Annotated in this window: 45 protein-coding genes and 1 riboswitch (1 of these 46 running past the window's edge); of the genes, 30 read left to right on the top strand and 15 right to left on the bottom strand. The window is 60.9% G+C overall.

Annotated features, from left to right (window positions below):
- The 3 genes from BMX68_RS10340 to aceE all read right to left on the bottom strand — a co-directional run.
- On the bottom strand, nucleotides 1–273 hold a 273-nt coding region (locus BMX68_RS10340; RefSeq protein ID WP_177178867.1), incomplete at its 3' end, for a transposase.
- Between the two features lie 166 nt (nucleotides 274–439).
- A complete protein-coding gene (aceF, locus tag BMX68_RS10345) occupies nucleotides 440–2,392 on the bottom strand; it encodes a dihydrolipoyllysine-residue acetyltransferase (protein WP_060783599.1) in 1,953 nt (650 codons plus the stop codon).
- 11 nt (nucleotides 2,393–2,403) lie between these two features.
- Entirely contained in the window at nucleotides 2,404–5,049 is a 2,646-nt protein-coding gene (gene aceE / locus BMX68_RS10350; protein WP_017133381.1) for a pyruvate dehydrogenase (acetyl-transferring), homodimeric type, read from the bottom strand.
- A gap of 384 nt (nucleotides 5,050–5,433) precedes the next feature.
- On the opposite strand from aceE, the gene glnE reads away from it, so the two are divergent.
- The 13 genes from glnE to BMX68_RS10415 all read left to right on the top strand — a co-directional run bounded on the left by glnE (nucleotide 5,434) and on the right by BMX68_RS10415 (nucleotide 22,003).
- Nucleotides 5,434–8,373, top strand: coding sequence for a bifunctional [glutamate--ammonia ligase]-adenylyl-L-tyrosine phosphorylase/[glutamate--ammonia-ligase] adenylyltransferase (glnE, locus tag BMX68_RS10355; protein ID WP_017133380.1), 2,940 nt, complete (start codon nucleotides 5,434–5,436; stop codon nucleotides 8,371–8,373).
- A gap of 210 nt (nucleotides 8,374–8,583) precedes the next feature.
- Nucleotides 8,584–9,618, top strand: a complete 1,035-nt coding sequence (gene waaF, locus BMX68_RS10360; protein ID WP_017133379.1) for a lipopolysaccharide heptosyltransferase II — start codon at nucleotides 8,584–8,586, stop codon at nucleotides 9,616–9,618.
- Between the two features lies 1 nt (nucleotide 9,619).
- Nucleotides 9,620–10,684, top strand: coding sequence for a lipopolysaccharide heptosyltransferase RfaC (gene rfaC, locus BMX68_RS10365; protein WP_026013333.1), 1,065 nt, complete (start codon nucleotides 9,620–9,622; stop codon nucleotides 10,682–10,684).
- Nucleotides 10,684–11,808, top strand: a complete 1,125-nt coding sequence (locus BMX68_RS10370) for a glycosyltransferase family 4 protein (RefSeq protein ID WP_017133377.1) — start codon at nucleotides 10,684–10,686, stop codon at nucleotides 11,806–11,808. The genes rfaC and BMX68_RS10370 overlap by 1 nt, the downstream gene beginning before the upstream one ends.
- Nucleotides 11,805–12,611: a lipopolysaccharide core heptose(I) kinase RfaP gene (rfaP, locus tag BMX68_RS10375; protein WP_017133376.1), complete on the top strand. Its 807-nt coding sequence runs from the start codon at nucleotides 11,805–11,807 to the stop codon at nucleotides 12,609–12,611. The genes BMX68_RS10370 and rfaP overlap by 4 nt, the downstream gene beginning before the upstream one ends.
- Entirely contained in the window at nucleotides 12,611–13,345 is a 735-nt protein-coding gene (locus BMX68_RS10380) for a lipopolysaccharide kinase InaA family protein (protein ID WP_017133375.1), read from the top strand. The genes rfaP and BMX68_RS10380 overlap by 1 nt, the downstream gene beginning before the upstream one ends.
- Nucleotides 13,342–14,094: a lipopolysaccharide kinase InaA family protein gene (locus tag BMX68_RS10385; protein WP_017133374.1), complete on the top strand. Its 753-nt coding sequence runs from the start codon at nucleotides 13,342–13,344 to the stop codon at nucleotides 14,092–14,094. Before BMX68_RS10380 ends, BMX68_RS10385 begins: the two co-directional genes overlap by 4 nt.
- On the top strand, nucleotides 14,094–15,545 hold the full coding sequence (locus BMX68_RS10390) for a lipopolysaccharide kinase InaA family protein (protein ID WP_017133373.1): 1,452 nt from the start codon (nucleotides 14,094–14,096) through the stop codon (nucleotides 15,543–15,545). The genes BMX68_RS10385 and BMX68_RS10390 overlap by 1 nt, the downstream gene beginning before the upstream one ends.
- A gap of 210 nt (nucleotides 15,546–15,755) precedes the next feature.
- A complete protein-coding gene (locus tag BMX68_RS10395) occupies nucleotides 15,756–17,513 on the top strand; it encodes a carbamoyltransferase family protein (protein WP_017133372.1) in 1,758 nt (585 codons plus the stop codon).
- Nucleotides 17,514–17,549: 36 nt separating this feature from the next.
- Complete coding sequence (locus BMX68_RS10400) at nucleotides 17,550–18,446, top strand: GNAT family N-acetyltransferase (protein WP_017133371.1); 897 nt, start codon at nucleotides 17,550–17,552, stop codon at nucleotides 18,444–18,446.
- Nucleotides 18,443–19,855 (top strand): PIG-L deacetylase family protein, encoded by a 1,413-nt coding sequence (locus BMX68_RS10405; RefSeq protein ID WP_017133370.1) that lies wholly within the window; start codon nucleotides 18,443–18,445, stop codon nucleotides 19,853–19,855. Before BMX68_RS10400 ends, BMX68_RS10405 begins: the two co-directional genes overlap by 4 nt.
- Before the next feature lie 113 nt (nucleotides 19,856–19,968).
- Nucleotides 19,969–21,114, top strand: coding sequence for a glycosyltransferase family 4 protein (locus BMX68_RS10410; protein ID WP_017133369.1), 1,146 nt, complete (start codon nucleotides 19,969–19,971; stop codon nucleotides 21,112–21,114).
- A 4-nt stretch (nucleotides 21,115–21,118) separates the two neighbouring features.
- Nucleotides 21,119–22,003 (top strand): glycosyltransferase, encoded by an 885-nt coding sequence (locus BMX68_RS10415; RefSeq protein WP_017133368.1) that lies wholly within the window; start codon nucleotides 21,119–21,121, stop codon nucleotides 22,001–22,003.
- Nucleotides 22,004–22,067: 64 nt separating this feature from the next.
- Here the strand turns inward: BMX68_RS10415 and BMX68_RS10420 are convergent, their stop codons facing one another.
- Nucleotides 22,068–23,927 (bottom strand): bifunctional O-antigen ligase/aminoglycoside phosphotransferase family protein, encoded by a 1,860-nt coding sequence (locus BMX68_RS10420; protein ID WP_026013332.1) that lies wholly within the window; start codon nucleotides 23,925–23,927, stop codon nucleotides 22,068–22,070.
- Between the two features lie 158 nt (nucleotides 23,928–24,085).
- On the opposite strand from BMX68_RS10420, the gene msbA reads away from it, so the two are divergent.
- Nucleotides 24,086–25,891: a lipid A export permease/ATP-binding protein MsbA gene (msbA, locus tag BMX68_RS10425; protein ID WP_017133366.1), complete on the top strand. Its 1,806-nt coding sequence runs from the start codon at nucleotides 24,086–24,088 to the stop codon at nucleotides 25,889–25,891.
- 112 nt (nucleotides 25,892–26,003) lie between these two features.
- The gene (gene hldE / locus BMX68_RS10430; RefSeq protein ID WP_060783595.1) at nucleotides 26,004–27,425 is read left to right on the top strand and encodes a bifunctional D-glycero-beta-D-manno-heptose-7-phosphate kinase/D-glycero-beta-D-manno-heptose 1-phosphate adenylyltransferase HldE; all 1,422 of its coding nucleotides are present in this window, start codon (nucleotides 26,004–26,006) and stop codon (nucleotides 27,423–27,425) included.
- A 25-nt stretch (nucleotides 27,426–27,450) separates the two neighbouring features.
- Here the strand turns inward: hldE and BMX68_RS10435 are convergent, their stop codons facing one another.
- The 4 genes from BMX68_RS10435 to BMX68_RS10450 form a co-directional block, all read right to left on the bottom strand.
- Nucleotides 27,451–28,416 (bottom strand): hypothetical protein, encoded by a 966-nt coding sequence (locus BMX68_RS10435; protein ID WP_017133365.1) that lies wholly within the window; start codon nucleotides 28,414–28,416, stop codon nucleotides 27,451–27,453.
- Between the two features lie 41 nt (nucleotides 28,417–28,457).
- Entirely contained in the window at nucleotides 28,458–29,270 is an 813-nt protein-coding gene (locus BMX68_RS10440; protein ID WP_017133364.1) for an aldo/keto reductase, read from the bottom strand.
- Complete coding sequence (locus tag BMX68_RS10445) at nucleotides 29,267–30,442, bottom strand: NAD(P)/FAD-dependent oxidoreductase (RefSeq protein ID WP_017133363.1); 1,176 nt, start codon at nucleotides 30,440–30,442, stop codon at nucleotides 29,267–29,269. Before BMX68_RS10445 ends, BMX68_RS10440 begins: the two co-directional genes overlap by 4 nt.
- 70 nt (nucleotides 30,443–30,512) lie before the next feature.
- The gene (locus BMX68_RS10450; protein WP_017133362.1) at nucleotides 30,513–30,845 is read right to left on the bottom strand and encodes a DMT family transporter; all 333 of its coding nucleotides are present in this window, start codon (nucleotides 30,843–30,845) and stop codon (nucleotides 30,513–30,515) included.
- A 110-nt stretch (nucleotides 30,846–30,955) separates the two neighbouring features.
- Here BMX68_RS10450 and BMX68_RS10455 point away from each other — a divergent pair, with 110 nt between their 5' ends.
- The gene (locus tag BMX68_RS10455) at nucleotides 30,956–31,840 is read left to right on the top strand and encodes a LysR family transcriptional regulator (protein WP_026013331.1); all 885 of its coding nucleotides are present in this window, start codon (nucleotides 30,956–30,958) and stop codon (nucleotides 31,838–31,840) included.
- Nucleotides 31,841–31,862: 22 nt separating this feature from the next.
- On the top strand, nucleotides 31,863–33,149 hold the full coding sequence (waaA, locus tag BMX68_RS10460; RefSeq protein ID WP_026013330.1) for a lipid IV(A) 3-deoxy-D-manno-octulosonic acid transferase: 1,287 nt from the start codon (nucleotides 31,863–31,865) through the stop codon (nucleotides 33,147–33,149).
- Nucleotides 33,150–33,226: 77 nt separating this feature from the next.
- Here the strand turns inward: waaA and BMX68_RS10465 are convergent, their stop codons facing one another.
- Nucleotides 33,227–34,666 carry a TolC family outer membrane protein gene (locus BMX68_RS10465; RefSeq protein WP_017133359.1) on the bottom strand — a complete coding sequence of 480 codons (1,440 nt, stop codon included), beginning with the start codon at nucleotides 34,664–34,666 and terminating at the stop codon, nucleotides 33,227–33,229.
- A gap of 190 nt (nucleotides 34,667–34,856) precedes the next feature.
- Nucleotides 34,857–34,961: riboswitch (TPP riboswitch) on the top strand.
- 146 nt (nucleotides 34,962–35,107) lie between these two features.
- Between BMX68_RS10465 and thiC the strand changes: the two genes are divergently transcribed.
- Nucleotides 35,108–36,997: a phosphomethylpyrimidine synthase ThiC gene (gene thiC, locus BMX68_RS10470; protein WP_017133358.1), complete on the top strand. Its 1,890-nt coding sequence runs from the start codon at nucleotides 35,108–35,110 to the stop codon at nucleotides 36,995–36,997.
- Between the two features lie 52 nt (nucleotides 36,998–37,049).
- On the opposite strand, the gene BMX68_RS10475 is transcribed toward thiC, so the two are convergent.
- Nucleotides 37,050–37,790 (bottom strand): DUF3298 domain-containing protein, encoded by a 741-nt coding sequence (locus BMX68_RS10475; protein ID WP_017133357.1) that lies wholly within the window; start codon nucleotides 37,788–37,790, stop codon nucleotides 37,050–37,052.
- A 209-nt stretch (nucleotides 37,791–37,999) separates the two neighbouring features.
- Here BMX68_RS10475 and BMX68_RS10480 point away from each other — a divergent pair, with 209 nt between their 5' ends.
- The 9 genes from BMX68_RS10480 (at nucleotide 38,000) to BMX68_RS10520 (ending at nucleotide 47,649) form a co-directional block, all read left to right on the top strand.
- Entirely contained in the window at nucleotides 38,000–38,620 is a 621-nt protein-coding gene (locus BMX68_RS10480) for an NUDIX domain-containing protein (RefSeq protein WP_017133356.1), read from the top strand.
- Nucleotides 38,611–39,066, top strand: coding sequence for a DUF1249 domain-containing protein (locus tag BMX68_RS10485; RefSeq protein WP_017133355.1), 456 nt, complete (start codon nucleotides 38,611–38,613; stop codon nucleotides 39,064–39,066). The genes BMX68_RS10480 and BMX68_RS10485 overlap by 10 nt, the downstream gene beginning before the upstream one ends.
- Before the next feature lie 392 nt (nucleotides 39,067–39,458).
- On the top strand, nucleotides 39,459–40,277 hold the full coding sequence (gene cpdA, locus BMX68_RS10490) for a 3',5'-cyclic-AMP phosphodiesterase (protein ID WP_017133354.1): 819 nt from the start codon (nucleotides 39,459–39,461) through the stop codon (nucleotides 40,275–40,277).
- Nucleotides 40,278–40,438: 161 nt separating this feature from the next.
- Nucleotides 40,439–41,047 carry a YqiA/YcfP family alpha/beta fold hydrolase gene (locus BMX68_RS10495; protein ID WP_017133353.1) on the top strand — a complete coding sequence of 203 codons (609 nt, stop codon included), beginning with the start codon at nucleotides 40,439–40,441 and terminating at the stop codon, nucleotides 41,045–41,047.
- Nucleotides 41,048–41,087: 40 nt separating this feature from the next.
- Nucleotides 41,088–42,992 carry a DNA topoisomerase IV subunit B gene (gene parE, locus BMX68_RS10500; RefSeq protein ID WP_017133352.1) on the top strand — a complete coding sequence of 635 codons (1,905 nt, stop codon included), beginning with the start codon at nucleotides 41,088–41,090 and terminating at the stop codon, nucleotides 42,990–42,992.
- On the top strand, nucleotides 42,992–43,981 hold the full coding sequence (locus BMX68_RS10505; RefSeq protein ID WP_017133351.1) for an esterase-like activity of phytase family protein: 990 nt from the start codon (nucleotides 42,992–42,994) through the stop codon (nucleotides 43,979–43,981). Before parE ends, BMX68_RS10505 begins: the two co-directional genes overlap by 1 nt.
- Nucleotides 43,978–44,496 carry a retropepsin-like aspartic protease family protein gene (locus tag BMX68_RS10510; RefSeq protein WP_017133350.1) on the top strand — a complete coding sequence of 173 codons (519 nt, stop codon included), beginning with the start codon at nucleotides 43,978–43,980 and terminating at the stop codon, nucleotides 44,494–44,496. The genes BMX68_RS10505 and BMX68_RS10510 overlap by 4 nt, the downstream gene beginning before the upstream one ends.
- Before the next feature lie 10 nt (nucleotides 44,497–44,506).
- A complete protein-coding gene (gene parC / locus BMX68_RS10515; protein ID WP_017133349.1) occupies nucleotides 44,507–46,765 on the top strand; it encodes a DNA topoisomerase IV subunit A in 2,259 nt (752 codons plus the stop codon).
- A gap of 176 nt (nucleotides 46,766–46,941) precedes the next feature.
- Nucleotides 46,942–47,649: a PqiC family protein gene (locus tag BMX68_RS10520; protein ID WP_026013329.1), complete on the top strand. Its 708-nt coding sequence runs from the start codon at nucleotides 46,942–46,944 to the stop codon at nucleotides 47,647–47,649.
- 282 nt (nucleotides 47,650–47,931) lie between these two features.
- On the opposite strand, the gene BMX68_RS10525 is transcribed toward BMX68_RS10520, so the two are convergent.
- Nucleotides 47,932–49,473: an AhpA/YtjB family protein gene (locus tag BMX68_RS10525; protein WP_017133347.1), complete on the bottom strand. Its 1,542-nt coding sequence runs from the start codon at nucleotides 49,471–49,473 to the stop codon at nucleotides 47,932–47,934.
- Between the two features lie 132 nt (nucleotides 49,474–49,605).
- Between BMX68_RS10525 and serB the strand changes: the two genes are divergently transcribed.
- Nucleotides 49,606–50,820, top strand: a complete 1,215-nt coding sequence (gene serB / locus BMX68_RS10530) for a phosphoserine phosphatase SerB (RefSeq protein ID WP_017133346.1) — start codon at nucleotides 49,606–49,608, stop codon at nucleotides 50,818–50,820.
- Nucleotides 50,821–50,866: 46 nt separating this feature from the next.
- Here the strand turns inward: serB and BMX68_RS10535 are convergent, their stop codons facing one another.
- From BMX68_RS10535 to BMX68_RS10550, 4 genes are all read right to left on the bottom strand, one after another.
- Nucleotides 50,867–52,669, bottom strand: a complete 1,803-nt coding sequence (locus BMX68_RS10535) for a cyclic-di-GMP receptor FimW-related protein (protein WP_017133345.1) — start codon at nucleotides 52,667–52,669, stop codon at nucleotides 50,867–50,869.
- Between the two features lie 204 nt (nucleotides 52,670–52,873).
- Complete coding sequence (gene asd, locus BMX68_RS10540) at nucleotides 52,874–53,737, bottom strand: archaetidylserine decarboxylase (RefSeq protein WP_017133344.1); 864 nt, start codon at nucleotides 53,735–53,737, stop codon at nucleotides 52,874–52,876.
- 18 nt (nucleotides 53,738–53,755) lie between these two features.
- Nucleotides 53,756–54,571: a thiosulfate sulfurtransferase gene (gene rhdA / locus BMX68_RS10545; RefSeq protein WP_017133343.1), complete on the bottom strand. Its 816-nt coding sequence runs from the start codon at nucleotides 54,569–54,571 to the stop codon at nucleotides 53,756–53,758.
- 44 nt (nucleotides 54,572–54,615) lie between these two features.
- Nucleotides 54,616–56,154: an HDOD domain-containing protein gene (locus tag BMX68_RS10550; RefSeq protein WP_017133342.1), complete on the bottom strand. Its 1,539-nt coding sequence runs from the start codon at nucleotides 56,152–56,154 to the stop codon at nucleotides 54,616–54,618.
- Nucleotides 56,155–56,364: 210 nt separating this feature from the next.
- On the opposite strand from BMX68_RS10550, the gene motA reads away from it, so the two are divergent.
- Nucleotides 56,365–57,216, top strand: a complete 852-nt coding sequence (gene motA, locus BMX68_RS10555) for a flagellar motor stator protein MotA (protein ID WP_017133341.1) — start codon at nucleotides 56,365–56,367, stop codon at nucleotides 57,214–57,216.
- A 3-nt stretch (nucleotides 57,217–57,219) separates the two neighbouring features.
- A protein-coding gene (motB, locus tag BMX68_RS10560; RefSeq protein ID WP_017133340.1) for a flagellar motor protein MotB crosses the window boundary here: on the top strand, nucleotides 57,220–57,671 show its 5' portion. It continues 589 nt past the right edge of the window; the window shows 452 of its 1,041 coding nt (coding positions 1–452); its start codon is at nucleotides 57,220–57,222; its stop codon lies beyond the right edge, outside the window.

Raw genomic sequence — 57,671 nt, forward strand, 5'->3', positions numbered from 1 at the left:
TTCGATATTGCGCCGGCACTCGGCTTCGAGGCGCCGTGATGAACGGATCCGCTGGAAATAACCGTAGAGGTAAAGTTTTAGCTGATCGGCTGGATCGTAAGAAGGCCGGCCGGTGCTTTTGGGAAGTGCTTTATCAAAGCCTAGTCGCACCAGATCCAGTTTGGAGACGTAAAGGTCGATAACGCGAACGAGGTGATCCTCGGGGATCAACTCTTCCAGCGATACCGGAAACAGGCTGGTCTGGCTGCGGGACTGTCCCTGGATGTAAGCCATAACGAAAAATGCTCCGTATCTTTCGATACGGAGCATTTTCTTCGAGCACTGCGCAGATTGCTAGGTTTTCACACAGTCTGAGTCGGCGGGGTTGAGGTACGAGCGTGGCGCTCGGAAATCGATGCGACGAACCCGACCTCCTCGCGAGAGAAGGCCGGGTGATGGGCTACAGCAGGATAGTCCGGATATCCGCCAGCAGGTCGCTCAGGCGTTTGGTGAAGCGTGCCGCCGCGGCACCGTTGATCACGCGGTGATCGTAGGACAGCGACAGTGGCAGCATCAGTTTCGGCTGGAAGGCTTTGCCGTCCCAGACAGGCTGGATGGTTGCCTTGGAAACACCGAGGATCGCCACTTCCGGCGCGTTGACGATCGGCGTGAAGCCGGTGCCGCCAATGTGGCCGAGGCTGGAAATGGTGAAGCAGGCGCCTTGCATGTCGTCGGCGGTGAGCTTCTTGTCGCGGGCCTTGGCGGCCAGCGCAGCGGCTTCGGCTGCCAGTTGCAACAGGTTCTTCTGGTCGACGTTCTTGATGACCGGTACCAACAGGCCCTCAGGGGTGTCGACGGCGAAGCCGATGTGCACATACTTCTTACGGATGATCGCCTTGGCGCTTGGCGCCAACGAGCTGTTGAAGTCCGGTAGCTCCTTGAGCAGGTGCGCACAGGATTTGAGCAGCAGCGGCAGGATGGTCAGCTTGACGCCAGCCTTCTCCGCAACGGCTTTCTGCGCAATCCGGAACGCTTCCAGCTCGGTGATATCCGCCGAATCGAACTGAGTCACGTGCGGAATGTTCAACCAGCTGCGGTGCAGGCTCGACGCGCCGATCTGCATCAGGCGAGTCATCGGCACTTCTTCGGTTTCACCGAAGCGGCTGAAGTCCACGACCGGAATCGGCGGGATACCCGCGCCGCCGGTTGCACCGCCTGCGGCGGTCGGTGCTTGCTTGGCCTGCTGCATCATGGCTTTGACGTAAACCTGCACGTCTTCCTTGAGCACGCGACCGTGCGGACCGCTTGGGCTGACCGAGCTCAGCTCAACGCCGAACTCGCGAGCCAATTGGCGCACGGCCGGGCCCGCGTGGACCTTGGCACCGGGTTTGGCCGGTGCGGCGGGCGCGACGGCGGCTGGAGCCGCTTCGGCCTTGGTGGCCGCAGGTGCAGGTGCAGGTGCGGCAGCGGCCGGAGCAGCCGCAGGCGCTGCCCCTTTGACTTTCAGTTTCAGGATCAGGTCGCCAGTACCCACCTCGTCGTCTAGCTTGATGGCAACGCTTTCCACCACGCCAGCGGCAGGCGATGGAATTTCCATGCTGGCCTTGTCGGACTCCAGGGTGATCAGCGACTGGTCGGCGGTGACGGTGTCGCCTGCCTTGACCAGCACTTCGATGATCTTGGCCTTGCCCGACGAACCGATATCCGGGACGTGAATATCCTGAACGCTGTCGGCCACCGGTGCGCTTGGGGCTGCCGTGGCTGGCGCCGGAGCAGCGGCGGCAGGTGCGGCAGCCTGAGCGGGGGCGGCGGCAGCCGGTGCTGCCGCGCCCGCTACTTCCAGGTCCAGGATCAGGTCGCCGGTGCCGACTTCGTCGTTGAGCTTGACGCTGATGCTCTTGACCACGCCAGCGGCGGGCGATGGGATTTCCATGCTGGCCTTGTCGGATTCCAGGGTGATCAGCGATTGATCAGCCTCGATGGAGTCGCCGACCTTGACCGAGATCTCGATGATCTGGGCCTTGCCCGCCGAGCCGATATCCGGAACGTGCACTTGCTGGGTAGTGGCGGCGGCAGGCGCGGCGGCAGGCGCCGGAGCCGGGGCTGCTGGCGCCGCAGCCGGTTTGGCGTCAGCCTTGGCCGCCGGTGCGCTGCCAGCCGCGGGGGCCGTGGCAGCGCCACCTTCGGCTTCCAGCTCAAGCAGTTCGTCGCCTTCTTTCAGGCGGTCGCCCAGCTTCACTTTCAGGCTCTTGATGATGCCGGCCTTCGGCGCAGGCACTTCCATGCTCGCCTTGTCCGATTCCAGCGTGAGGATGCTCTGGTCGGCTTCGATGCGATCGCCGACCTTCACAAACAATTCAATGACTTCACCTTCACCGCTGCCGATGTCAGGTACGCGAATGAGTTCGCTCACGGGGTGTCTCCTCAGCAGTCCAGGGGGTTGCGTTTTTCCGGGTCGATCCCGAACTTGACGATGGCTTCGGCCACCACTTTAGGTTCGATGTCGCCACGGTCAGCCAAGGCTTCCAGGGCTGCCAACACCACGAAATGACGATCGACCTCGAAGAAGTGACGCAGCTTCTTACGGCTGTCACTGCGGCCAAAACCGTCGGTACCCAGGACCTTGAACTCCTTGGAAGGGACCCACTGGCGGATCTGTTCAGCAAACAATTTCATGTAGTCGGTAGAAGCAATCACCGGACCCTTGCGACCGTTGAGGCATTCTTCGACATAGCTCAGCTTCGGCTTCTGGCCGGGGTGCAGGCGGTTGCTGCGTTCCACCGCCAGGCCGTCGCGGCGCAGTTCGTTGAAGCTGGTCACGCTCCAGACATCGGCGCCGACGTTGAATTGCTCGCGCAGGATCTTCGCCGCTTCACGTACTTCGCGCAGAATGGTGCCGGAGCCCATCAGTTGCACGTGGTGAGCCGCTTCCTTGGTGTCTTCTTCGAGCAGGTACATGCCCTTGATGATGCCTTCCGGAGCACCGGCTGGCATGGCCGGCTGTTGGTAGGACTCGTTCATCACGGTGATGTAGTAGAAGATGTCCTGTTGCTCTTCGGTCATCTTCTTCATGCCGTCCTGGATGATCACCGCCAGCTCGTAGCCGTAGGTAGGATCGAACGTGCGGCAGTTAGGGATGGTGGCGGCCAGGATATGGCTGTGACCGTCTTCGTGCTGCAGGCCCTCGCCGTTCAGCGTGGTTCTACCGGCGGTGCCGCCGATCAGGAAGCCACGGGTACGGCTGTCGCCGGCGGCCCAGGCCAGGTCGCCGATCCGCTGGAAGCCGAACATCGAGTAGAAGATGTAGAACGGCAACATCGGCTGGTTGTGGCTGGAGTACGAAGTACCGGCGGCAATGAAGGAGCTCATGGCGCCCGCTTCGTTGATGCCTTCTTCGAGGATCTGGCCCTTCTTGTCTTCTTTGTAGAACATCACCTGGTCTTTATCGACTGGCTCGTAGAGCTGGCCGACGGAGGAGTAGATGCCCAACTGACGGAACATACCTTCCATACCGAAGGTACGGGCTTCGTCCGGGATGATCGGGACGATGCGTGGGCCGATTTCCTTGTCCTTGACCAGTTGCGCGAGAATTCGCACGAAAGCCATGGTGGTGGAAATTTCACGGTCGCCGGAGCCGTCGAGGATAGCCTTGAGGGTATCGAGGGACGGTGTCGGCACGCTGAAGCTCTGGGCGCGCCGCTGTGGCACGAAACCGCCCAGCGCGGTACGACGTTCGGCCAGGTAACGGGCTTCGGCGCTGCCTTCTTCCGGCTTGAAGAACGGCAGGTGTTCGAGGTCGGCGTCCTTGACCGGGATGTCGAAGCGGTCACGGAACAACTTCAGGCTGTCGACATCGACTTTCTTGGTGTTGTGCGCGGTGTTTTTCGCTTCGCCGGCACCGGTGCCATAACCCTTGATGGTCTTGGCCAGGATGACGGTCGGTTGTTCCTGGTGGTTAACCGCTTCGTGATACGCCGCGTAGACCTTGTACGGGTCGTGGCCGCCACGGTTGAGCTTCCAGATCTCGTCGTCGGACAGATCGGCGACCATTGCTTTGAGTTCTGGGGTGTTGAAGAAGTGCTCGCGGACGAACGCGCCGTCCTTGGCCTTGTAGTTCTGATACTCGCCGTCGATGACTTCGTCCATGCGCCGCTGCAGGATGCCGTCGACGTCCTTGGCCAACAGTGGGTCCCAGAAGCGGCCCCAGATGACCTTGGTGACGTTCCAATGGGCGCCACGGAACACGCCTTCGAGTTCCTGGATAATCTTGCCGTTGCCGCGAACCGGACCATCGAGGCGCTGCAGGTTGCAGTTAATGACGAAGATCAGGTTGTCCAGCTTCTCGCGGCCAGCCAGGGAAATGGCGCCGAGGGATTCCGGCTCGTCGCACTCGCCGTCACCCAGGAAACACCAGACTTTCTGCTTGCCCTGCGGGATGAAGCCACGGGCTTCCAGGTACTTCATGAAACGTGCCTGGTAGATCGCCTGGATCGGGCCCAGGCCCATGGATACGGTGGGGAATTGCCAGAAATCGGGCATCAGCCAAGGGTGCGGGTAGGACGACAGGCCCTGACCGTCGACTTCCTGGCGGAAGTTGTTCATCTGTTCTTCGCTGATGCGCCCTTCCATGAACGCGCGGGCGTAGACGCCAGGCGAGGTATGGCCTTGGAAGTAGATCAGGTCACCGCCGTGCTCGTCGGTCGGGGCCTGGAAGAAGTAGTTGAAACCAATGTCATACAGGGTAGCGCTGGAGGCGAAACTGGAGATGTGACCGCCCAGGTCAGAATCTTTCAAGTTCGTGCGCATTACCATGGCCATTGCGTTCCAGCGCACCAGCGAGCGAATGCGGCGTTCCATGAACAGGTCGCCAGGCATGCGTGCTTCGTGGGTGACGGGAATCGTGTTGCGATACGGCGTGGTGATGGCGTAGGGCAGTTGCGAACCGCTACGGGTCGCGAGTTCGCCCATACGGGTCATCAGGTAGTGAGCACGGTCTTCGCCTTCTTTGTCGAGAACCGATTCCAGGGCGTCCAGCCATTCCTGGGTTTCGACGGGATCGAGGTCTTGCATGGCTTGCTCCAGGGCGGAAAGGCTTCCAGAATCGGTTGCCTGAGTTTGCGACTGGCCTTGTGGGCAGACGACATAAAGTCTTGGATGGTCCGGAGGTTGTTCCGGCGGGCCTGTAGTTTTACTACAAATCGTCGAGCATTTCAGCTTTCCGAATGTATAGACGAGTAGTAAAACTACAGATCAGCGAGCGAAAACTTCCTGTTACGTTGTGAGAATAATCGATATTGTTGGTCGAAAATAAACATTATCAGGTAGACGCTTGATGCTGACTGCCAAAAAAAAGCGATTATCAGCTATTTCTAACTTTTGTTCGACAGGCCTTTTCAGTGTGTGTTTCTTGCCGTCACAGTTTACGGCTGTTTGTTCGACGATCAAGGATAGACCATGAGCGTACCTGCACGAGCCGTTTTGCCAAGCATTCTCCTGCCTTTTGTCCGCCGCGCCGAGCAGTCGTTGCGCGCTGCGGTCGCCACGCTGGACGACGATCATGGACTGGCCGGCTGGTCGCCCGAACGCTGGACGGACTTCGCCAGGGTCAGCGCCGCGAGCGACTTTTTTATTGAACAGTCGGTTCGTGACCCTTTGATGTTGCTGGAGCTGGTGCAGTTCGGAGATCTGGATCGCGGATTCGCCCCGGGGGAAATGTGTGGGCAGATCGCCGCCGCGGCGCAGCAGGCCGACAGTGAGGATGAGTTGGGGCATGTATTACGGCGCCAGCGGACCCGCCAGCAGGTGCGGATTATCTGGCGCGACCTGACGCGCCAGGCGGACCTGATGCAGACCTGTCGCGATCTCTCGGACCTGGCCGATGCCAGTATCGACCAGGCCTACCGGTGGTTATATCAGCGCCATTGCCTGCAGTTCGGCACGCCCACCGGTCGACGCAGCGGCGAGCCACAGCAGATGGTCGTCCTCGGCATGGGCAAGCTCGGGGCCATGGAGTTGAACCTGTCCTCCGACATTGATCTGATCTTCGCTTACCCGGAAGGCGGCGAAACGGTTGGAGTCAAGCGCCCGTTGGATAACCAAGCGTTCTTTATCCGCCTGGGGCAGCGGTTGATCAAGGCGCTGGACCCGATCACTGTGGATGGTTTTGTCTTTCGCGTCGACATGCGCCTGCGGCCCTACGGTTCGGCTGGGGCGCTGGTGCTGAGCTTCAATGCGCTGGAACAGTATTACCAGGACCAGGGCCGTGATTGGGAACGTTACGCGATAATCAAGGCCCGAGTCGTGGCCGGCGACCAGGTAGCGGGTGCGCAGTTGCTGGAAATGCTGCGACCGTTCGTCTACCGGCGGTACCTGGACTTTTCTGCAATCGAGGCGTTGCGCACCATGAAGCAACTGATCCAGCAGGAAGTCCGTCGTAAAGGTATGGCCGAGAATATCAAGCTGGGCTCCGGCGGGATCCGTGAGGTCGAGTTCATTGCCCAGGCCTTCCAACTGATTCACGGCGGGCGTGACTTGAGCCTGCAACAACGGCCTTTGCTGAAAGTCCTCGCTACCCTGGAGGGCCAGGGCTATTTGCCACCGGCGGTGATTGCCGAGTTGCGCGATGGTTACCAATTCCTGCGCTACACCGAGCACGCGATCCAGGCGATTGCCGATCGCCAGACCCAGATGCTGCCCGCCGACGAGACGGATCAGGCGCGCATTGCCTTTATGCTCGGCTTCGACAATTGGGCGGCGTTCCATGAGCAATTGATGTACTGGCGTGCTCGGGTCGACTGGCACTTCCGCCAGGTCATCGCCGACCCAGATGAGGAAGACGGGGAAGAATGTCAGGTCGCCGTAGGCGCAGAGTGGCTACCGCTATGGGAGGAGATCCGGGATGAAGAGGCCGCTTGTCGTCAATTGGAGGAGGCTGGGTTCAACGACGCGCCCAAGGCGCTGAAGCAACTGGCGGCATTGCGCGCCAGCCCGCAATTGCGCGCCATGCAACGCCTCGGTCGCGAGCGCCTGGATGCCTTTATCCCACGCTTGCTGGCCCAGGCGGTCGAGCAGGCCAATCCAAACCTGGTGCTGGAGCGAGTACTGCCCTTGGTCGAGGCAGTTGCACGGCGTTCCGCCTATCTGGTGCTGCTCACGGAAAACCCCGGCGCGCTGCGCCAGTTGTTGACCTTGTGCGCCGCCAGTCCATGGATTGCCGAGCAGATTACCCGCTTCCCGATGTTGCTGGACGAATTGCTCAACGAAGGCCGGCTATTCAAGCCGCCGTTGGCGCCGGAGTTGGCCGCCGAATTACGCGAGCGCTTGACGCGGATTCCCGAGGACGACCTCGAACAACAGATGGAGGCCTTGCGCCACTTCAAGCTGGCGCATCGGCTACGGGTTGCCGCCTCGGAAATCTCCGGCAGCCTGGCGCTGATGAAGGTCAGCGATTACCTGACCTGGCTCGCCGAGGCAATCCTGGAGCAAGTGCTGGCCCTGGCCTGGCGCCAGACTGTCGGCAAGTATGGCTCGCCGCGACGGGCGGATGGCAGCCTGTGCGACCCCGGCTTTATCATTGTCGGTTATGGCAAGGTCGGCGGGATCGAACTGGGGCACGGTTCGGATCTCGACCTGGTATTTATCCATGATGGCGACCCGATTGCCGAGACCGATGGCGCCAAGCCCATCGACACTGCGCAGTTCTTCACTCGGCTGGGACAGCGGATCATTCACCTGCTGACTACCCAGACCAACTCCGGCCAGCTCTATGAAGTGGATATGCGCCTGCGGCCATCCGGAGCTTCCGGCCTGTTGGTCAGTTCCCTCGGGGCATTCGAGCGTTATCAGCAGAACGAGGCCTGGACCTGGGAGCATCAGGCGCTGATCCGCGCCAGGGTACTGGTGGGTTGCCAAGGCGTTGGGAGGCGCTTCGAGAAGGTCCGCGCGGCAGTGCTGGGGCGCGAGCGGGATCTGCCGACCTTGCGCCAGGAGGTCAGCGAGATGCGCGCCAAGATGCGTGACAACCTCGGCAGCAAGGCGACTGTGGCCGGCACGGCGGCCAATGCCTTTGACGCCTCGGCACCCTTCGACCTCAAGCAGGACGCCGGAGGTATCGTCGATATTGAATTTATGGTGCAATACGCGACTTTGGCCTGGTCGAAAGAGCACCCGGCGTTACTGCGCTACACGGATAACATTCGCATTCTTGAGGGATTGGAGCTGGCCGGGCTGATCCCCGCGAGCGATGCTGCCCTGCTGCGCGAGGCCTACAAGGCCTACCGTACCGCTGCCCATCGCCAGGCCTTGCAGAAAGAAGCCGGCGTCATCGGCGGCGACCAGTTTGTGGTCGAGCGCCGCGATGTGATGCGGATCTGGGCCGAGCTGGGACTAAGCTAGTAGCCTGTATGGTGAGTTCGTTAGCTCAAGTTCGATGCCAGAAGCCCATGGCCAGGGCGCTGTGACGAGCCATAGCCCGCTATGGCAAGAAACAGCAACGCCGGTCGGGACTTCTGGCGCCGAAATTGACTCACAGAACCAGCCTACAGGCCACTGGACACGCAAAGACCGGGGAGGCCGCAGGCCTCCCTGATCGTTTCCGGGATATTTATGAAGATTCTCATCGTAGGGCCCAGTTGGGTCGGTGACATGGTGATGGCTCAGACACTGTTCCAGTGCCTGAAACAACGTCACCCACAGTGCGAGATCGATGTGCTGGCCCCCGAGTGGAGCCGCCCGATCCTCGAACGCATGCCCCAAGTGCGTGCGGCCTTGAGCTTTCCGCTCGGTCACGGTGTCTTGGAGCTGGCTACTCGGCGCAGGATCGGCAAATCCCTGGCTGGCCAGTATGATCAGGCGATCCTGTTGCCCAACTCGCTGAAGTCGGCGCTGGTGCCATTTTTTGCCGGCATTCCGAAACGCACCGGCTGGCGCGGCGAATTGCGCTACGGCCTGCTCAATGATGTGCGCAAGCTGGACCCGCAACGCTACCCGCTGATGATCGAACGGTTCATGGCCCTGGCCTATGAATCGGGGATCGAGCTGCCGACGCCTTATCCCCGACCGAACCTGCGCATCGACCCGGCCAGTCGCGCAGCGGCACTGGGTAAGTTCGAGCTGGTGCTGGATCGCCCGGTCCTGGCCTTGTGCCCGGGTGCCGAATTCGGTGAGTCCAAGCGCTGGCCGGCGGAGCATTACGCAAAAGTCGCCGAGGCGAAAATTCGCGAGGGTTGGCAGGTCTGGCTGTTCGGCTCGAAGAATGACCATGGGGTTGGCGAAGATATTCGCCAGTGGCTGATTCCCGGCCTGCGGGAAGAGTCGGTGAACCTCAGCGGCTCGACTTCGTTGGCCGAGGCCATCGATCTGCTGTCCTGCGCCGACGCGGTGGTGTCCAACGACTCCGGCCTGATGCACGTCGCTGCGGCGTTGAACCGCCCGCTGGTGGCCGTCTATGGTTCGACTTCCCCAGGCTTCACCCCGCCCTTGGCGGACCAGGTGGAAATCGTCCGGTTGGGCCTCGATTGCAGTCCGTGTTTTGATCGTACCTGCCGGTTCGGGCATTACAACTGTCTGCGCCAACTGATGCCGGCCTCCGTGAACGAAGCCTTGCAGCGCCTGCAAGGCGCCCCGGTCGAGGTCGAGTAAGTTGCGAGTATTGCTGGTCAAGACGTCTTCCCTGGGGGACGTGATCCATGCCCTGCCGGCGCTCACCGATGCGTCCCGGGCCATTCCCGGTATCCGTTTTGACTGGGTGGTCGAGGAGAGCTTCGCCGAGATCCCAAGCTGGCATCCGGCGGTGGACAAAGTGATTACAGTGGCGATCCGTCGCTGGCGCAAGAACCTTTGGCAGGCCGTCAGGAGCGGCGAGTGGAAGCGTTTCAAGCAAAGCCTGCGCGCAACGAAATATGACCTGGTGATCGATGCCCAGGGCCTGGTGAAAAGCGCGTTCCTGACCCGTTATGCGAAAGCGCCGGTCGCCGGGCTGGACAAACAGTCGGCTCGCGAGCCCCTGGCCAGCCGTTTCTATTCCCGGCGCCTGGCGGTGGCCCGTGGGCAGCACGCGGTCGAGCGGGTCCGACAACTGTTCGCCGTGGCCTTGGGGTATGACTTGCCCAAGGGGTTGGGCGATTACGGGTTGGATGTCGACAAACTGGTGGTGTTGCCGCGTAGCAAGACGCCGTTCGTGTTGTTCCTGCATGGCACCACTTGGGACACCAAACACTGGCCCGAGGCTTACTGGCGCGAGCTGGCCGAACGCATGGGACAACTGGGCCTCGAGGTGAGATTGCCTTGGGGCAATCCGGCCGAAAAGGCCCGCGCCGAGCGTATTGCCCGTGGCCTGAAGCATGCGGTGGTACTGCCGAAGCTGAACCTTGCCGGGGTGGCGAAGGTCCTGGCCGACGCCAGCGCCTGTGTGGCGGTGGATACCGGCTTGGGTCACTTGGCCGCGGCGCTGGATGTGCCGACCCTGTCGCTGTTCGGTCCGACCAATCCGGGCCTGACCGGCGCCTACGGCAAGTCGCAGGTTCATCTGGCGAGCAATTTTAGCTGTGCGCCCTGTCTGCAAAAGCACTGCACCTATGTGCCGACCCCTGAAGATCAGCGGCGATTCGACTTGAAGCGCGAATCGCCGCTGTGCTTTACGCGGCTTGATCCCGAGCGTGTCGTCAGCCGATTGAGCGCGTTGTTACTGGCTGAGGAGCGACACTGATGCAACTGGCTTTTGTCCTTTACAAGTATTTTCCCTTCGGCGGACTGCAGCGAGATTTCATGCGTATCGCCCTGGAGTGCCAGCAGCGCGGTCACGCCATTCGTGTTTATACGTTGATCTGGGAAGGGGATATTCCACCCGGCTTCGAAGTGCTGGTGGTGCCGGTCAAGGCGTGGTCTAACCATCGGCGCAACGAAAAACTCAGCGCCTGGATGGCAGCCGACCTGGCCCAGCGCCCGGTGGATCGGTTGATCGGTTTCAACAAGATGCCCGGCCTGGACGTGTATTACGCCGCCGACGGCTGCTTCGAGGACAAGGCACAAAATCTGCGCCATTCGTTGTACCGTCGCTGGGGTCGCTACCAGCACTTCGCCGAATACGAAAAAGCGGTGTTCGCCAAAGGGGCGAAGACCGAGATCCTGATGATTTCCGAAGTCCAGCAGCCATTGTTCATCAAGCACTACGACACACCGCCGGAACGTTTTCACCTGCTGCCGCCGGGGATTGCCCAGGACCGCCGGGCGCCGGCTAATGCCGCCGAGATCCGCGCCGGGTTCCGCCGCGAATTCAAGCTGGCGGACGACGATTGTCTGCTGGTGCAGATTGGCTCCGGGTTCAAGACCAAGGGCGTCGATCGCAGTCTCAAGGCACTGGCGGCCCTGCCGTCGGCGTTGAAAAAACGCACCCGGCTATTTGTCATCGGTCAGGACGACCCCAAGGTATTCCAAGTGCAGAGTGCCGCGCTGGGACTGGGCGAGCACGTGCGATTTCTCAAGGGGCGCAGCGATATCCCGCGCTTCCTGCTGGGCGCCGACCTGTTGATCCACCCGGCCTACAACGAAAATACCGGCACCGTGTTGCTTGAGGCCCTGGTCTCGGGGTTGCCGGTGCTGGTCAGCGCGGTCTGTGGCTATGCCCACTACATTACCGAGGCCGCTGCTGGGTTGGTACTGGACGAGCCTTTCGAGCAGAACCAGCTCAATCAATACCTGAACCGGATGCTGTCCGACGAGACGGCACGCACGACATGGAGCCGCAACGGTCTGGCCTTCGCCGAGACGGCTGATCTCTATAGCATGCCGCAGCACGCGGCGGACGTGATTTTGGCGGAGCCACAGCGATGAAGTTGATCCTTGCCGAACCCTTCAAGAGCCTCTGGGCCGGGCGCGATGCCTTCGCCGAGGTCGAGCAGTTGCAGGGCGAGGTTTATCGTGAGCTGGAGGCCCGGCGGACTTTGCGCACGGAAGTCGCCGGGCGTGGCTATTTTGTGAAAATTCACCGTGGCATCGGTTGGCGCGAGATCTTCAAGAACCTGTTGACCGCGAAGATGCCGGTACTGGGGGCCGGCCAGGAGTGGCGGGCTATCCAGTGCCTGCGCCAAGCCGGAGTGCCCACCATGACGGGTGTGGCCTACGGTGAGCGTGGCAGTAATCCGGCTGGCCAGGATTCGTTTATCGTCACCGAAGAATTGGCGCCGACCATCAGCCTCGAAGACTTCACCCTGCAATGGTCCATACAGCCGCCCGAACCCCGGCTCAAGCATGCGCTGATTGCCGAGGTGGCGCGCATGACCGCTGGCATGCACAGGGCCGGGCTCAACCATCGCGACTGTTATATCGCCCATTTCCTGCTGCATACCGACAGGCCGGTGACGGCCGATGACCTGCGGCTTTCGGTCATCGATCTGCATCGTGCGCAGGTTCGCCCGAGCATCCCGCGCCGCTGGCGCGACAAGGATCTGGCGGGATTGTATTTCTCGGTGCTGGATATCGGCCTTACCCAACGCGACAAGCTGCGTTTCCTGCGAGGCTATTTCCGCCAGCCGTTGCGCCAGATCCTGCGTGACGAGGCGCGGTTGCTGACCTGGCTGCAAAGCAAGGCCGACAAGCTATACAAACGCAAACAGCGTTACGGGGACGCGCTCTGATGTCCGGGTGGAAGCTGGAACCTGAGTATGCGGCGCTGGCCGATGATTTCGGCAGTCTCAAGGCCGTGTTCGCCCTGGAGGGCGAGCACCTGACCCGTGATCCGTTGTCCGAAGTCATCCGGGTCCGGCGCGATGGTGTGAACTATTACGTCAAACGCTATATCGGTGCGGGCAAGGGCATGCGCCGCTACGTGGGCAAACCTCGGGTGAAGTCCGAATGGCAGAACCTCAAGCGTTTCGCCAAGTGGGGGATTCCAACCGCCGATGTGGTCGGCTGGGGCCTGGAGCGCCGAGGCGCGGCCTATCATCGCGGCGCGATGATCACCCGCGAATTGCCCAATACCGAAGACCTGTCGGCCTTGGCCAATCGCCACGATCCGTTGTTGCGCGACCGTGCCTGGGTCGATGGCATCAGCCGGCAATTGGCGCAGTATACGCGGATCATGCACGATCAACGGTTTACCCATAACGACCTGAAGTGGCGCAATCTGTTGGTCGACGACCAGGCCCGTCTGTTTCTGATCGATTGTCCCAACGGCGAGTTCTGGCGGGGCTTCTGGCTGCGCTATCGGATTACCAAGGATCTGGCCTGCCTGGACAAGGTCGCCAAGTATCAGCTGTCGGCGACCCAACGACTGCGTTTTTACCTGCAGTATTGCCAGCGCAGCCGACTGAATGCCGCGGATAAAAAGCGGATTCGACATGTACTGAGATTCTTCGAGGGGCGCGAATGAGCGATTTCCTGGCGGCGACGGACCGCGCATTGCTGGAGCGTAACGGCCTCGGCGACTTTGATGCTTTGTGGGCCATCGAACTCGATGCGGTGGATGAGCCCAATACCAGTGGCGGCGGCTGGAGCCGCGTGTTTCGCCTGGAGCTGGAAGGCCAGAGGTATTACCTCAAGCGCCAGAGCAATTACTTGACGCGGACCCTGCACAGGCCCTTGGGCGAGCCGACCCTTGCCCGCGAGTTTCGCAATATCAGCCGTTACCAGCGGTTGGGCATTCCGGCGTTGCAGGCGGTGTTTTTCGGTGAGCGCAACGTGCAGGGTGAGCGCCGGGCGATGCTGTTGACCCGGGCGCTGGACGGTTGGAACGATCTGGATTCGCTGCTGGCACAGTGGGCGCAGATGAGGCCGGATCGGCGCCAAGCGATCTTGCGTGCCTGCGGCCTGTTGGCCCGACAGCTGCACGCCTTGCGCCAGGTCCATGGTTGTTTTTATCCCAAGCATATTTTTCTGCGGCCGGTGACCGACGATTACCAGGCGCAATTGATCGACCTGGAGAAAACCCGGCCATTGCTGTTTGGCCGACGTGATCGGGTCAAGGATTTGGAGCCGCTGATGCGGCGCGCGCCGATGTGGAGCGAGAGCGAAGTAGGCACCCTGCTGGCGGCTTATCTCGATCAACCGCTGGACAGCCCGTTGGTGGCTGCCTGGCTTAGGCACCTGGATACACGTCGCGGCAAAAAAGGAAATCGTTGATGCGTTTATCCGACTTGAAGTCCGCCGGACGCACGCCAGTCTTGCCCTTGAGCATTGACCTGGCGGATGCCGCCGGGTCCGGGCAGTTGCAACTGCTCAGCCTGCTGCGCGTGCTGCCTGGCCAGCGTTATGTCGGAGCTGGGGTTTGGCGCGGTCGCACAGTGCTGGCCAAGCTGTTGGTGGGCAACAAGGCGGCCCGGCACTTTCAGCGCGAATTGCGAGGTGTGCGCTTACTCGCCGAACAAGGACTGACCACGCCACTGCTACTGGCCGACGGCTTGCGGGAAGGTGAAGGCGGTTGGTTGTTGTTCGAATTCCTCGAGGGGGCCGAAAGCCTGGCCCAAGCCTGGCAGCGAGTCGAGTCGCTACCGCTGCTGGCGGATGAGCAGCAGCAGGTGCTGGCTGAGGCACTGAGCGCCATTGCGCAGATGCATGGCCAAGGTGTGTGGCAGGAAGACCTGCACCTGGACAACCTGCTGCGCCATGGCGCCAAACTGTATTTGATCGACGGTGCTGGGGTTTGTGTCGAGCAGGCCGGCAAAGCGCTGTCACGGCAGAAGGTACTGGAGAACCTCGGGGTGTTCTTCGCACAATTGCCCAAATCTTTCGCGCCGTTTATCGAAGAGTTGCTGGTGCATTATCTGCTGAACAATGCCGAGCACGCGTTGCCGTTGGAGGCCTTGCTCAAGCAGGTCGAAAAAATTCGTGGCTGGCGCCTGAAAGACTTTCTCGCCAAGGTCGGGCGTGACTGCACGCTGTTCAGCGTGCGGAGCGGACCATTCGCCTTGCGGGCCATTCGCCGCGAGGAAGAGGTGGCTTTGCTGCCGGTGCTGGCTCAGGCCGATGCCTTGCTCGACCGGGGACATCTGTACAAGACCGGTGGCGCGGCCAGCGTCGGTCGGGTCGAAGCGGGTGGCCGCACACTGGTGGTCAAACGCTACAATATCAAGGGCTTCACCCATTGGCTCAAGCGCTTCTGGCGCCCGAGTCGCGCCTGGCATTCCTGGCGCGAAGGTAATCGCCTGGCGTTTCTCGGGATCGCCACGCCCAGGCCGCTGGCGGTGCTGGAGCGGCGTTTCTGCTGGTTACGCAGCCGCGCTTACCTGGTGACGGAGTATCTGGCCGGACCCGATATCATCGAGCGTTTTGCGCCTTATGTGGAGTCCGGCGCGGCACCGGAAGCGGAACTGCTCGCCCTGGACCAGTTGTTTATCGAGCTGATTGGCGAGCGCATCAGTCACGGTGACTTCAAGGGACACAACCTGTTCTGGCATGAAGGGCGCTGGGCGCTGATCGATCTCGACTCGATGCATCAACATCGCTCCAACCACAGCTTTGCACCGGCCTATGCGCGGGACCGTGCGCGCTTCATGCGCAACTGGCCCGAGAACAGTGCCTTGTACCGCGTGATCGACGCTCGACTGCCCAAGACCATCGCGTCAGCCCACTGAGCGAGTGACCGCCCTGGCGCCCTGGGCAGGGGCGATCAGCTGCTTGTGGCGCCGAAATCGACTAACAGAACCAGCCACACAGGCCGCTAGAGGCTTGCCGGTGCTTTTACGCTATAATCCCGCCCTTTAGCTGTTTCTTGCCCTTGGCGAGAACACATTTACTGTGGCGCATCGCCGCCCGCCTGCAGACTTTAAAGAGGCTAGACCCCTGTGGCATTGACGATTCTTGGCCTGTCCGGCGCCCTTAGCCATGATCCTTCCGCGGCCTTGTACATCGACGGCAAGCTTATTGCGGCCGCCGAAGAAGAGCGCTTCGTCCGCGATAAACATGCAAAGAACCGCATGCCCTACGAATCGGCGAAGTTCTGCCTGGAACAGGCCGGTATCAAGCCATCCGACGTTGATGTAGTGGCGATCCCGTTCGCGCCGATCAGCTTGTTCGGCAAGGCCCGCTGGCACTACGCCAAGCGTTACTGGTACGCCCCGGATCGTGCCCTTGACGCGATCCTGATGGGCAACCGGCGCTACAAGCGTTATCGCAATAAAATCGTCTGGTGCCTGGAACAACTGGGCTTCGATCGGAAGAAAATCAAGATCGAGCCGGTCGAGCATCACCTGGCCCATGCTTCCAGCGCCTATCACTGCTCTGGCTTCAAGGAGAAGACCGCAATCCTCGGGATCGACGGCAAGGGCGAGTACGCCACGACCTTTTTCGGCTACGGTGAAAACGGCAGGATCCATAAGATCAAGGAGTTTTTCGATCCGGATTCGCTGGGCGGCCTGTATGGCGCAATCACCGAGTTCCTCGGCTTCGAAATGCTCGACGGCGAATTCAAGGTCATGGGCATGGCCCCTTACGGCGATGCCAACCAGTACGATTTTTCGCGTCTGGCCTCGTTTGAAAACGGCGAGCTGGTGATCAATACCGACTACGCCAACGTGATTGGCTTGCGTCGCTACAAGGAAAAGGGCAAGGGCTTCTACTTCTCGCCGAAGTTGATCGAGTGGCTGGGCCCCAAGCGCGAAGGCGATATCGCCGACGAGCCGTATATTCATTACGCGGCCAGCATGCAGGCGCTGTTCGAGAAGCTCGCCTTGCAGATGATCGACCATTACCTGGGCGACGTCCTCAAGGAAACCGGCAAGCTGGCGTTCGCTGGCGGCTGTGCGCTGAATGTCAAGCTGAACCAGAAGATCATTGCCCGCGACGACGTCAAGGAACTGTTCGTGCAGCCGGCCTCCGGCGATGCCGGCACGGCGGTCGGCGCGGCGGCCTATGTGTCCCACGCCCGTGGCGTGCCGGTGGAGAAGATGCAGCACGTCTACCTGGGGCCGTCCTACAGCAACGAAGACGTGATCGCGGCCTGTGCCCGTCATGCCAATGCGCCGAAGTGGCGCAAGCTGGACAACATGCCGGAGCAGATCGCCAAGATCATGGTCGACGGCAACCCGGTGGCTTGGTTCCAGGGGCGCATGGAGTTTGGTCCGCGTGCCTTGGGCGGTCGTTCGATCATCGGTTGCCCGAGCGTCGCCGGCGTGGCGGATCGGATCAACCATCAGATCAAGTTTCGCGAGCGCTGGAGGCCTTTCTGCCCGTCGATGCTCGACACCGTGGCGCCGCAGATGATCAAGATCGATCACCCGGCGCCGTTCATGACCTTCACCTTCGAAGTGGCGCAAGAGTGGAAGACCCGAGTGCCGGAAGTCGTCCATGAGGATGGTACTTCCCGTGCCCAAGTGCTCAAGCGCGAATACAACCCGCGCTACTACGACATGATGAAGGCCCTGGAAGTCCTGACCGGCAACGGCGTGTCGCTGAACACCTCACTCAATCGTCGTGGCGAACCGATGATCTGCTCGCCGACCGATGCCTTGAACATGTTCTTCGGCTCCGATCTGCAGTATCTGATCATGGAAGACATCCTGGTGGTCAAAGACGGTGCGAATGCTTATGACACGCTCGGCTGAGCGTCGTCTGCCAGGGATTAGTAGGGTGCCAGCTTGATGCTCAATCGCCTGCAAGCCTGGCGCGAACGCGGCTGGACCGCCGTTGACGCGGCCACCTATGCCGCCGCCTGGCAGCGCTTCGGCGGGAGCGTGGCGACTCACCCCATGGTTGTCGAGCGTCTGGCGCAGTTGGCGCAGATTCCTGTGCGTTACCTGGGTTGGGAACAGGATGGCGAAATAAAAGCGTCGATTGCTACCTGGGGACGTGATCTGGCGTTGTCCAAGGATGTTCTCAAGCGCCAGGGCAAGAAAGGCCTGTTCGATCTGGGCAACGCGGAGCTGATCCTGCCGATAGCCACCGATGTCCAGGTGCCCCTGCGCCATCGGGCGCGCTATTTGTCGAGTTTGAATGAGGGGCGTATCGGCACGCTCAAGGCGCAGGCCGAGCAATTGGCCATGGCTCGTGAGCCTGAGGAACTGTCGAAGAAGTTTCGCTATAACCAGCGTCGTGAACTGCGCCTGCTGGAAGAGGCCGGTGGCGCGGTGCGCCCTGTCAGTGAATTCAGTAGTAAGGAACTGGCGGCGATCTATTGTGATCTGTTTCGGCGGCGCTGGGGGTTTGCCGCTACGGGGGTCGAACGCATGGCCGAGGTGCTGGAGTTGTTGCGCGAGTTACTGATCGGCTCGGTGCTGTTGCTCAACGGTGCGCCGATTGCCATACAACTGGTGTATCGCGCCGAGTCGCCGAGGTGGATCAGTGTCGAATACATTAACGGCGGAGTCGACCCCGAAACCCGCGCCTTCAGCCCCGGTAGCGTACTGAGTTTCCTCAATACCCAAGCCGCCTGGGAGCAGGCGCGGCTCAGCGGCAAGCCCCTGCGGTTTTCGTTCGGGCGGGCGGATCGGGAATACAAGGATCGGTGGTGTCATCCTGTGTCGGTTTATCAGGTATGAGTCGTAAACAGCAACTTCTCAGGCGTCATCGGCGTAATAAGCGTATTGGGTTGGTGCTCGTCTTGCTGTTGTTGATGGCCACCGGTATTTGGGTGGATGGATGGATTGTGCCGCTGTGCGCCGTGCTGCTGTGGTGCGCTCACGAAGCCTGGTTTGCCGACCATTTATTTTATTCGCCCAAGGCGAACTACCACTATCGTTTCCCTCCGGACAGTGAGCGCGCCTCGGTGCTGCTCAACGGTGAATGCCTGCTGCTGAACACACCGATATCCTTCGATGGCAGCGAGACGCTGGTGCTGGAGGTTCGAGTCGCATGTTCCTGGTTGGGGCGCTTGATCGATCCCGTGATCGAACTGCTGGGAGGCCAACGTCCCGACCGGCAGACCTTCGAGCGGGGCGTCAAGGGAGTGCGCTACCTCAACCTCAGTGGTCAGGCCGATGCGCTGTCTGGAGGCGCCCTGCGATTGACCGGTCGGCGTTGCCGAATTCTCGGGCAACCGCAGTTGTGGGTGTTTCGTCATCCGGATTACCGTCGCCAGCGAGTCATGGTGATCGCGCCTCATGCCGACGATGCGGAGCTGGCTGCATTTGGGTTGTACAGCCAGGCGGATGAGGCCTGGATCGTGACCCTGACAGCGGGTGAGATCGAATCCGAGCATTACCGTAAAATGGGTATTGAGCCGGCCGAGGCGTCGCGGCTCAAGGGGCGTTTGCGAGCGTGGGACAGTATCGCTGTACCGCAATGGGCCGGTGTCGCTCCGTCTCGTTGTATACAACTGGGTTACTTCTGCATGCAGCTACCGTCAATGCAGGCTACACCTGATCTGCCGGTCCCTTCCCTGGAAGCCAACCTTCGTGATACCCGTTTGTTCCGCCGGTTCAATCCGTTCCTGTTGCCTGGCGACGCAGATGGTGCTCCAACTTGGAATCGATTATTGGATGATCTGCGTGCCTTGTTGGTCAAGGCCCGGCCCGATGTACTGGTCTTGCCTCATCCGGTGCTCGATCCGCACCCGGATCATATCTGCAGCCATGCTGCCGTGCTCGAAGCGCTTGAAGGCCTGAAGTGGCAGCCGCGGGTGATTTTGGGTTACGCCAATCATTTGCATGACAATGATCGTTGGCCAATGGGCCGCTCAGGTCAGGGAGTGGCTCTGCCGCCAGTGCTCGATTCGACAGCTGTGCTGGAGCCGTATTCCCTTGAGCTTTCCACTCAATGCCAATTGGACAAGGCCATGTCGTTGGGCATGATGCATGATTTGCAACCCCGTCCACCCTTCAAGCGTCGTCTTCGTGGTTTCCTGCAACGCTGGCTGGCCGGGCGTGTGCCGTCGCCATATGGAGAAAACGAGTATTTTCGCAAGGCGGTGCGACGGCATGAATTGTTCTGGCGGATAAAGCGCCCATAAGGCGCAAAAGCCCTCAGGTTCCTGTATTTTGCACCAAGTCCAGGTGTCAGATTCGCAGGATCGACGAGCGAGTTTGACCCGCATGTGCCACGAGATGGCAGCAGGAAAGGTATATGAAATCGCGTTACAAGGTTCTGCAGCTACAGCCGGACTACAACGTCAAGGCCAACGATTTTGCCGATCTGGGTGAGCAGATCGTCAAGGCGCTGCCCAAGGCGCGTTTTGAAGTGACCTCGGGTTTCCTCAGTGGCCGTCCCGCGCAGGGCGAGCCTGTGAGTGTGGCCAGTCATTCGCATTACTTCGAGCTGCCGGAAAGTGCTCTCAAGGGGGTGCGCCTAAAGGCTATGTGGCGTATCTACCGGTATTGTCGTGAACAGCAGTTCGATGTAGTGATCTGCAATCGCTTCAAGTCCGTGAACATGATGCTACAGCTCAACCGTTGGTTGAAGATTCCGTTGTGCATCGGTATTTCCCACGGTTTCGGCGAGTACGACCGAGGCTACCGGCGTCGGCAGACCCAGCGCTGGGTGAGTCCTGCCTGGCGTTTCGTCGGGGTTTCTCCGGCTGTTCGGGAGTACTTGGTCGGTCTGCGTTGCGGCTTTACAGAAAGTAATACGGTGGCGATTACCAATGCCATCGATATTGTCCAGGCTGAAGGATTGCAACACCCACGCCTCAGAGCCCGAGAGCTGCTGGGATTACCGGCGGATGCCCGCCTGGTAGGCGCCCTGGGACGCTTGGTGCCGATCAAGGGGCACGTGCACTTGTTGCAGGCTTTTGCCGGCTTGAAGGACGACTACCCTCAGGCTCAGGTCGCCATTATCGGCGCAGGGCGGGAAGAGGCCAATTTGCGTCGGGAAATCGAGCGTCTCGAGTTGACGGGGCGGGCGCATCTGGTGGGGTTTCGCGAAGATGCTCTGCAATATGTGCGAGCATTCGATATCTGGACGATGCCCTCCCTGAACGAGGGGCTGGGTCTGGCCCTGTTGGAAGGCATGAGTGGGCATTTGCCGATTATCGCTTCGAACGTGCCTGCCATGTTACCGCTGATTCAGGGGGCAGGCGGTCTTTCCCACGAGCCGGGCAACGTCGAGCAATTGAAAGCAGCGTTGGGGGCCTACCTCACCCTTGATGACGACGCGCTACGGGCCAAGGGTGAAGAAGCCTTCCGCTATCTTCAGCGCGAGCACGACATTGAGGAGTTTCGTCAACATTATTTGGACTTGATAGAGTCCGGTCTGAGCCAGTCAGGTAACTAGGTACATGAGCGAAAAACAACCGCTGGTGACGGTGATCATTGCATCGTACAACCATGGCAGGTACATCGAAAAAAGCATCCTCAGCGTGCTGGGGCAGACTTATCCAAACATCGAGCTGTTGGTGGTCGACGACGGCTCGCCCGATGACAGTGTCGAGCGAATCCGTCGCCTTCAGGCCGAGCATGGTTTTGACTTCCAGGTTCAGCCAAACCAGGGATTGACCAAGACCCTCAATGGTGCTATTGCCCGTGCCAAAGGTAGCCTGATCGTTTCATTCGGTTCCGATGACATCATGTTCCCGGATCGTATCGCCATCCAAGTGGCCTACATGGATGGCAAGCCCGAAGTGGGGATTTGCGCCGGCAATATTGAGTTGATTGATGGTGACGGAAATCTACTGCCGGAAAAGCGCCAGCGTCGCGATATCCCCTTCCGGCGGCTCAATTTCGATGAAATGTTCATGGATCTCAAGCCGTTTCCACCGGCCCCGACATTGATGATGCGCCGAGAGGCGCTGGACAAGGTTGGTGGGTTCGACCCGGATATCCCACTGGAAGACCTGCTGATCGAACTCAAGATCACCCATGCCGGTTATTACATCGATGCGTTAAATGTGTGCATGGCCCAATACCGTCAACATGCTACCAATTCGTACAAGAATCACAGGTTCATGATCGAGAACATTCTTAAGACTTATGCGTTGTTCCGTGATCACCCCGCTTACGATGCCGTGCGTTATGACTTCCTGAACTCGATGTTCCTCAAGACGTCGAACCGGGACCGGGTATTGGCTCGAGAAATACTCCAGCAAATTCCGTTCAAGTATTTTGGCCGTAAGACCTTGCGCGGTTTGGGGCGTCTGATTTTCTCTGCCAAAGAAACCGGCTGAGGCCCCGACCGTCCTGACTAGGACAGTGTCACGGCGCTGCTCGTGGGGCGCGCCGTTTTCTGCGTTAGGATTTTTGCAGCGAGAGCTGTTGAGCCTCTATGTGGCGCCGCATGTTGTCGATGGCTTTGTCCGAGGCCAATGTCTGGTAACCATTCAACAGTTGTTCGAAGTGCTCTTCGAAGAGCCAGCTTCGGTCTTGTGGGTAACGCTGCATATGACGCAGGTTGCGTACACGCAATTCGTGGCTGAGCGCTGAGGGCAGAATGCGCATGTCCGCCACATCGATCAGGCCGAATTCTCCATCGTCCATCAACAGCACATTTCCCAGATGCAGTGAGCGGAAGTAGACCCCACGTTCATGCAGTTGGGCCATAAAGCGCCCGAACCGCTGCATCAGTGCCTGACGAAGGCTGGCATCGAGGCTCTGCAGGGTCTGGCGCAGGGTTTGTCCTGGAAGTGGCTGATAATGGACGGCGTCGCTGCCGTCTGGCAGGTTATACAGGGCAAGCACGCGAGGCGCGGGAATGCGCAGCGCCAACAAACGTGCGCTGTTGACGGCGAAACGCTGCGAATAGGGATTGAAATTACCTGAGGTATACCAGCGTCGTGGGCGAAACAGCTTCAAGAAAGTTTTATCTTCCAGGCGCAACACTTTAGGGCCTAGCCCATCAGCCTCGATGATCTCGGCGTTGTGGCATTGCCGTGCGAAGGCCTCTGGCTTGAGTCGCTTGGGGCGCAGCATCAATAAGTTGTCAGATCGACGAGCGATATGCAGGCTGGCAATCAGGGCCAGGGGGATCCAGAGTAAAAACCAATGCTCCCGTGGCCGTGACAAGATCCCGCCACCTTCGGTCAGGCCGGCGCCGATTCCATAGACCAGCATCGTGGAAGCGAGAACGAACAGCGGCTGATGGCGTTGCCTGAAACTGCTGAAGAGTCCCCAGGCCAGCATGAACAGCCATGGTAGCAAGCCGACCAGGCCGACGTAATAAAGGACGCCCAGCGCAAAGCTGTGAGGCTCTCGCAATAAAAAATCTACGCCGATATCCAAGTATAGCTTCGAGTCGTAGCCATGCCCGATCCAGGGGTGTTCGCCAATGTGCTGCAGGGACAGGTTCCAGAGCTCGAAGCGATAGGAGTTGCCCCGCGCGCCTAGCAACTCCGGTATGGCCAGCAGGACAACGGCGGCAGTGAGCAAGAGGCTGCAAACCAATATCAGGGTGCGACGATTCCAATGCGTGATACTCAGCCAGACGATAGCGAGTGTTAGTGCCACCAGAGGCGTTCGTGAGCCGGTGGCCATGATGGCAAGGAACATCACCACCAGTGCCGGAACGCTCAAGTACAAGGTCTGAAGTCGCTGGGTAGTGATGCAGGTGGATAACCAGTAGATGCAGAAGAACCCGAAAACATGGGAGCTCAACAGCGGATTATCAAAGGCGCCTGCACCCACCATGCGTTCACCGGGTGTATAGCCGTGAGCGAACCGCGCCAGATAGACCGTGGTAGCGCCCAGGGCGATGATAGCGGCACTGAACATCACGACTTTCAAGGCTTCTCCGCGGTATTGCAGCAGCAGCGCGCAACCGGCGAACAGCATCAGCGTCTGGAGGGGAATTTTCATCATCCCGTAATCAGGCTGTTCAGGGGGGCTCCAGAGCAGGCTCAGACAGGCCCAGAGACCGAAGGCTGCGAACCCGATAATCAATGGTTCACGCAGTAGCGTCGTTACTTCAGTTGGGCGCAAGCACAGCAACAGTAAAGTGGGTATGGCAAATAAGCTCAGGTAGAGCGAAGTCAGGGCCGAACGTCCCGAAAGTACGAACATTCCGCACAGCAGCATCAGATAGCCGGCAGGAAGAACCCATAGACAAAGAAAATCGAAGGTGCGGTTTAAAGCATAAGTGAGGCGCTTGGATTGCATGTAGGAAAGACATTCCACAAAAGATAGTGCCGATCATCATAGATGGATGGCATTTTAATGTCATTGGTCGTGGGGAGGGCCATCGACACGCGCAGTGTGCAAGTACACCAGAGAAGCTGTGCTAAAGTCAGCCTCCTTTTTCACAAGCGCCGCGTGATATGACCGACTCCCGTCTCAGCGCAAGCCCTTCGAGCTTGAAGATATACCTCCGTTTACTCAGTTATGTCCGGCCTTACGCGGGTCTGTTCGCGTTGAGTATCCTCGGGTTCCTTATATTCGCTTCGACCCAGCCGATGCTTGGCTACATCCTCAAGTATTTCGTCGACGGCCTGTCCAATCCCCAGGCCTCGCTGTTCCCCAGCGTTCCCTACCTGCGCGACTTGCAACTGCTGCAGGCGGTGCCGCTGCTGATCGTGCTGATTGCCGGCTGGCAAGGACTCGGGTCCTATCTGGGCAACTACTTTCTGGCGAAGGTGTCGTTAGGATTGGTGCATGATCTTCGGGTGCAGTTGTTCAATAACCTGCTGACCTTGCCCAACCGCTATTTCGACAGCCACAACTCCGGTCATCTGATCTCGCGTATCACTTTCAATGTGACCATGGTCACCGGGGCGGCCACGGATGCAATCAAGGTGGTGATCCGCGAAGGCATGACCGTGGTGTTTCTGTTTCTTTCGTTGCTGTGGATGAACTGGCGTCTGACGCTGGTCATGATAGCGATACTGCCGCTGATCGCAGTGATGGTCAGCTCCTCGAGCAAGAAATTTCGTAAGCAGAGCAAGCGTATCCAGGTCGCAATGGGTGATGTCACCCATGTCGCCTCGGAGACCATCCAGGGTTATCGTGTAGTGCGCAGCTTCGGTGGCGAGGCCTATGAACGGCAGCGATTCCTCGAGGCCAGCCAGGGCAATACCGACAAACAACTGCGCATGACTCGTACCGGAGCGATCTACACTCCATTGCTGCAACTGGTGATCTACAGTGCCATGGCGGTGTTGATGTTCCTGGTGTTGTTTCTGCGTGGCGATGCTTCTGCAGGCGACATGATTGCCTATATCACTTTGGCTGGGTTGTTGCCTAAGCCGATTCGCCAGCTCTCCGAAGTCAGTTCGACCATCCAGAAAGGTGTCGCGGGGGCTGAAAGCATTTTCGAGCAGTTGGATGTCGAGTCCGAAGTGGACGGCGGCACCATTGAGCGTGAAGCGGTCAGCGGTCGCCTGGAAGTGCGTAATCTGAGCTTCACTTATCCGGATACCGATCGGCAGGTCTTGAGTGATATCAGCTTTACCGTCGAGCCGGGCCAGATGATCGCTTTGGTTGGGCGCTCTGGTAGTGGCAAGTCGACGCTGGCGGCCCTGATTCCTCGTTTCTATCATCATGATACGGGTGAAATTCTTCTCGACGGTGTCGAGATCGAAGATTATCGCCTGTTGAACTTGCGTCGGCACATTGCCCAGGTGACCCAGCATGTCACGTTGTTCAGCGATACCGTGGCCAATAATATTGCCTATGGGGACCTGGCGGGCGCTCCTCGTGCTGATATCGAGGCCGCCGCCGCCGATGCCTATGCAAAAGAGTTCATCGAGCAGTTGCCCCAGGGCTTCGATACCCAGGTAGGCGAAAACGGCGTGTTGCTGTCTGGCGGCCAGCGCCAGCGCCTGGCGATTGCCCGCGCTTTACTCAAAAATGCGCCGTTGTTGATTCTCGACGAGGCGACCTCGGCCCTCGACACCGAGTCGGAGCGGCATATCCAGGCAGCGCTGGACCAGGCCATGAAGGGGCGCACTACGCTGGTGATCGCTCACCGACTTTCGACCATCGAGAAAGCCGATCTGATCCTGGTCATGGATCAGGGGCGTATTGTCGAGCGGGGTAGTCATGCCCAACTGTTGGCGCAGAACGGCTACTATGCGCGGCTCAACGCCATGGGGCTCGATGATCCGGCTCCTGTTGACATTGTTTGAGCGACGATGGGGCAGGCGATATGTAAGGCTAGTTTGCTTTTTTTGTGTGAACTAGCCTGCGCCAACCCTGTGTTAATATCGCGCCCCTGTTCATTTTGTATGTGGGTTGCCCATGAAGTTGTCCATGCCGCGATTCGATCAAGCCCCCGTTTTGGTAGTTGGCGATGTCATGCTTGACCGTTACTGGCATGGTGGCACCTCACGGATTTCCCCTGAGGCGCCGGTGCCGGTGGTCAAGGTCGAGCAGATCGAAGACCGTCCGGGCGGCGCCGCCAACGTTGCCCTCAACATTGCCGCGTTGGGCGCCCCGGCGTCCCTGGTGGGCGTTACCGGTGATGATGAGGCCGCCGACAGCCTGGTCAACAGCCTCAAGGGCGTAGGGGTCCGGGCGCTGTTCCAGCGTATTGCGCACCAGCCGACCATCGTCAAGCTGCGGGTCATGAGCCGTCACCAGCAACTGCTGCGCATTGATTTCGAGGAGCCCTTTGCCACCGACGCCCTGGCGTTGGGAGTTGAAGTGGATGGCCTGCTCGACGGCATCAAGGTGCTGGTGCTTTCCGATTACGGCAAGGGGGCGCTGAAAAACCATCAGGCGCTGATTCAGGCGGCGCGTGGGCGAGGTATTCCGGTGCTTGCCGATCCTAAGGGCAAGGATTTCTCGATCTATCGCGGAGCCAGCCTGATCACGCCCAACCTCAGTGAATTCGAAACCATCGTCGGCGGTTGCCTCGACGAGCATGAGCTGGTTGCCAAGGGCGCGAAGCTCATGCAGGAGCTGGACCTCGGTGCGCTGCTGGTGACCCGTGGCGAGCACGGCATGACCTTGCTGCGCCCGGATCATCCGGCGCTGCACCTGCCGGCCCGGGCTCGTGAAGTATTCGATGTAACCGGTGCCGGCGATACGGTGATCTCCACCCTGGCCGCTGCGATTGCCGCCGGCGAGGATTTGCCGCACGCGGTGGCCCTGGCCAACCTGGCGGCAGGTATCGTGGTTGGCAAGTTGGGCACGGCGGCCATCAGCGCGCCAGAGTTACGTCGCGCCATCCAGCGTGAAGAAGGTTCCGAGCGCGGTGTGCTGGGCCTTGAGCAACTGCTGTTGGCGGTGGATGACGCTCGAGCGCACAACGAGAAGATCGTCTTCACCAATGGTTGCTTCGACATTCTGCACGCCGGTCATGTGACCTATCTGGAGCAGGCGCGGGCCCAGGGTGATCGGCTGATCGTCGCGGTCAACGACGATGCTTCGGTCAGTCGCCTGAAAGGTCCGGGGCGGCCGATCAATAGCGTCGACCGCCGCATGGCGGTGCTGGCGGGCCTCGGTGCCGTGGATTGGGTGATCAGCTTCCCCGAAGCGACTCCGGAAAATTTGCTGATGCAAGTCAAACCCGACGTGCTGGTCAAGGGCGGTGATTATGGGGTTGACCAGGTGGTCGGTGCCGGCATCGTCACCGCCTACGGCGGTACGGTGAAAGTGCTGGGCCTGGTGGAAAACAGTTCGACGACGGCGATTGTCGAGAAAATCCGCAGCAACTGAATCGCTGGCGCTGACGATTATATCCTCAGCGCCCAGCCTTGGTCGGCACGATCTTGCGTAAGATCTGCCGGGCCTTGCCGGTCAGGCGCTTGAGTTGCGAGTCCTTCTCCGCGGGCGCCAAGCCTTGCTGGCGCAGCCAGTCCTTCCAGCGAATCCGCTCATCGCGCACCAGCCAGCCTTCCTGTCGGGCAAAGCTTTCCGCCAGGTACAGGCCACGGGTGCTCGCCGCGAGCAACTGGTCCTTCTTCAGGGTGTATAGCTCGGCACAGGGTTGTCCATCTTTCAGCGGCATCAGATAGAGGTCAGGGCGTCCGCGATCCAGGCGTGCCACCAGTTCATCGTTTTCCAACCGTTCATCGACATGGAACAGACTCAGCGACTTGGCTTCCCTGGGCACATCCAGCCGTAGGTCGTAGATCAACTGCAACGAGGCGGTGGGCAGGTGCACATAGGCCCTGGGCCGCTCCATCAATTGTTGTGCGCCGCAACGCACGGGCAATGCCGAGCCCGATAGCGGCGTCAGGCGAAAGGGCAAGGCCTCGCGGTAATGCAGGGCCGCGGAGTAGGGCGCCGGCAGCCAGGTATCGTTGAAGCGTCCGCTCAGCCAGCCTTCCGGTGTCTCCAGCAGGCATTCCTCGGCGATTTCCTGGATAGCGGTGTGCAATGGCAGGTTCAGTTCCTGGGCCGGGACATAACCGGAAATCAGCTTGAGCACCACATCGCCACGGTCCTGCCGGCGTTGCCGGACCAGTACCCAGTAGTCGCGATTCTGCCAGTGCAGGGTCAGACGCACCGACACCCCGAGGTTGGCCAACTCCAGGGCGAAACGCTCGGCATCGGTGACGCTCACCGGCTTGCGTTTTTGCAGGGTCTGCGCGAAGTTCAGCGGCATGCCGATGCTCTGATAGCTCAAGCCTTCGGGCGTCGCCTCGACAAATAACGGCAGAGTCTTGAAGTTGCTGGGGTTCTTTCTTATCAGCGTTCGCGGCATGTCGGCTCCTGCTGGCGTCGGGGTCGGCCGCGTGGGCGGCATCAGTTCTGGCGAATGATCCGGGCTACGGTTGCCACGTTGTGGGCGAGGTGCAGCGGGTTGATAGTGCCGACAATAGCACTGGCCACGCCGGGATGTTCAAACAACAGTTCGAAGCTAGCCTGTACCGGATCGACGCCCGGACTCAGGCAAACATGGCCGCTGGCCAGGGCTTTCTTGACCAGGATCGCCTTGCCGTGGGCCAGCGCATAAGCAATGACTGGCTGCTCGTGCTGTTCATTCGGATTGTAGGTGATCATCGCGCAATCGCCTTGCTCCAGAGCCTTCAGGCCGCCCTCGACGGTTTTCCCGGAGAAGCCGAAACCACGGATCTTGCCTTCGCGCTTCAGCTCGGCAAGGGTTTGGTAGACGCCGCTCCGTTCGAGGATCGCCAGATCGTTGCCGTCGGAGTGGACCAGTACCAAGTCGATAAAGTCGGTTTCCAGGCGTTGCAGGCTGCGGTCGACGGACCGGCGAGTGTGTCCGGCGCTGAAGTCGTGGCGCGACTGGCCGACCTCGAACTCTTCACCGACCTTGCTGACAATCACCCATTCGTGACGCTGCCCACGCAACAGCGGACCGAGACGTTCCTCGCTGCGGCCATAAGCCGGGGCGGTATCGATCAGGTTGATCCCCAGATCGCGGGTCAGCTTGAGCAGTTGCCGGGCCTCCTGGTCGTTGGGGATCTGGAAGCCATGGGGATATTTAACGCCCTGGTCGCGGCCCAGCTTGACGGTACCCAGGCCCAATGGCGAAACCATCAGGCCGGTGCTGCCCAAAGGGCGATGCAGGTCGTGCAGGGTCGGTTGGTTCATGGCAGCAGTTGCTCCCAGACGGTTTGCGCCATGGGTGGCCTTGGCAGCTCGGGCAAAGCGGGCGGGTGGCTGGGTTGGATGTCATCTCGTTGTAGGCTCGCCAACACCCGATCGGCGAAGTCTGGCGCCAGCGCCAGCTTGGTCGGCCAGCCCACCAGCAGGCGATCCTGTTCGGCGAGAAAGGCGTTGTCCGGGCGAGTCAAGCCGGTCTGCAGCGGTTCGGCACGATCAACGCGCAGGGTGGCCCAACGAGTCTGGCTCAGGTCGATCCAGGGCAGCAGGCTGTCGAGTTCCTGGCGGGCCGCGGCAATCTGCTCGGCGGGTTCGCGGGCCACGCCTTCGGCCTCGGCAATATCGCCGCCGAGGTACCAGACCCATTGGCCGTCGGCCGTCGGGTGGCTGGTCACGGTGATCCGTGGCTTGGGGCCGCCGCCCAGGCAGTGGGCGTACAGCGGCTTGAGGCTCGGGCCCTTGACCAGCACCATGTGCAGCGGTCGTTTCTGCATGGCCGGCTGGCTCAGGCCGAGGGCGTCGAGCAGTTGCGCAGTGCCGGCGCCGGCGCTGAGCACGATGCGCTGGGCGCGAATCTCGCGCTCATCGACACGCAGGCCGACCAACTGGCCGTTTTCCCGTAGCGGTTCGATCTCCTGCCCGGCCAGCAGGCCGTCGCCCGCCAGTTCGGCGAGGCGCGCAATCAGGCTGGGAACGTCGATCACCCATTCGGCCAGGCGATAGACCTTGCCCTTGAACTTGGGGTTTTGCAGCGCGACTGGAAGCTGGTCGCCCTTGACCTGGTCGACCCGCCCGCGCACCGCCTTGCTGGCGAAGAAACTGCTGAGATTGCCGGCCAGGGTGCCGGGGGACCACAAGTAATGGGCCTCGGACAGCAGGCGGACCCCGGACAGGTCGAGCTCGCCGCTGCCGGTCAGGGCCTCGCGCCAACGGCGGGGCATATCGGCAATGGCTTGCGAGGCACCGGTCAGGGCACCGTGCAACGCGTATTTGGCACCGCCGTGGATGATGCCCTGAGACTTCACACTTTGCCCGCCGCCGAGGCTGGCACTCTCCACCAGTACTGTCGAAAAGCCCTGGCGGCGCAGGCGCGCGTTCAGCCAGAGGCCGGCGACACCGGCGCCGACAATCAGGACATCGGTGGAAATAGCGGATGGCATGCGGCAACCTCGGTTTTCATGAGCAAGGTCGCATTATACAGATTCACGGGAATCGGCGATTTGCCGGCCATCAATGCCCGGCGGTTTTCGAGAATAGCTGGATCACCACCACTCCGAGGACGATCAGCGCCATGCCGAACATGGCCGGGATATCCAGTTTCTGGCCGTAGAGAAATAACGCGGCGACGCTGACCATAACGATACCCATGCCCGCCCATACCGCGTAGGCCACCCCTACCGGTACCGTGCGCACCACCAGCGTCAGCATCCAGAACGCCGTGGCATAGCCGACGATGATCAATGTCAGGGGCAGGGGCGTACTCAGGCCCTTGACCGCCTTCATGGAAACGGTGGCGATGACTTCGGCACAAATGGCGATAGCGAGGTAGTAGTAAGCATTCATGGAGCGCTCTCTCTCATGTCTGGGCCTGCTGATGAGATCGGTATTTTAGCCAACCTCCGGATGGGGTAAAGTCATTAGCTATCTGTATTTAAGATAGGTTAGCTGCCAACATGCAATGGAACCTGGAGCAGATGCGCTTGTTTGTCAGCGTCGCCGAGCAGCGCTCGTTTTCCGCCGTGGCCCGGCACCAGCGCAAGGCGCAATCGGCGATCAGTGCGGCGATTGCCTCGTTGGAAGCCGATCTGGGGGTCAGTCTGTTCGAGCGCAGCAGCGGTCGACAACCCCGTTTGACCGAGGCTGGCGAGGCCTTGCTGGATGAGGCGCGCGAAGTCTTGCGCCAGTGCGAGCGCTTGAATGGCCGGGCGTTGGCGCTGATGCGCGGCGAGGAAGCCAGCCTGCGCCTGGCACAGGATGAGGCGATGCCCTACCAGCCGGTGATCGACAGTCTGGAGGCGCTGGCCAACCGCTTTCCCTGCTTGGAAGTGCAACTGACCAGCGCCGCCCAGGGCGATGTGGCGCGTAAGTTGGTGGAGCGACGTGCCGACCTGGGGCTATTGTTCTATCACGACCAGATCCCCGAGGCCTTGGAGCGGCGGGTGCTGGGCAGCATCGAAATGGTCACTGTGTGTGGCGTCGGGCACCCGTTGGCGGCGACCCGTCGCGTCGATGCCCTGCAACTGGCGCGACACCGGCAACTGCTGATGTCCACGCCGTCGAGCGTGTATCCCGGCGGTGAAGCGGCTAGCCCCCGGGTCTGGCGCGCCGACAGTTTCTTCGTGATGGCCGAGTGGTTGGCCCGTGGTCTCGGTTGGGCCTGGTTGCCGCGCCATGTGGTGCAGTACCCCACGTACCAGGGGCTGATGGTCGAATTGGTCAGCGAATGGACCCCACCGGCGCTAGTGGTGGAGCTGGTCTGGCGGCGTGACGAGCCCCTGGGGCCGGCGGCGCGCTGGCTGGCCGAACGTTTTGCCGAACACCTGCAGGCGATCGGCTGAAAACACAGTAAACTCCGCCGCCATGAATAGAACTCTCTACACCTTGCTGTTTCATCTGGGGCTGCCGCTGGTGGCGTTGCGTCTATGGTGGCGGGCACGTAAGGCACCGGCCTATGCCCGACGTATCGGTGAGCGTTTTGCCCTTGGCCTGCCGCCGATGCGCCCGCACGGTATCTGGGTACACGCGGTGTCGGTGGGCGAGAGCATTGCCGCCGCGCCGATGATTCGGGCGTTGCTGGCGCAGCACCCAGAATGTCCGATTACGGTGACCTGCATGACCCCCACCGGTTCGGAGCGAATCAAGGCATTGTTCGCCAATGAGCCGCGTATTCAGCACTGCTACCTGCCCTACGATTTGCCCTGGGCCGCGGCGCGGTTTCTCGATGCGGTACGGCCGAGGTTGGCGGTGATCATGGAGACCGAACTGTGGCCCAACCATATCCATCAGTGTGCCCAGCGCGGGATTGCGGTGGCGCTGGCCAACGCCCGGCTGTCGGCGCGTTCGGCCAAGGGATATGCCCGGTTTGCCCGGCTGACCGGGCCGATGCTGGGGGAGATGAGTTTGATCGCGGCGCAGACCGAAACCGAGGCCGAGCGCTTCCGGCAATTGGGCGCGCGTCCTGAGTGTGTCGAGGTCACCGGCTCGATCAAGTTCGACCTGAGTATCGATTCGCGATTGCTGGCGCGTGCCGCCGAGTTGCGCGGGCAGTGGCAGGCGCAACAGCGGCCGGTGTGGATTGCCGCGAGCACCCACGAAGGGGAGGACGAAGTGGTCCTGGCGGCCCATCGGCAGTTGCTGGCCAGTCATCCGGATGCCTTGCTGATCCTGGTGCCGCGTCATCCGGAGCGTTTCAACGGTGTCTTCGAGCTGTGCCGCCAGCAGGGCTTTGCGACCGTGCGCCGCTCGACCGCCGCCCCGGTCACCGCGCAGGTATCGGTGTTGCTCGGCGACACCATGGGCGAGCTACTGTTTCTCTATGCCTTGGCGGACAGTGCCTTTGTCGGCGGTAGCCTGGTGCCCAATGGCGGGCATAATCTGCTGGAGCCGGCGGCCCTGGCCAAACCCGTATTGAGCGGGCCACACGTGTTCAACTTCCTGGAGATCGCTGCGTTGATGCGCGAAGCGGGGGCGTTACAGGAAGTGGACGATGCCGAGGGTCTGGCGGTGGCGGTGCAACGCCTGTTCGAATTGCCGCAGGATGCGCGGAACATGGCTGAGGCGGGGTTGAAGGTGATGCAGGCCAATCAGGGCGCGTTGCAGCGCTTGCTCGATGGGCTGCGGCGGTTGTTGTCGCGCCGCTTAGATTAACCAACGCCAGCGACCGCCCGCTCGATCACTGGCAATCGAGCGGGTGCTCCGCCAGGGGCGTGTGGTCTGGCCTTCCCTCAATCAGCGGGATTGGCCTTCAGATTGGCTGCTGCCGCTTTTGCCAGATCAGGTGGCAGGAAGTCCTTGTCGGGGTTGTAGTCGGCTTTCAGGTAGCCCGCCAGAGCGCTCAGGTCTTCCGGGCTCAGGGTCCCGGCTGCTTGCTTGAGGCGCAGGTTGTCGAGAATGTAGTCGTAGCGAGTGTTGTTGTAGTCACGCACCGAAGTGTAGAGCTGGCGCTGGGCATCGAGCACATCGACGATATTGCGTGTGCCCACCTGATAACCGATTTCGGTAGCTTCCAGCGCGCTCTGATTGGAGATGATTGACTGCTTGCGCGCCTGTACCTGTTCGACATCGGTATTGACCGCGCGATGCAGGTTGCGGGTGTTTTCCACCACCTGTCGGCGCAAGGCCTCACGCTGTTGCTCGGTCTGGCTCAGGCGCGAATAGGATTCGCGGACCTGCGAACTGGTCAGGCCGCCGCTGTAGAGCGGGATGCTCAATTGCAGGCCGACCGTGGTCTGTTTCACCGGGCCACCATAGTTGCGGCCCAATGCATTGGGGTTGCTCAGGCCGAAGCCATCGTTATCGCCGGTCTGGTACTGGGCCACGGCATCCAGGGTCGGCGCATGGCCGGCCTTGCGCTGCTTGAGGGTTTCTTCGGCGGCGCCGACCGCATAGTTGCTGGCCAGCAGGTTGAGGTTCTGCTTGGCGGCGGTATCGACCCAGGCCTTGGCGTCATTGGGTGTTGGCGCCAGCACCGGCAACGTATGAACGATGCCCTGGATCGAATTGTACTGGCGGTTGGTCAGGGTGATCAGCGCTTCGAAGGTGTCTTCGACCTGGCGCTGAGCGACGATCCGGTTGGCTCGTGACGTGTCGTAGCTGGCTTGGGATTGCAGCACATCGGTCTTGTCCGAGAGGCCGACATCGAAGCGTTCGCTGGACTGATCGAGCTGGCGCTTGAATGCCGCTTCCTCGGCCTTGGTCGAAGCCAGGTTGTCCTGGGCCCGCAACACCGCGAAGTAGCTTTCGGCGCTTTGCAGGATCAGGTTTTGCTCGATGGCGGAGAGCTGCAGAGCAGCCTGTTGGTTGACGTTCTTCGCCGCCTGGAACTGGAACCAGCGGTCGGCGCGGAAGATCGGCTGGCTCAGCGTCGCCTGGTAGACATTGGCGCTGCGGTTCAGGGTCGCCGACGGTCGGTCGATCGAGGTGTGGATGTTGCTGCTGCTGGCCCCCGCCGAGAGGTTCGGTAACAGGCCGGCACGGGCCTGGGGCACGACTTCCTTGCGTGCATCATAGTCGGCGCGGGCGGCGGCCAGATCGGCGTTGTTGTCCAGTGCTTCCTGATAGACACTGACCAGGTCAGTCTTGGTCGACAGGGGCGCTTCAACTGCCCAGACCAGTCCGCTGGTCGCACAAGACACGGCCAGAGCCAGTGAGAGTTTGTGCAGCATTGAGGCGATCCTTGGAATAAATATTGCTATAATAACTTCGGCGACCGAGGCTACTGTGCAGTGCCGATAGCGTCAAGCGCACAGGCGAGTGTAGTTGGTGCGCAGGTTCGCAACAATCCAGCCTGTCGGCCATTTGTCCAGGCCAGCGCGAGGGTGGTGGCGTTATGTCGCAGTCTTGTCTAAACTCGGTCAGTTCTTGTCGGGGTGCCTTGCAATAGGCTGAGATCGGATAATTCCGGATCCCGTTGAACCTGATCAGGTTAGCGCCTGCGTAGGGAACAAGATTGCTCGTCCCGCGACGAGTCCTCTTGTGCGCCGTCCGCCATGTTGTTCGACAATCGAACGGCGTTCGCGAGGACAGAGCACGGCACCGCTCCTGGTGCGTCCGCGCCTTTCAGGTTCGTCCCGACAATCCCCCTGGATGCTGTCTGGAGAGCCGTGATGAGTACCAAATTGAGAGATGCCGCCAACCTCAGCGATAGCGCCAAGGTCGACGAGCAATCCGTGCAGCCGTTTACCCGCTCGCAAAAAATCTACGTGCAGGGTTCGCGCCCGGATATCCGCGTGCCGATGCGCGAAATCAGCCTCGACGTGACCCCGACCGACTTCGGCGGTGAGATCAACGCCCCGGTGTTGGTCTACGATACCTCGGGTCCCTACACCGATCCGAACGTGAGCATCGATGTACGCAAGGGCTTGGCCGATGTGCGCTCGCCGTGGATCGACAGCCGTGGCGACACGGAGCGCCTGTCTGGTCTGAGCTCGAACTTCGGTCAGCAGCGGCTGGCCGACCCTGAACTGACCAAACTGCGTTTTGCCCATGTCAACAACCCGCGTCGAGCCAGGGCTGGGGTAAACGTCAGCCAGATGCACTACGCTCGCCGGGGCATCATCACCGCCGAGATGGAGTATGTGGCCATCCGCGAAAACCTCAAGCTGCAGGAAGCCCGTGCCGCCGGCCTGCTGGAGCAGCAGCATCCGGGCCACAGCTTCGGCGCGAGCATCCCGAAAGAGATCACCGCCGAATTCGTCCGCGAGGAAATCGCCCGCGGTCGCGCGATCATTCCAGCCAACATCAACCATGTGGAGCTGGAGCCAATGATCATTGGCCGCAACTTCCTGGTGAAGATCAACGGCAATATCGGCAACAGCGCCCTGGGCTCTTCCATTGAGGAAGAAGTGGCCAAGTTGACCTGGGGGATTCGTTGGGGGTCGGACACGGTCATGGATCTGTCCACCGGCAAGCACATCCATGAAACCCGCGAATGGATCATCCGCAATTCGCCCGTGCCGATCGGTACCGTGCCGATCTACCAGGCGTTGGAGAAGGTCAACGGCGTGGCCGAGGACCTGACCTGGGAGCTGTTTCGCGACACGCTGATCGAACAGGCCGAGCAGGGCGTCGACTACTTCACCATCCACGCCGGCGTACTGCTGCGCTACGTGCCGATGACCGCCAAGCGCGTCACCGGGATTGTCTCCCGTGGCGGTTCGATCATGGCTAAATGGTGCCTGGCGCACCACAAGGAAAACTTCCTCTACACCCATTTCGACGAAATCTGCGAAATCATGAAGGCCTATGACGTCAGCTTCTCGCTGGGCGATGGTCTGCGTCCGGGTTCGATTGCCGATGCCAACGACGAAGCGCAGTTTGGCGAACTGGAGACCCTGGGCGAGTTGACCAAGATCGCCTGGAAGCACGACGTGCAATGCATGATCGAAGGTCCGGGTCATGTGCCGATGCAACTGATCAAGGAGAACATGGACAAGCAGTTGGCGTGCTGCGACGAGGCGCCGTTCTACACCCTTGGTCCGCTGACTACCGACATCGCCCCAGGCTACGACCACATCACCTCCGGTATCGGCGCGGCGATGATCGGCTGGTTCGGTTGCGCCATGCTTTGCTACGTCACGCCCAAGGAGCACTTGGGCTTGCCGAACAAGGATGATGTGAAGACCGGGATCATCACCTACAAAATCGCCGCGCATGCCGCCGACCTTGCCAAGGGCCATCCGGGCGCGCAGATTCGTGACAATGCCCTGAGTAAGGCGCGTTTCGAATTTCGTTGGGAAGACCAGTTCAATCTGGGCCTGGACCCGGATACCGCACGTGCCTACCACGACGAGACCCTACCGAAGGATTCGGCCAAGGTGGCGCATTTCTGTTCCATGTGCGGGCCGAAGTTCTGCTCGATGAAGATCACCCAGGAGGTCCGTGAGTACGCGGCCAACCAGCGCATCGAAGCGGTCGATGTGGACGCTGCTCAGGGCATGGCGGAACAAGCTGAGCGCTTTAAGCGCGAAGGCAGCCAGCTTTACCAGAAGGTCTGATCGATTCGGCTCCAGGGAGCGGAGCCGAACCTGAGTGCTGAACGGGCTGGTCTTATCGACGGGCGGGAAACCGCTCGGGCTTGAGGATGCCGTTGAGGCGCGAGTAGTCGATCTTCAGCTCGATCAGGCCCGTTGCGTAAGGCGCGATGGTCAGCACGTTGTACTTGAGGATCGCACCTTCGCTGGTCAGGGTGACGTTCGGGGTTTTCTGGAAGGGCCAGGACTGCACGAAGTCCTGATCCGCGCGGTTGTCGATCTGCCAGTTGTTGTGGGCGACCTTGGCCAGTTTCCAGAAAGCCTCTTCCTGGTCGGGTAGCAGCATGTCCTGTAGGCTCAAAGCTTTGTGCTCTTGGCGCGACCAGGTAATGAAGCCGCGTCCCGGCATGCCGTGGGCACCACCTTCATCCAGGTAGCTGGACAATTCGATGATCACCAAGCCGTCATGCTGCTCGCGTACCTTGGCTTGCAAGTAGCTGCTGTGACGGCTGGCGGCGGTGGCGAGGAACTGGTCCCGATAAACCTTGAGTGAAGGTGGTAACGGTGTGCCGGGCGCGGTGTGGGCCATCTGTAGCAGGCTGTGCTCGATCAATTGGTCCAGTTGCGGTTCCCCCGCAAAGTGCACCGTATCGATATTCACCAGCGGGCAATCCGGATCGCTGCAGCCTGGCTTGATCTGTTCCCAAGCCTCGGCCTTGAATGCCAGCGGTTTCTGCAGGGCCGGTTGGAACAAGCTTTGGCAGGCACCCAGAGTCAGGGCGATGCAGGTCAGTGAAGCGACTTTTAAAAACGACATGTACGTCCTTGGTCAGCGAAAGAAAGGCCAAAGTGATCGAGCTTCGACTCCCGGCGGCGTACTCGGTTCGCCACTAAGCTAATTAGAGTAGGTTTCAGGGCCAGCCGTCTATCCCGGCGATGGGAAAGGGGCTGCATTGGCGGGTAGCGGCGCGTTAGGATGGCGCGAAGTCGAGGGGGAACCTCGCCGCCACAGCAAAGAGGATCAGCATGACCGATACTATCAAGACCAGCCCGACGACCGTCGAAATCATCCGGCGGGAGAACTGCTTCAAAGGGTTCTATCAGCTTGATCGCCTGCACTTGCGTCACGAACTCTTCGCGGGCGGCATGGGTAAGGAGATGACTCGCGAAGTGTTCGTGCGCCACGATGCGGTCTGCGTCCTACCTTATGATGCGCGGCGCGATGAAGTGGTTCTGCTGGAGCAGTTTCGGGTGGGCGCCTTGATGGGCAAGGCCGCCAATCCGTGGCTGGTCGAACTGGTCGCCGGTCTGATCGACAAGGATGAATCACCGGAAGAGGTTGCTCACCGCGAGGCGCAGGAGGAAGCTGACCTGAGTCTGCAGGCGTTGTGGCCGATCACCCGCTATTTTCCGTCGCCGGGTGGCAGCAACGAGTTCGTCCACCTGTACCTGGGGCGCTGCGAGACCGAGGGGGCAGGCGGCCTGTATGGCCTGGCGCAAGAGAGTGAGGATATCCGGGCAACGGTCTGGGCTTTCGAAGACGCCCTGCAAGCTGTGCGTGACGGGCGAATTGCCAATGCGGCGTCGATCATTGCCTTGCAATGGTTGGCATTGAATCGCGCCGAAGTGAGGGGGTTATGGTCGTAGGTCTGCTGCGTGAGCGTTATCGGGTTGATCTGATCGGGCTGCAGGCGGCCTGCGAGGCAAACTATGCCCGCTTGATGCGCCTGCTGCCCGAGATGCGCGACCCGCAGCGCCGCGCCCGGCGGATCGCCGTGACCCAGGGCGAGCAGATGCTCGGCGTACTGGCGTTGGAGGTCTTGCAGGACAACCCTTACACCACCACTTTACTGGTTCGCCAGGAGCACAGCTTGCCCTGGTTGCCGGTGCCGCAGTTGCAGGTGCAGGTCTATCACGATGCGCGTATGGCTGAGGTCATCAGCGCCGAACATGCCCGACGCTTTCGTAGCATTTATCCGTACCCGAACGCGGCCATGCACCAGCCGGACGAGAAGGCCCAGCTCAACGTGTTCCTGGGCGAGTGGTTGAGCCATTGCCTGGCCTGTGGCCATGAATTTGAGGTAGTGCGCTAGTGGCCTGTACGGTGAGTTCGTTAGCTCAAGCTCGGATGCCATAAGTCCCTGGCCAAGGCGCTGTGACGAGTCATAGCCGGGCTATGGCGAGGAACAGCAACGCAGGCCAGGGATTTAGGGCGCCGAAATGGACTCATAGAACTCACCATACAGGCCACTAGGGTCTGTACGAGCTGTTTTCGAGCGAAGGCCAGGCATCGCGAGCCTGATTTCAACGCCACATGGGCGAGCGCAGATGCATTTCGTACAAAGCCTAGATATATCGGACTAAATGTGAACTGTGCCCTGTTTCGCCATTTCCTCTTTGCAAGTTCCTCGATCATAATTGCGCCCTATGCGTTTTGAACGAGCGGGTTCAAAACGGTCCCGCCGGTATTTCCCTGGAGAGCGCCTTGTCGAGCGTATCCACTCAGTCGGTCCCTGCTGATTCGGTGCTGTTGGTGCAGTTGTCCGACAGCCATCTGTTTGCCGAGGCGGACGGTACGCTGCTGGGCATGAACACCCGTGACAGCCTGCGACGGGTGATCGATTGTGTGCTGACCGAGCAGTGGCGGGTCGACCTGGTGTTGGCCAGCGGCGACCTGTCCCAGGACGGCACGCTGGCGTCCTATCAATGCTTTCGCCAGATGATCGGGAGCATTCCGGCCCCGGCTCGCTGGTTCCCGGGCAACCATGACCAATTGCATGAAATGGCTCAGGCGGCCCGTCACAGTGACTTGCTCGAGGCGGTGGTGGATATCGGCAACTGGCGCGTGACCCTGCTGGACTCCGCCGTGCCGGGCTCGGTGCCGGGGTATCTGCAGGACGAACAGTTGCGGTTGCTGGCGCGGTCGTTGAGCGAGGCGCCGCAACGTCATCATCTGGTCTGCTTGCATCACCATCCGGTGTCCATCCAGTGTGCCTGGATGGAACCGATCGGCTTGCGCAACCCAGAGGCCCTGTTCGCCGTGCTCGATCGCTTTCCCCAGGTGCGGGCGCTGCTCTGGGGCCATATCCACCAGGAATTCGACCAGCGGCGCAATGATGTGCGCCTGCTGGCTTCGCCCTCGACCTGTGTGCAGTTCGCGCCGGGTAGCGAAGATTTCAAAGTCGACGACAAGGCGCCGGGCTATCGCTGGCTGCGCTTGCATTCGGACGGACGGCTGGATACCGGTGTTTCGCGGGTCCAGGGCTTCGATTTCAGTGTTGATTACGGCGGCGGCGGTTACTGAAATTTGCCGCCTGACACGGAAAAGCCGCACGACCCACCCCACACGCCACCAGGCAGTCGATCTACCCGTGAAGCCGCCAGCGCCGCCATGCAGCGGTGGGCTGCTCGCGCCACCAGTTCCCTGTAGAGTACGCTCTTTGGCTGCAGCACGGAGAGCTCTGCATGTCGGCGTCGATCTTGTATATCCACGGTTTCAACAGCTCGCCCGAGTCGAACAAGGCCACTCAATTGACCTCGGTGATGAGCCGCCTGGGCCTGGGCGAGCTGTTACGGGTCCCGGCCCTGCACCATCATCCACGCCAGGCCATGTGCCAGTTAGAGGCCGCCATTACCGAACTCGGTCGCCCGCTGCTGGTCGGCAGCTCGCTCGGCGGCTACTATGCGACTCACTTGGCTGAACGCCATGGTCTGAAGGCCCTGTTAGTCAATCCGGCAGTCAGCCCGCACAGGATGTTCGACGGTCGTCTCGGCCCACAGCAGAACCTCTACAGCGGCGAGTGCTGGGAACTGACCCTCGACCATGTGACGGCCCTGGCCGAACTGGAAGTACCGGCGCCCCTAGACCAGCACCGATTTCAGGTATGGTTGCAAACGGCCGATGAAACCCTGGATTATCGCGCGGCCCAACAGTATTACCGCGCGTGTGCCTTGCGTATCCAGGCCGGCGGCGACCATGGTTTTCAGGGCTTTGCCCGACAATTACCGGCGTTGCTCGGCTTTGCCGGCATCGCTGCCGATAAGTACCAAGCGATTGATTTCTCCGCACTTTAGAGAATGACTCCTATTCATAGACGACTGACGACGAGACCCCATGGCTACTCCCAGCGCTAGCTCTTATAACGCAGACGCCATCGAAGTCCTCTCGGGCCTCGACCCGGTGCGCAAACGCCCGGGCATGTACACCGACACCAGTCGGCCAAACCACCTTGCCCAGGAAGTCATCGACAACAGCGTCGACGAAGCCTTGGCCGGGCATGCGAAATCGGTGCAGGTCATCCTGCATGCCGACCATTCCTTGGAAGTGTCCGACGACGGGCGCGGCATGCCGGTGGACATCCACCCGGAAGAGGGCGTGTCGGGTGTCGAACTGATCCTCACCAAATTGCACGCTGGCGGCAAGTTCTCCAACAAGAACTACCAGTTCTCCGGCGGCCTGCACGGCGTGGGGATTTCCGTGGTCAACGCCTTGTCGACCCAGGTGCGGGTTCGGGTCAAGCGCGACGGCAACGAATACCAGATGACCTTCGCCGACGGCTATAAGGCTACCGAGTTGGAGGTGGTCGGGAGCGTTGGCAAGCGCAACACCGGCACCAGCGTGTACTTTGCGCCGGATCCGAAGTATTTCGATTCAGCGAAATTCTCCGTCAGCCGCCTCAAGCATGTGCTCAAGGCCAAGGCGGTGTTGTGTCCGGGGTTGCTGGTCAGTTTCGAAGACAAGGCCAGTGGCGAGAAGGTCGAGTGGCATTACGAAGACGGCCTGCGTTCCTACCTGGTGGACGCGGTCAGCGAATTCGAACGCCTGCCGGACGAGCCGTTCTGTGGCAGCCTGGCTGGTAACAAGGAGGCAGTGGACTGGGCGTTGCTGTGGCTGCCTGAGGGTGGCGACAGCGTCCAGGAAAGCTACGTCAACCTGATCCCCACGGCCCAGGGCGGTACCCATGTCAACGGTTTGCGCCAAGGCTTGCTCGATGCCATGCGTGAGTTCTGCGAATTTCGCAGCCTGTTGCCGCGTGGTGTGAAGCTGGCGCCGGAAGATGTCTGGGAGCGGATCGCCTTTGTCCTGTCGATGAAGATGCAGGAACCACAGTTCTCCGGACAGACCAAGGAGCGCCTGTCATCCCGCGAAGCCGCGGCATTTGTCTCGGGGGTGGTCAAGGACGCCTTCAGCCTGTGGCTCAACGCCCACCCCGAACTGGGCATGCAACTGGCCGAGCTGGCGATCAACAACGCCGGTCGACGCCTGAAGGCCAGCAAGAAGGTCGAACGCAAGCGTATTACCCAGGGGCCGGCACTGCCGGGCAAGCTGGCCGACTGCGCCGGTCAGGACCCGGCGCGCTCCGAGCTGTTCCTGGTGGAGGGCGATTCCGCCGGTGGTTCGGCCAAGCAGGCGCGGGACAAGGAGTTCCAGGCGATTCTGCCGTTGCGCGGCAAGATCCTCAACACCTGGGAAGTCGACGGCAGCGAAGTGCTGGCCAGCCAGGAAGTACACAATATTGCCGTGGCCATTGGCGTCGATCCGGGCGCGGCGGACATGAGCCAGTTACGCTACGGCAAGATCTGCATTCTCGCCGACGCCGATTCCGACGGCTTGCACATCGCCACCCTGCTCTGTGCATTATTCGTCCAGCATTTCCGTCCGCTGGTAGATGCCGGTCACGTTTACGTGGCCATGCCGCCGCTGTACCGGATCGACCTGGGCAAGGAAATCTTCTATGCCCTGGATGAGGCTGAGCGTGACGGTATTCTTGACCGCCTGGTGGCCGAGAAGAAACGCGGCAAGCCGCAAGTCACCCGCTTCAAGGGCTTGGGCGAAATGAACCCGCCGCAACTGCGCGAAACCACCATGGATCCGAACACCCGACGCCTGGTGCAGTTGACCCTGGACGATTTCGAGGCCACTTCGGAAATGATGGACATGCTGCTGGCAAAAAAACGCGCCGGCGACCGCAAGAGCTGGCTGGAATCCAAGGGCGACCTGGCACAGGTGCTCGCCTGATGCGCGGAGCACTGGCGGCGCTGTGGCTGCTCGTCGCATGGCCGGCGTTCGCCGATTCGAGCACGCAGCTCAAGTTTACCGAGCTCAAGTTGTTGTCCGAGCATCCGGTCGAAGGCATGCGTGGCGGCAATCTGTCCGGGCTGGCGCGGTGCGGTAAGACTTTGTGGACGGTCTCGGACCGCGATGACGACCTGCTCTATCGGCTGGACATCTCGGACCGGGTCTGGCGGGCCGAGGGCGTGCACTTGGAGGTGCCGTCGATACCGGACAGCGGTTTGCCCAAGGATTTGCAGGTGCCGGCTTCGTTAAATCGCGGTGGCGATCTGGATTTCGAAGGGGTGAGCTGCGATGACGCGGGTAACCGTTATATCGTCAGCGAGTCCCATGCGACGGTATTGAAAGTACCCGTCAGCGGCGAGCCGCAGTGGCTCAAGATTGCTCCGAACCTGGTACGTCAGGCGCGAGATAATGAGATGTTGCTGCATTTCAATGCAATCTTCGAGGGCCTGGCCGTCAACCCGAAAGGCGATCGGATCTGGTTGGCCGCCGAACGCGAGCGCCGTGGCCTGTTGCAGATCAAGCGCCGGCAAACGAGGTGGGACTGCGATGGCGCCTGCGTGCTGTTCAGTGAAGGCGGTAGCGAGATGCAACCGCCGCAGTTCCCCAATGCCAAGGCGGGCAGCCGGGACTTTGCCGATTTGTCGCTGTTCAATGGCAAGCTGTTCACCCTGGAGCGCAATGCCTACAGGATCTGTCGTCGTAACGTGCGCGACGGGCAGGTCGAGCACTGCTGGTCGTTTGCCGCCGAAGCGCTCGCGGCCCCGCGCCTGTACCCACAGAACTACGGGCTGGCCGAGGCCCTGGTGGTGGATGCCGAAGGAGCCTGGATTGGCCTGGATAACAACAACGGTGCCCGCGCCGATGGCGAGACCCGACCGATCGTCTGGCGCTTTGCCGCGCCGCAAGGCGGTTGGAGCGCCAGGCCATGAGTCAGCCGCCTGGCCGGCGTGCTGGACGTGTATTGATGATGTTGGCCTGGTGCGCCGGGTTGTTTCTCGCCACGCGCTTTTTCGGACAGTGGCAGCAGCACCAGGAAAACCCCAACAAAGTCATCGTCTCGCAACAGGGCGATGGTTACATAGACGTCCAACTGACGGGTAACGGCCAGGGGCATTTTGTCGCCGACGGCCTGATCAATGGCGTGCCGGTGGTGTTCATGCTCGACACCGGGGCCACCGACGTGGCTATTCCCACTGAGGTGGCGGATCGCCTGAGGTTGGAAAGAGGCCTGCCGGTCACCTTGAGCACCGCGAACGGGCGGGCCGAGGGCTACCGGACCCGGCTCGACCGCGTGCAACTGGGTGATATCGTCCTGCGCGATGTCAGGGCGCTGGTGGTGCCCGGCTTAGGTGGCGAGCAGGTATTGTTGGGCATGAGTGCCTTGAAAAAACTTGAATTCACCCAGCGTGGCGGCACCTTGCTGCTGCGCCAGACAACGAACTGATGAGGCCCGCATGAGCGATTCCCTTGATCTCAGCCTGGATGGCGTGGAACGCCGGTCATTGGCTGACTTCACCGAACAGGCCTACCTCAACTACTCCATGTACGTGATCATGGACCGTGCGCTGCCGCATATCGGCGATGGCCTGAAACCGGTACAGCGGCGGATCGTCTACGCCATGAGTGAGCTGGGGCTGGATGCCGACGCCAAGCACAAGAAGTCCGCGCGGACCGTGGGTGACGTGCTCGGTAAATTCCACCCTCACGGCGATTCGGCCTGCTACGAAGCCATGGTGCTGATGGCGCAGCCATTCAGCTACCGCTACACGTTGGTGGATGGCCAGGGTAACTGGGGGGCACCGGATGATCCCAAGTCCTTCGCCGCCATGCGTTACACCGAGTCGCGGCTGTCGCGCTATTCCGAAGTGCTGCTCAGTGAGCTGGGCCAGGGCACCGTGGACTGGGTGCCGAACTTCGACGGCACCCTTGATGAGCCTGCCGTATTGCCGGCTCGTTTGCCGAACATCCTCCTCAATGGCACCACCGGCATCGCCGTGGGCATGGCCACCGATGTGCCGCCACACAACCTGCGGGAAGTGGCTAACGCTTGTGTGCACCTGTTGGACCAGCCTGATGCGGGTGTCGAAGAGTTGTGCAAATTCATTCCCGGCCCGGATTATCCGACCGAAGCCGAGATCATCACCCCGCAAGCCGACCTGCTGAAGATCTACGAAACCGGACGTGGTTCGGTGCGTATGCGGGCGGTCTATCGCATCGAGGATGGCGATATCGTCGTGCATGCGCTGCCGCATCAGGTCTCCGGAGCCAAGGTGCTGGAGCAGATTGCCGCGCAGATGCAGGCCAAGAAGTTGCCGATGGTCGCCGATCTGCGAGATGAATCCGACCATGAGCATCCCTGCCGGATCGTGATCATCCCGCGTTCCAATCGGATCGATCTCGATGAGCTGATGCAGCATCTGTTCGCCACCACCGACCTTGAGTCCAGCTATCGGGTCAACATTAATATCATCGGCCTGGATGGCAAACCGCAGTTGAAGAACCTGCGCACCTTGCTGGTGGAGTGGCTGGCGTTTCGGGTCAACACCGTCCGTCGCCGCCTGAAGTTTCGTCTGGACAAGGTCGAGAAGCGCCTGCACCTGTTGGACGGCTTGCTGATTGCCTACCTCAACCTGGATGAAGTGATCCATATCATCCGTACCGAGGAACACCCGCGAGCCAGGCTGATCGAGCGTTTCGCCCTCAGCGAGATCCAGGCCGATTACATCCTCGACACCCGCTTGCGCCAGTTGGCGCGGTTGGAAGAGATGAAGTTGCGCGCCGAGCAGGATGAACTGCTCAAGGAGCAGGCCAAGCTGCAAGCGCTGCTGGCCAGCGAAACCAAGTTGAAGAAACTGGTGCGCAGCGAACTGCTCGCTGACGCGCAAACCTATGGCGACGACCGTCGTTCGCCGATCGTTTCCCGTAGCGAAGCCAAGGCACTGTCGGAAAACGAATTGATGCCCGCCGAGCCGGTCACGGTCGTTTTGTCGGAAAAAGGTTGGGTTCGCTGTGCAAAAGGCCATGATATCGATGCCACGGGCCTGTCCTATAAGGCCGGCGATGGCTTCAAAACCTCGGCGGCGGGGCGCTCCAACCAGTTTGCGGTGTTTATCGACTCCACCGGTCGCAGTTATTCGTTGGCGAGCCACACGTTGCCTTCGGCGCGTGGTCAGGGTGAACCGCTGACGGGGCGCCTGACACCGCCGCCAGGCGCCGGCTTCGAATGTGTGCTGTTGCCAGAAGATGAGGCGTTGTACGTCATCGCTTCCGATGCCGGGTATGGTTTCGTGGTCAAGGGTGAAGATCTGCAGGCGAAGAACAAGGCGGGCAAGGCGCTGTTGAGCCTGCCCACTGGTTCCAAGGTGATGCTGCCCAAGCCGGTGACCGATCGCGAGCAGAACTGGCTGGCGGCGGTGACCACTGAAGGCCGCCTGCTGATCTTCAAAATCAGCGACCTGCCACAACTGGGCAAGGGCAAAGGCAACAAGATCATCGGTGTCCCCGGTGAGCGGGTTGCCAGTCGTGAAGAGTACGTCACCGACCTGGCGGTGATCCCGGACGGTGCGACGCTAATATTGCAGGCCGGCAAACGCACCTTGTCGCTCAAGGCCGATGACCTGGAGCACTACAAGGGTGAGCGTGGGCGACGTGGCAATAAACTGCCACGAGGCTTCCAGCGGGTCGATGCATTATTGGTAGAAGCTGGCAATTAAGCCTGTTTCGAGCGTTTGTCCTGGCTTTTTTACCGCAGGGCCGACGTTGCACACTGGAGTCACGGCGCATATTCACGGATGATATGCGCCTCTTGGGTACCCGCGTGGCGGAGTGTTCAAACGAATTTTCTGAATCAGACTGTGGCATGCCTTGTGGCGGCCACCTGGATGGGATGATGACTGTTCTGCGCCTTCCTCTTATGTTGCTGCTCACCAATGTACTCGGTTTGGCCGGTTGCAGTGTTCAGCAACCCGTTTCTTTGTATCAATTGGACGGTGGCACGCCGGGCCAACCTCAACAAAGCGCGGGTATGTTCGTGGTTCTGGGGCCTGTGTCTCTGGCAGATTACCTGCAACGCGAAACGCTCCTGCAACGTCAGCCAGATGGCAGCCTGACAGCGGCGACCGATGGTCGCTGGGCGGGCAGCCTGTCTTCGGACATCAATCAGTTGCTGGTTCGGCAACTGGCCTGGCGCCTGGATAGCCAGCGGGTGGTGCTGTCACCGGCGACGCCGGGCGCGACGCCGGATGTGCAGGTGCTGCTATCGATTACCCGCCTGGACTCCGGTGCCCAGCAGCCGGCGATCCTGGACGCGCAATGGCGCCTGCTCGACCGTCGTGGCCAGGTGCGCGATAACCGCATCGTCCACCTTGAGCAGCAACATGCCGGCACGTCGGCGGCGCAGGTCCAGGCCCAGGGTGAGCTATTGCAGCGCCTGGCCGAGCAGATGAGCGTGGCGCTCAAGCCATTGGCCAACCAGCCACCGCTGGTAGAGGTGCGCAAACCTGCTGCGGCGGCTCCGGCTAAACAGACCGAACCGGACAAGCCGAAGATCCCGATGGTTTCGCCGATCCGCACGGATATGGAAGTGTTTCGTTTCTGAAGTGATTGCCAGACAACAAAAAGCCCGCATCAGAGTGCAATGTTGTTTATTTAAGCGTGATCACTGAACTTAGCGAAATAGGTGGCGTTCGGACAAGTCTGCTCGCCACCAGACCACGCGGCGCCAAACATTGCTGATGGATAATCTTATGCCTCGTGCCAGTGCTGGCCGAGTTTTTCACCCTGGGCTGGTTAATGGCCTAGCAGAGTTGCTGGGTTTACTCATCCTTGATCACAGAACAAGGTGAATAAACGCCAGATTGTTCACGATTGGTCGCGGCACTCAGGCTCGCGTTTCATGCATCCGCGCCAGTTGGCGTTCGAGCATCGACGGATAAGGCTCCATCAAGCGTTCCACGCAGCACGCACCTTCAGGGCTGGCAATCGGACGGATACGTGCGCGCTGGCGGATCAGTGGGTCGTCGCTGATCTGGCGCTCCACCAGCAGCAGGTTGCGGCTGTGCTGTGACAGCGCCAGGGCATCCTGCGCGGTTTCGGTCAGCAGCAAGTCGATCTGGCTCATGCCGAACAGCTCGTCACCCAAGGTCAGGCCCAACTGCAGTTGCAGGGTGATGCCACTGTCGGCGACTTCGATCTGTAACTGGTGACCCAGCGCCCTGAGCAATTCACCACAGCAGATGGCATTGGTCAGGTAGTCGTCGCCGCTGTCCTCGCTATGGAACAGCATCAGCGTACTGCCGTCATTCAAGGTATGCAGTTCGCTCTGGTACAGCGAGGCAGCCTGGTCCAGGCAGTCGCGATAACGTTCCAGCAATTCGGTCAGGCGCGTGCGTGGCAGGCGACGTAGCTGATCCTGGGCGCCCAGTTGTACCGCGAGCACGGCGCTGTGCCGGGGTTGCGCGGGGGCTGATGGCTGGGGCCTTGGCGCAGCGGCCATGGCACCGGGCGGACTTTCCCGCAGGTCGGCGAACGGATCTTCTTCGTCCAGGTCCAGATCGTCTTCGGTAGCGCTGACGATAGGCCGCGATGCTGGCTTGGGCAGCGGCACCGTGGCGCTTTCGTCGAAGCTCGGGTCACGCAGGTTGCGGACCTGAAAGGCCGGCTCATCGGGCTCTTGATCGTAGTCGCCCTCGTCGTAGTCGATGGGCGCTTCGGGCTCGGGTTCCGGCTTGACCGGGGCAAAGCGCGAATGCAGTTGGCGGGCGAGGTCGCCGATTTCGTCCTGGCGCTGAGTGGCCGGGGTGTGTTCGTCCATGTCCCGCAACCAGACCCGCAGTTGCAGCAACGGCGTGGAGATATGCCGTCCCAGGCGCAGGCTCAAGGCCAGGGCCAATGCCAGCAGGATCGCACTGAGAATCCCCATGCTTTGTAGACTGATGGTCATTGGCTGCTGGAACTGGGCCATGTCCAGACTGATCCGCAGGTTACCGGCGGTCATCTCCTGGAAGGTGATCTTGGTCTGGTAGACCCCTTCGGTCTCCCCCAACAGGCCGCTTTTGGGCCGTTGGCCGGCCTCGGCGAGGATCCGGTTATCGACGCTGTAGATCGCCGCGTGGGCCACCAGCGGGTTTTTCGTCAGGTTGTTGAGCAGCACGTTGAGGCTGAGAATGTCGTTGGACACCAGCAGCTCGGTCGCCGATGTGGCGGTCTGAGTGGTCAGGCTCTGCCCAAGGGCATCGGCCTGCTGGTGCATGGCTTCCTTGAACTGCAATCCCATCACGCACGCGTAGATGACCAGCGCCAGCGCGACAAGAATCACGTTGTGGCTGGCGATACGCAATGCAAGCGGTACACGGCGATGACGCAATGCCCGGAAGATCAGCAGGAAGAAGTTATCGGTTTTGACTGGCGTGGGCCGGTTCACTGAGCGCGGCTCTTTTGTCCGTGAAGTTGACGCGCAGTATAGCGAGAGGCCCTAGGCCGGCAAAGCGCTGACGGTGCCGATGGTCACTGAAAGTGCGTAGAATGCGACTTTTTTAAGCAACGGGGGTGCGCTTTGCGCGAAATCGTCCTGATTAACATCACCGGCAGGGATCGTCCGGGTCTCACGGCGGCCATTACCGGCGTGCTGGCACACGGTGGTGTGAACATTCTCGACATCGGTCAGGCGGTTATCCACGACACGTTGTCGTTTGGCATCCTGGTTGAAATCCCGAGCACCGAGCCGGCCTCGTCGGTGCTCGCGGATATTCTGTTCACCGCCCACGCGCTCGACCAGCAGGTGCGCTTCACCTCGGTGTCGCCAGTCGATTACCAACATTGGGTCGACGGCCAGGGCCAGCGGCGCCATATCGTTACCCTGCTGACCCGCAAGGTCACGGCCGAGCAGTTGCAAAGAGTGAGTTCGATCACCGCGCGCTACGGACTGAACATCGAGCACATCGACCGCCTGTCCGGGCGCCTGCTGCTGGACGCTCCGGTTGACCGGGGCAAGGGTTGCATCGAGTTCTCGGTACGCGGCGAGCCGCTCGATGCGCAGGCGCTGCGCGCCGAATTCCTCGGCGTGGCTCAGGAGCTGAATGTCGACATCGCCTTTCAGGAAGACTCGCTGTTTCGGCGCAATCGGCGCTTGGCGGTGTTCGACATGGACTCGACGCTGATCGAGGCCGAAGTCATCGACGAGTTGGCCAAGGCGGCGGGCGTGGGTGAGCAGGTGTCGGCGATCACCGAGCGGGCGATGGCTGGTGAACTGGATTTTCGCGCCAGCTTCAAGGAGCGTCTGGCGCTGCTCAAGGGGCTGGATGTGAGCGTGCTGGATTCGATTGGTGCTTCGCTACGCTTGACCGAAGGGGCCGAGACCTTGTTCGCCGAGTTGAAGCGCCTGGGTTACAAGACCGCGATCCTCTCAGGCGGCTTTACCTATTTTGCCCGACAGTTGCAGGCAAAACTGGGTATCGACTACGTGTTTGCCAATGAGCTGGAAGTAGTGGATGGCAAATGTACCGGGGTTGCTATCGAGCCGATCGTCGATGCCCAGCGTAAGGCGGACCTGCTGCGCGAACTGGCCCACAAGGAGGGCCTATGCCTGGAGCAGACCATTGCGGTCGGTGATGGCGCCAACGACTTGCCGATGCTGGCGATTGCCGGGTTGGGCGTGGCATTCCGGGCCAAGCCGCTGGTCAGGCAGTCGGCCCAGCAGGCGATCTCCACCCTGGGACTGGATGGAGTGCTGTACCTGCTGGGGTTGCGCGATCGCGAAGGGCAGAACTAGTTAAGGCTGCGATCATTCCCGTGCGAGGCGTGGGCATGATCGGAGCTTAAAGCGTTTTCCACAGCGAACCGAAATCTTCTTCGTGTCCCGTTGTGCCGCTCGTCGCCCATTCGTTGCCGATCGCTACCGGCTGATCGAGCAGTCGATATTCGAACTGATTGAAACCGCCGGTGCTGATCAAGCGTTTGTTCAGCCTACCGCGGTGTTCGTCGCCATTGGTATTGATCGTCACCTTGTGGCCTTCCTGGAACGGCAGGCGCGGTGTCAGCAGCGTTGCGGGAACTCCGATGGCGTTGATTTCCGGCAACAACAGGGCACGCAGGTAGTGGCTGTTCTCTTCGTTACCGCGCACCAGTTGCAGGCCACAGGGTTGGGCATGCGGCGCTATCAGTTCGATCCCCATCTGCGTGCCGCCGCGCACCTGGCGAATCCAGCGTACCACCGCGACGCTCCAGCCTCGAGCCGTCGAATCCTGGAGGCCGACCAGTTCTCCCGCCTGTAACTGGTCGGGCACTTCCTTGGGCCACACCAGGCAATAGCCACTGGGACTGTGGTTGATGATCTGTAAGCTGAAAATCGGAAAGTCTTCGGCACTGTTGGCCGCCGCTTGGTTGATCTGGGCCTGCGTGGGGTGATACTGGATTTCCTCGTAGGGCAGCAGGGTATCCGCACTGCCGTGGCGCTCGGCATCGAAGGCAAGAGCCCAATTGTCCTTTTCGCTGCTGTCGGCCCGTTGCGCGGCGAAATGCGCCGGGCGGCTGGCGTCCGGGCGTTTGAGGATCTCGCTGAAGGAGCGTTGCCCGCCCAGGTAGTAGTGCAGGGCGCTCATGCCGATACACAAGGTCAGTTCTCCCTGGCTCGGCGTGCGCTGGAAGGTGCGCTCGGCCTCTTCGCCCCAGGCGGCGCTAAGGTGTTGCAGGGTGTCCAGGCTCAGCCCCCCAGGCACCGGCAGAGGCGACTCGGCGCGTTGGTCGGCGGGTAGTTCGAGGTAGTCCTTTATGGCCTTGACCAGTTGCAGGGTGTTGATGCCTACCAGACCCGGCCGTTGTTCGTCGAGCAACAGCGAGGTATATCGCGGTGGCTCACCGGCTTGCGGAGCAACAGCGAAGAGGCATGAAGCCAGCCCTGCGCCCTGGAGTGTGACTAGCGCGCTCCAGGGTTCGAGGACCTGCGCCAGGCGGGCGATATTACCCTGACGCATCTGGTTGCTACGCGAACAGCCCAGCAACAACGCGACAATATAAGTCTGCTCGATAGTCAGGGACGGGGTCTGGCTGGCCAGTTCGTCTCGTACCGGGTTGCCCTGCACCTGATGGGCGATGGCCAACTGGTACAACTGGTGGACGTCGAGCCACAGGCTTTGCGGTATCGGGCTATAGAGTTGACTGGCTCGGATCAGCGGACCGTTCAGACAATGCAGGGCCCGTTGTATGGCCAGGGTCAGCAGCGCCGCGCGGCTCTTGCGAAAGCGCGAGGCGACGCGCATCGCGATCTGCTTGTAACCGATGGCCAGGTGGTTTTGCAGGGCCTGGCAAAGGTTGGCGATCTTGCGTGGGCGCTCATCAAGGACGATGGACTGATTGAGGAAGTGGCGCTCCAGGTGCTTGCAGACGTAATACACCTCGGGACGCATCTGTTCGAGCAACTGCAGGCGGTTTTCGCTAGGAGTGAGCAACTGGTTGAGCTCACCTAGCCCTTGATACAGCAAGCGCGCGGTCTCGCCGAGATTAGCTTTGGGCAGCTCGGCGATCCAACGCTTCAGATCGCGTGGTGTTCCATCGCAGAATGACAAGCTCAACTGCGTGGGCGTCGGGGCGCGCAACAACAGATCGGGGCTCGGATTGCTCATGTAACGGGCCAGCTCCAGCAAAGAAACAACGTGCGCCATCCGTTGGCGGGGTGACCGTAAGATGGTGGCAATATGATGTTGCAACTCTAACAGCAATACGGGGTGAATGCAGCTTCGTCGGGCGGATTGGCATGCGCCCGATTGTCCGCTACGCGCACCCCGTCAGGTGCGAGTTTAGTCGTTCCCGCGAGCTCGTCGAAGTTTTCAGGCGCCTGCCGGCAAGCCCAGCCCCTGGCCCATGGTGACGGGAGAGCCGGCCACCAGGTCTTCGGCCCATTGCACCTGATCGGGACCGAACAGCACGATGGCCGTGGAGCCCAGTTTGAAACGTCCCAACTCCGCACCCTTTTCCAAGTGGATCGGTGCGCGGGCGGCTTCGTCATAACGCACGCTCTTGCGTTCGCGCTTGGGTGGCGTCACCAGTCCGGCCCAGACGGTTTCGATCGAGGCGACGATCATCGCGCCGACCAGCACCACGGCCATCGGGCCACGTTCGGTATCGAACAGACAGACCACACGCTCGTTGCGGGCGAACAGTTCCGGGACGTTTTCGGCGGTGGTCTGGTTGACCGAGAAGATCCGGCCAGGCACGTAGACCATTTCCCGCAAGGTGCCGGCCAGTGGCATGTGTACCCGATGGTAGTCCTTGGGCGACAGGTAGATCGTCGCGAAGTTACCGCCCATGAACGGCGCTGCGACACTGGCATCGCCGCCTAACAGCTCAAGGACGCTGTAGCTGTGGCCCTTGGCCTGGAATACCCGACCATGTTCGATAGGGCCCAGTTGGCTGACGGCACCGTCTGCCGGACAGAGGATCGCTCCCGGCGTCTGGTCCAGGGGCCGTGCTCCTTCCTTCAGGGCACGGGTGAAGAAGGCGTTGAAGTGCTCGTAGGCGGTCAGGTCTTCCACCAGCGCCTGGGACATGTCCACCTGGTAGCGTCTGGCAAACCAGGCAGTGAAGGCATTCTTGAACCAGCGCACGCGGCATTCGGCGATACAGCCGGCCAGGCGCGACAGCAGGTGGTGGGGCAACAGGTACTGGCTGAGGATGAACAAACACTTTTTCATCAGGGGTCCTTGGAAATCTCAAATCTCTACGGGGGTGTCGGGGTGGTTGCCCCATTCGCCCCAGGAGCCGGCATAACCTTTGACGCGCGGATAACCGAGCGCCTTGGCCACCAGATAGGTGAAGCCGGAACGGTGATGGGTCTGGCAGTGGGTGATGACTTCTTTGTCCGGGGTGATCCCCAGGCGATCAAGAATCTCCGGCATGTCCTTGCGGATGCGCAGGTTACGGGTTGGGTCCATGCCGGCGGTCCATTCGAAATTCACCGCGCCAGGGATATGCCCGCCCTTGGCGGCGAGAGTTTTTTCGCCGCGATACTCCTGTGGGCTGCGGGCATCCCAGATCGCCAGATCGGCGGCGCCCAGGCGCGATTGCAGGTAGTCGCAGGTAGCGCTCGGCTCGTTGTGCAGGGTCAGGGGCTGCGGGCCGCCGGCTGCCGCCGGGGCGTCGGTGGACAGTGGCAGGCTTTCGGCTAGCCATGATAGGAGGCCGCCGTCGAGGTAGTGGTAGCGACTGTGGCCGATGACATCCAGCAGCCAGATAAAACGTCCGGCCCAACCGCCGCCCTCATCGTCGTAGACCACGTAGATCGCCTCCGGGTTGTGGCCCAGTTCGCCGAACAGCGCTTCGAGCGCTGCCTTTGGCGGCAATAGTCCCGGTGCCGGCGGCTGGCCCAGTTGGGTGCGTTTGGGGTCGACGAAGCGCGCGCCGGGAATATGCCCGTTGGCATAACGGGCACTGCTGGTCAGGTCCACCAGGATCAGTTCGGGAGTGGTGAGGCGCGGCAACAAGTCGCTGGGCTCAATCACCAGCGGCAAGCCAGAGAAGTCAGGCATGTGAGGTCTCCTGAACGCAAAAGGGGAAGATTGTAGCGCAAGCTTCAGGCTCTGCGGTGGGTAAAGGCCTGCAGCGCCCTCTCGATACACTGTGCGGTTTTACCGAAAGCTTGCACAGTGATTTCCGAGAGCGGCCCGCCTCCCTGGTCGGCCATGATCAGCATGATCACCCGGCCATTGTTGCTCAAAGAGCGCAACAACAAGTGTTCCCCCGCAAACAGGACCCGCAGGTTGCCGGGCAGGAGGGCGGAAAACCGGGCATTGTTGACCGGCGTCAGACGAATCTGTGCCGGTTGGCTGAGCAGGCGCTGCAAAACGATGTGCTGGCCCACCTGGAAGATCAGGTTGGCGGCTTCCTTCGGCAAGCCGGCGATCTGATTGACCCGCAGCGCGCTGTGGCTGCGGTCGGCCATCAGGATCATCGTGCGGCGCATGCCGCAGGCAACCAGTGCGTCGCGGGCCACCGTGGTCAAGTGCATGGCGTTGCTCAAACGCACGGGCTCGGCCAGCAGTTGCGCACAGTGCTGGCGCCAGATGCCCAGCGCCTCGGAGCTGGGGGCTGAGGCCGGTAGCAGGCTGGCATGCACGCGCCGGACATGCCAGGGCCAGATCAGCGCTTGGGCCGGGTGCCAGAGATCCTCCATCGAATGCTGATTGGCACTCTGGGCTGCCTGCTGGTGGATCTGTTGTTGTAAGTGCTCCAGCGGCTGTTGCAGGTAAAGGCTCGACAGGAGCTGCCAGCGCAGGCAGTGCGGGCTGTTCCAGGCCTGCTGCGCCGCGAGGGCCAGGCCGTTGGCCAGCAGGATGGTATTGGCCGGCTGGTTCAGCCAGCGGCGCAGGGCCGGATCGGCATCCAGCCGCTGTTGCTGGCGCAGCCGGTCACTGCTGTCGCGGGCGATATGCAGCACCTTGGCCAGCGTGCGCGGTTCGCTGAGCAGCAACTGATAGCCCTGGCTCACCCAGACCGGCAAGCGCCAGGCATCGGCCAGCCCCTGGCACAACTCCAGCAGGCGGATGCCGAACAATTGCAGTTCGACGCCGGCGGCTGGCTGGTGTTTGTGCAGTACCCGTAACTCCCAGTCCTCGAGTAGCTTCGGGTGAGTCATCGCCAGCGGCCACAGGGGCGCGAGAAACAGCAGGCTGCCCCAATGGATATCCTGCCAGAGTCGCGCCAGGCGTGCGGCGAACAGGCCATTGGCCTGCTGGCTGGCATGCTGGCTGATCAGCTGTATTTGCCGCAGGGCTGCCGGGATGTCCTCCGACGGTCGCGTAGGCAGGCGTTCGAGCAACTCCTCGGTGCGCTTGAGGCCCAGGCGATTGATCGCCACCTCAAGGCTCTCGGCCGGCTCGGTCATGCTGCCATGGGTGTGCTGGTTGGCTTCGCAGATCACGCTCAGCGCCAGCGCGGGGCTGTCCTGCATCAGCTCGGCGATGTCACGCAGCGAACTGTGGCGGTCGCGGATCGCCCGGCAGACGCGGTCGTGACTGTCCAGGGGGACAGGCAAGCATACAGCTTGCAACAGCTTCATCCAGCCTTGCAGGGTGCTTGGCGTTGAGCTGGAGACAGTCGTTTCATTGGCCATAATCGAGCGCGATCATCATCACGGTTAACACGCCCGGAACGGGCCTGGCAGGCGGTGTAACGGCGTCGGCGCGAGGTATTGCGCGGCTTGCTTGCTGATTTTTCGCCTGGACTGGCTATAGTCTGGCGCAGATTCGCCGATAAGGAGAAGAAGAGATTGATTAACTTCCGAATGTGACCTTGAACCCGACTCAGTAAGTGCTCTGACCCTATGGCTAAAATTATCGGCATCATCGTCGTATTCGCGAGCGTACTCGGCGGGTACGTGCTCTCCCATGGCAAGATTGCCGCCCTGATCCAGCCCTTCGAGGTGATGATTATCGGGGGGGCCGCCTTTGGTGCGTTCCTGCAGGCCAACCCCGGCTACATGACCCTGCACGTGGTCAAGAAGTCCCTGGGCATGTTCAGTTCGCGCTTTACCCACACCTTCTATCTCGAGGTGTTGGGGTTGATCTACGAAATTCTCAACAAGAGCCGCCGTGAAGGCATGATGGCGATTGAAGGCGATATTGAAGAAGCCGCTGCCAGCCCGATCTTCGCCAAGTATCCGGCAGTGCTCAAGGACGAGCGTATGACCGCCTACATCTGCGATTACCTGCGCATCATGTCCTCCGGCAACATGGCGCCCCATGAATTGGAAGGGTTGTTCGACATGGAGCTGTTCAGCCTCAAGGAAGAGCTGGAGCATCCTTCCCATGCAGTGAACGGCATCGCCGACGCCATGCCCGGCTTCGGTATCGTCGCGGCGGTACTGGGGATCGTGGTGACCATGGCTTCCCTGGGCGAGGGCGACCAAAAGTCCATCGGCCTGCACGTGGGTGCGGCGCTGGTGGGTACCTTCTTCGGTATTCTCGCGGCGTATGGCTTCTTTGGCCCGCTGGCGACCTCGTTGTCCCATGACGCCAGGGAAGAACTGAATATCTATGAAGCGATCAAGGCGTCCCTGGTGGCCTCGGCCTCCGGCATGCCGCCTTCGCTGGCGGTGGAGTTCGGGCGCAAGGTTCTGTATCCGCAGCACCGTCCCAGCTTCGCCGAGCTGGAACAAGCGGTTCGCGGTCGCTGAGTCATGGAAAACAATCAGCCGATCATTATCAAGCGCGTCAAGCGCTTTGCCGGCAGGCATCATGGCGGTTCCTGGAAAATCGCCTTCGCCGACTTCGCCACGGCGATGATGGCATTCTTCCTAGTGCTGTGGCTGCTGTCCACGGCCACCCCGGAACAGAAGATCGCCATCGCCGGCTATTTCAAGGACCCGATCGGTTTCTCCGAGAGCGGTACGCCCTACATCATTGACCTCGGCGGTTCACCAGTGCTGGCACCGGACCAGACCCTCAACCCAGAGGTCAAGTCCCAGCCGCAACCGGACAAGATCATCGTCGACACCGATCAAGTCGAGAGCATGGCCGAACAGCTGGAAAGGGAGCGCCTGGAGTTGCTGCTACGGGAGCTGCATAAAAAGGTCGACGAGAGCCCGGAACTGCAAAAATTCAAGGAGCAGATCCAGTTCGAGATCACCCC

It is taken from the genome of Pseudomonas agarici, from assembly GCF_900109755.1.
Classification (GTDB): domain Bacteria; phylum Pseudomonadota; class Gammaproteobacteria; order Pseudomonadales; family Pseudomonadaceae; genus Aquipseudomonas; species Aquipseudomonas agarici.

Excerpts from the sequence above, each read along its gene's own strand:
- aceE (WP_017133381.1), bottom strand. The coding sequence starts at position 5,049 with ATGCAAGACCTCGATCCCGTCGAAACCCAGGAATGGCTGGACGCCCTG.
- glnE (WP_017133380.1), top strand. The coding sequence starts at position 5,434 with ATGAGCGTACCTGCACGAGCCGTTTTGCCAAGCATTCTCCTGCCTTTT.
- waaF (WP_017133379.1), top strand. The coding sequence starts at position 8,584 with ATGAAGATTCTCATCGTAGGGCCCAGTTGGGTCGGTGACATGGTGATG.
- BMX68_RS10370 (WP_017133377.1), top strand. The coding sequence starts at position 10,684 with ATGCAACTGGCTTTTGTCCTTTACAAGTATTTTCCCTTCGGCGGACTG.
- rfaP (WP_017133376.1), top strand. The coding sequence starts at position 11,805 with ATGAAGTTGATCCTTGCCGAACCCTTCAAGAGCCTCTGGGCCGGGCGC.
- BMX68_RS10380 (WP_017133375.1), top strand. The coding sequence starts at position 12,611 with ATGTCCGGGTGGAAGCTGGAACCTGAGTATGCGGCGCTGGCCGATGAT.
- BMX68_RS10385 (WP_017133374.1), top strand. The coding sequence starts at position 13,342 with ATGAGCGATTTCCTGGCGGCGACGGACCGCGCATTGCTGGAGCGTAAC.
- BMX68_RS10390 (WP_017133373.1), top strand. The coding sequence starts at position 14,094 with ATGCGTTTATCCGACTTGAAGTCCGCCGGACGCACGCCAGTCTTGCCC.
- BMX68_RS10400 (WP_017133371.1), top strand. The coding sequence starts at position 17,550 with ATGCTCAATCGCCTGCAAGCCTGGCGCGAACGCGGCTGGACCGCCGTT.
- BMX68_RS10405 (WP_017133370.1), top strand. The coding sequence starts at position 18,443 with ATGAGTCGTAAACAGCAACTTCTCAGGCGTCATCGGCGTAATAAGCGT.
- BMX68_RS10410 (WP_017133369.1), top strand. The coding sequence starts at position 19,969 with ATGAAATCGCGTTACAAGGTTCTGCAGCTACAGCCGGACTACAACGTC.
- BMX68_RS10415 (WP_017133368.1), top strand. The coding sequence starts at position 21,119 with ATGAGCGAAAAACAACCGCTGGTGACGGTGATCATTGCATCGTACAAC.
- BMX68_RS10420 (WP_026013332.1), bottom strand. The coding sequence starts at position 23,927 with ATGCAATCCAAGCGCCTCACTTATGCTTTAAACCGCACCTTCGATTTT.
- msbA (WP_017133366.1), top strand. The coding sequence starts at position 24,086 with ATGACCGACTCCCGTCTCAGCGCAAGCCCTTCGAGCTTGAAGATATAC.
- hldE (WP_060783595.1), top strand. The coding sequence starts at position 26,004 with ATGAAGTTGTCCATGCCGCGATTCGATCAAGCCCCCGTTTTGGTAGTT.
- BMX68_RS10435 (WP_017133365.1), bottom strand. The coding sequence starts at position 28,416 with ATGCCGCGAACGCTGATAAGAAAGAACCCCAGCAACTTCAAGACTCTG.
- BMX68_RS10440 (WP_017133364.1), bottom strand. The coding sequence starts at position 29,270 with ATGAACCAACCGACCCTGCACGACCTGCATCGCCCTTTGGGCAGCACC.
- BMX68_RS10445 (WP_017133363.1), bottom strand. The coding sequence starts at position 30,442 with ATGCCATCCGCTATTTCCACCGATGTCCTGATTGTCGGCGCCGGTGTC.
- BMX68_RS10450 (WP_017133362.1), bottom strand. The coding sequence starts at position 30,845 with ATGAATGCTTACTACTACCTCGCTATCGCCATTTGTGCCGAAGTCATC.
- BMX68_RS10455 (WP_026013331.1), top strand. The coding sequence starts at position 30,956 with ATGCAATGGAACCTGGAGCAGATGCGCTTGTTTGTCAGCGTCGCCGAG.
- waaA (WP_026013330.1), top strand. The coding sequence starts at position 31,863 with ATGAATAGAACTCTCTACACCTTGCTGTTTCATCTGGGGCTGCCGCTG.
- BMX68_RS10465 (WP_017133359.1), bottom strand. The coding sequence starts at position 34,666 with ATGCTGCACAAACTCTCACTGGCTCTGGCCGTGTCTTGTGCGACCAGC.
- thiC (WP_017133358.1), top strand. The coding sequence starts at position 35,108 with ATGAGTACCAAATTGAGAGATGCCGCCAACCTCAGCGATAGCGCCAAG.
- BMX68_RS10475 (WP_017133357.1), bottom strand. The coding sequence starts at position 37,790 with ATGTCGTTTTTAAAAGTCGCTTCACTGACCTGCATCGCCCTGACTCTG.
- BMX68_RS10480 (WP_017133356.1), top strand. The coding sequence starts at position 38,000 with ATGACCGATACTATCAAGACCAGCCCGACGACCGTCGAAATCATCCGG.
- BMX68_RS10485 (WP_017133355.1), top strand. The coding sequence starts at position 38,611 with ATGGTCGTAGGTCTGCTGCGTGAGCGTTATCGGGTTGATCTGATCGGG.
- BMX68_RS10495 (WP_017133353.1), top strand. The coding sequence starts at position 40,439 with ATGTCGGCGTCGATCTTGTATATCCACGGTTTCAACAGCTCGCCCGAG.
- parE (WP_017133352.1), top strand. The coding sequence starts at position 41,088 with ATGGCTACTCCCAGCGCTAGCTCTTATAACGCAGACGCCATCGAAGTC.
- BMX68_RS10505 (WP_017133351.1), top strand. The coding sequence starts at position 42,992 with ATGCGCGGAGCACTGGCGGCGCTGTGGCTGCTCGTCGCATGGCCGGCG.
- BMX68_RS10510 (WP_017133350.1), top strand. The coding sequence starts at position 43,978 with ATGAGTCAGCCGCCTGGCCGGCGTGCTGGACGTGTATTGATGATGTTG.
- parC (WP_017133349.1), top strand. The coding sequence starts at position 44,507 with ATGAGCGATTCCCTTGATCTCAGCCTGGATGGCGTGGAACGCCGGTCA.
- BMX68_RS10520 (WP_026013329.1), top strand. The coding sequence starts at position 46,942 with ATGACTGTTCTGCGCCTTCCTCTTATGTTGCTGCTCACCAATGTACTC.
- BMX68_RS10535 (WP_017133345.1), bottom strand. The coding sequence starts at position 52,669 with ATGAGCAATCCGAGCCCCGATCTGTTGTTGCGCGCCCCGACGCCCACG.
- asd (WP_017133344.1), bottom strand. The coding sequence starts at position 53,737 with ATGAAAAAGTGTTTGTTCATCCTCAGCCAGTACCTGTTGCCCCACCAC.
- rhdA (WP_017133343.1), bottom strand. The coding sequence starts at position 54,571 with ATGCCTGACTTCTCTGGCTTGCCGCTGGTGATTGAGCCCAGCGACTTG.
- BMX68_RS10550 (WP_017133342.1), bottom strand. The coding sequence starts at position 56,154 with ATGGCCAATGAAACGACTGTCTCCAGCTCAACGCCAAGCACCCTGCAA.
- motA (WP_017133341.1), top strand. The coding sequence starts at position 56,365 with ATGGCTAAAATTATCGGCATCATCGTCGTATTCGCGAGCGTACTCGGC.